Origin of the sequence: Pseudalkalibacillus sp. JSM 102089, from assembly GCF_041366475.1 — a bacterium.
GTDB classification, from domain to species: Bacteria; Bacillota; Bacilli; order Bacillales; family Guptibacillaceae; genus Guptibacillus; species Guptibacillus hwajinpoensis_B.
In genome coordinates this window covers 1-57671 of record NZ_JBEWYW010000013.1, presented here as the reverse complement: position 1 = coordinate 57671, position 57671 = coordinate 1, and the positions used below count along the sequence as shown (strand labels likewise).

The window sequence follows — 57671 nt, the reverse complement described above, 5'->3', positions numbered from 1 at the left end:
ATGAGCTTTTTCGCATGCTTCATCGTTACGTTCAGAAAAACACTCGTCGTTCGAATGAAATTGGCCGATTAAGCTATCGTATTTCTGATGAGAACGGTCCTACATGGGAAGCTATTCAAGAAGCAGCGCATCGATTAGTGTTCTACTTGAAAGATTTGGATAAAGGTTTAAAGAAGGTAGAAAAAGAACTTGATTTAAAAGAAGATGAACTCACAAGAGAGCAATTGAACACTTCAGCTGATTTTAAAGGAATTCATGCTTCTGTTTTGGAGGAACTTTCAAAAGTAGATTACCTCTTACTAAACGAAAGCGAAAATGATGTGAAGTGGGTGGAGATTGATCCGAAGGGCTCATTAAATTCAGCCTTTTTGTTTAGTAGACCTGTTGAGGTAGGTTCATTACTATCAAGCGACTATTTTGGAAAGAAAAAAAGTATTTTGCTTACCTCGGCAACGCTAACTGTCAGAAATTCGTTTGATTTTATCATTAACAGACTTGGATTAGAGGAGTTTGGGCCACTTATTCACCAATATCATTCTCCATTTGATTATAGTGAACAGGCAAGGCTAATGATTCCGACTGATTTACCAATGATTAAAGATGTATCGGACAATCAGTTTGTAGACCATATTACAGAAGCGATTCTTCGAATTGCCCGCGTGACTCGAGGAAGAATGCTCGTTCTCTTTACATCTTATGATATGCTCAAAAAAGCTCATCACCGTATGAAGGAGCTCATTGTTCATGACGAGTTAACTTTGATCAGTCAGGGCGTAGATAGTGGAAGTAGAGTAAGACTTACGAAGAATTTCAAGGAAAGTGAAGAAGCGATTCTGTTTGGTACAAGCAGCTTCTGGGAGGGCGTAGATATACCAGGCGAAGACTTAAGCTGCCTTATCATTGTTCGTCTTCCATTTTCACCACCAGATAATCCCGTTTTTCAGGCTAGATCAGAGCAATTGAAGCAGTCAGGTGGAAATCCATTTATGGAACTTTCCCTACCAGAAGCCATCATTCGATTCAAACAAGGTTTTGGTCGGCTTGTACGGTCACAGCGAGATCGAGGAGCTGTGTTTGTATTTGACCGCAGAATCATTTCTACAAGATACGGTCGTTCATTTGTAAAGTCACTCCCTGACGTTCCTCTTATGAAAGGGACAACGGAAGAATTAGTAAATGAATTAGATCTCTGGTTATAAAGCTCCACTTCATCACAAACTAATTCTACAGGAGGGTTTGTGATGAAGAAAATACTTTTACTTAGTGCGAGCTTCCTTTTTTTTAGTTTGGCTTGTCCGGGTGCTGACGCAGCTATCCAATCTGTTGACTTACACCTTAAGCACCACGAAGTAGCCGTAACTTTTCTTGATCTATCAATTGGAGAAGCGGTTTTGATACAAGGGTCAGATGGAGAGGCAATTCTGATTAATACAGGAAGTAGCCTTTCCGAAAAAGAGCTAATGAATCGATTACAGATGTACCAGGTGAAGGAGCTGAGAAAAGTTTGGCTTACGAATGCTGAGGAAGCTTATACAGGAAACTTCACTGCATTGCTCAAATATTTTGATATAGACGAAGTATTTTTATCTGATCAAGCAGAACAGGCATTCCTTACAAAGATACCAACTCATCTTCAAAAGACTAACTTAAAGATAAATCAAAAGCTTACACTGATGGATGGCGTTGATGTTGAAATTATAAACATATCTAAGGCGGGTTCTGTAACATTTGTGCTATCCTTAGGAAGTCAGGATTTACTACTGATGGGAGAAACGACTCTCGAACTAGAGGAAGAGATCGCGTCTTCCGGGAGAGCAGTAGAGGTATTGAAAGTTGCGAATTTCGGATCAGGTAATGGAACTTCAACTGAATTATTGAACGCCATCGATCCACAAATGGCCGTGATTTTTCGTCACAATAACATTGATGTAAGTGAATCAGTGCTAGAACGGTTAAGTGAAAGCTGGACTGATGTCTATTACCCATACCGAATCGGAAGCGTAACCCTAAGGATGCAACATGATCGTTATGACGTTATCACACTTCCTACTAAGGAAGTTAGATGAAAATTCGTCATAGTATTTGTTGCAAAATCCCGTAAGTTATTTAAAAATAGGAATAGAAAAGAAGCCGTCCTATTTTCTTATAGAAAAAGTGTCTCATATCTCCATAAGGGATTAATGAATGGCATGAAATCGTTCCACTAAAATAGCCTGCGCAAGGCGCAGGCACTGTTGGAAGTGGAGCAGATATAGTGCACCGTCTTTGACGGTACTTATAGTTTGTCACACCTTTTTGCAACTATAAGTAGTAAATTTATCCCTGAGTGAGAAAACGTCTCTATAAAAGGATTGGCAGCTTAAAACACATACTATAGGGAGATGACAGCAATGGAAAGCAACATTGAAGTATTGTCGACTGTGAAGGTTAGTAAATCCCTCGATATTTACAAAATTGTTGATTCGTTAAATCGCACCTTAAAAGAAAAAGATTTAATGTTTGGACTTGCACTTGATGAAGAAGACCAGGACCAGATGATTTTTACAATCTATCGTACATAATAGGGTGAGCGAATGCGAGTAATAGGAATAATTGCAGGCGTGATTTTAGCAGTTTTGATCTGGCAAGGCATTTCATTTTATTCTTCCGTAACCGATCATCCTGATCGGCTAGAAGAAAAAGCGATTGAGAGAGCTGAATCGGAATCGGTGATAGAAAAAGTTGATGAAGCGGTTCAATATCATGGTACAAACAGCGCATATGTTGTCTTAAAAGGTAGCGATGCAGATGGAGATCAGGTTTATGTTTTCGTGCCACGAAAGGATGGGGCGCTTGTCACAAAGAAAATAGAAGACGGCGTTACGTTAGAAGCCATCAAAAAGAAGCTTTCTGAAGAATTTTCTCCACAAGAAGTCATTAATATTAAACCAGGTATTGAAATCAATCAAGAAGAGAAGCAAGTGCTTGTATGGGAAGCCACATTCATTGATACAGACAACCGCTATACATTTGCATATTATTATTTTAGTAATGGTGAATATTGGCGATCTCGTTCAATAAAACAAAGTTAATGTGATTAAGGGAGGAAGAGAAATGAATTTATCTAAACGTGTAGCAGCTCTTACACCGTCTGCTACGCTTGAAATAACTGCAAAAGCAAAAGCATTGAAGGCTGAAGGACATGACGTAATCGCATTAGGTGCAGGGGAACCAGATTTTAATACACCATCTCACATTCTTGAAGCAGCGAAGAAAGCAATGGATGAAGGGTTAACAAAATATACTCCTTCTGGAGGCATTCTTCCTCTAAAAGAAAGCATTATCGCTAAATTCCAAGAAGATCAGAATATAACGTACAAAGCTGATGAGATTATTGTATGTACTGGAGCGAAGCATGCTCTCTACACATTGTTCCAGGTAATACTAGATGAAGGTGATGAGGTTATTATTCCTACACCTTACTGGGTTAGTTATCCTGAACAAGTTAAGCTTGCTGGTGGCAAGCCCGTTTATGTAGAAGGTAAAGAAGAACAGTCATTTAAAGTGACAATTTCTCAACTTGAAGCAGTAGTAACGTCCAATACAAAAGCTGTGATCATTAATTCTCCTTCTAATCCAACAGGATCGATCTATACACCTGAAGAGCTTAAGCAAATAGGTGCATTCTGTTTAGAGCATGACATTCTCATTGTTTCTGATGAGATTTATGAAAAGCTTGTGTATGATGGAGCAGAACATACTTCTATCGCACAGCTTTCATCTGAATTGAAGGATCAAACGATTATTATTAATGGAGTATCCAAATCTCATTCCATGACAGGTTGGAGAATCGGCTATGCTGCAGGGAGAAAAGAGATCATTAAAGCAATGACAAACCTTGCAAGTCATTCCACTTCAAATCCAACTTCCATTTCCCAATATGCAGCTCTAGCGGCATATGAAGGGTCACAGGAGCCTGTTGGTGAAATGAAAGAAGCATTTGAAGGTAGATTAAACACCGTTTATGAACAATTAAATGCGATTCCTGGATTTACATGTGTGAAGCCCCAAGGAGCATTCTATCTTTTCCCTAATGCTAAAGAAGCGGCAGAAAAGACAGGCTTTGATTCTGTTGATGCGTTTGTAAAAGGCCTTCTTGAAGAAGAGAAAGTAGCGCTTGTACCTGGATCCGGCTTTGGTTCTCCTGATAATGTTAGGCTTTCATATGCAACATCACTTGAGGTGATTCTTGAAGCCATAAATCGAATTGAACGATTTGTTAAAACGAAACAGACAGTTTAAGCAAGTTGTTGTATGGTCAAATAATCGGTATAATAAGAACCGAACAATAGATTCATCTATTTAAACAAATTAATTCATGGCGCTATTCTCTTATGGTATAAAGAATGTGCGCCAATTTTTTCTAATTAGTTGGAGGGAAATAAGAAGTGAAAACAACGATTTCTAACGTAAATAAACAGGTTGAACAAACCGTTACAATTGGAGCCTGGTTACATAATAAGCGTTCAAGCGGAAAGATCCAGTTTCTTCAACTTCGCGACGGAACGGGATTCATTCAAGGCGTTATGGTTAAGAAGGAAGTAACAGAAGAAGCATGGGAAGCTGCTAAGAATTTAACTCAAGAATCTTCAGTATGGGTAACAGGAGTTGTCCGTGAAGATGATCGTTCACAATCAGGATATGAATTAACTGTTACTAACATTGAATTAATTCATGAAGCTGTGGATTATCCGATTACGCCAAAAGAGCATGGTACAGAATTCTTAATGGATAATCGTCACCTTTGGATTCGCTCTAGACGTCAAAACGCTATTCTTCGCATTCGAAATGAGATTATTCGTGCAACTTATCAATTCTTTAATGAAAATGATTTCGTTAAAATTGATCCGCCTATTCTAACAGGAAGCTCTGCAGAAGGTACAACGGATCTTTTCCATACAAAGTATTTTGAAGAAGATGCTTATCTATCACAAAGTGGACAACTTTATATGGAAGCAGCAGCTATGGCTTTCGGACGAGTCTTTTCTTTTGGTCCAACATTCCGCGCTGAAAAATCAAAAACGCGCCGTCATTTAATCGAATTTTGGATGATTGAGCCTGAGATGGCATTTATGAATCATGACGAAAGTCTTGAAGTTCAAGAGCAGTATGTTAGCTTCCTTGTAAAATCTGTATTAGATAATTGTCAACTTGAGTTAAAAACGCTGGAACGTGATGTTTCGAAACTAGAAGCGATTCAAGCGCCATTCCCTCGCATTTCTTATGATGATGCGATTACGCTATTGAAAGATAAAGGCTTTACAGATATTGAATGGGGCGAAGATTTTGGTGCTCCTCATGAAACTGCAATCGCTGAAAGCTTTGAGAAACCAGTGTTCATTACTAATTATCCTAAGGACATTAAGGCGTTCTATATGAAGCCTGATCCTGAGCGTGAAGAAGTCGTTCTATGCGCTGATTTAATCGCTCCAGAAGGTTATGGTGAAATCATTGGAGGTAGTCAGAGAATTGATGATTTAGCACTTATGGAGCAGCGATATGAAGAACATGGTCTTACAGACGATGCATATAAATGGTATCTTGAACTTCGCCGCTATGGTTCTGTTCCACATTCAGGTTTTGGTCTTGGACTAGAACGCACTGTGGCATGGTTATCTGGTGTGGAACATGTGCGTGAAACAATTCCGTTCCCACGTCTTTTAAATAGACTATATCCGTGATAAACTAACAAAGCTGACGCTTCTTTCAATGTGAAAGAAGCGTCTTTATCTGATAAAAAAGCCGTAGGTGAAAGCATTTCACGAAGTGAAGATGGATAAGATTAGAAGATGAGAGGAAAAAATGGTATGTACGTGAATGTACATAGCCAGATTTTTCTACTCCCGTCACAAAATGCCGGCGTGCTATAATGAAAGGTAGAGGTGGATGGGATGAAGAAGGAACACATCATTCAAATCATTAATGAAGGTCATGTTTCAGTACCAAGGCTCTTGCTCAATTACTATGTTAGCGTTGGTTTACATGAAGAAGATGCCTTCTTTTTAATTAGATTACACAGTTTTATTGAACAGGGGAATTCTTTTCCAACACCGGAGGAACTTGCCCAAGCAATGACATATTCACCACAAGCTTGTCTAGATAAAATACAGCAGCTTATGCAAAAAGGTGTTTTAACGATCGAGGAACACCAGAATGAATCGAAGAATTATTATTCTGAAGTCTATTCGCTAATCCCGCTGTGGGAGCGAATTTTTAAGGCGATCGAGCAAGAAGAAGCAGAGAAGGCTGCTGCGAAAAACGATGAAAATGAAGAAAGTCTTTACACATTGTTTGAGCGTGAATTTGCAAGGCCACTTTCCCCCATTGAATGCGAGACGCTTGCCATGTGGATAGATGGGGATAAGCATGATGCTGAGTTAATTAAAGGGGCGTTAAAAGAAGCTGTTCTTGCTGGAAAGCTAAACTTTCGCTACATTGACCGCATACTCTTTGAATGGAAGCGGAACGGCATTAAGACATTAGAGCAGGCACGTTCCTACGGAGAGAAGTTTAGAAAGCACCAATATGATAAAAAAGCACCTGCTAAGCCTGATGTGAAGAAAGATTCAGGTCAGAGTGCTCCTATATATAACTGGCTTGGAAGATAGGTCATATGTAAAGCGGAAGTGTTGCTTCCGCTTTTTGTTTATGAACAACTTATAGCCTATACTAGACATAAGAAAGGAAGAAGAACTTTTGCTAACGAAAGCCAAGGTAAGGACAGTGCTTGATACGATGGGAGAGATGTTTCCAGATGCCCATTGTGAATTGAATCATTCTACTCCATTTGAGCTTGCTATTGCAGTTGTACTATCAGCTCAATGTACAGATGCGCTAGTAAACAAAGTTACTCCTAGTTTATTTGAAAAATATAACGGTCCTGAAGACTTTCTTCAAGTACCCATAGAACAACTCGAGAACGATATAAGAAGGATCGGCTTATTTCGAAATAAAGCAAAAAATATAAAAAAGCTTGCCAGAACGGTTGTTGAACAATATGGCGGATCTCTTCCTGAATCGAGGGAAGAGCTAATGGAGCTCTCAGGTGTTGGAAGAAAAACGGCTAACGTCATTGCTTCAGTAGCTTTTGATGTTCCGGCGATCGCCGTGGATACCCACGTTGAGAGAGTGAGCAAGAGGCTCGGCATATGCAGATGGAAGGATTCCGTTCTCGAAGTTGAGAAGACGCTCATGAGAAAAATTCCAGAAGAGGAGTGGTCCGTTTCTCACCATCGCTTTATTTTCTTTGGAAGGTACCATTGTAAAGCTCAATCTCCGCAATGTGAAATTTGTCCACTTCTTGAGCTATGCCGAGAAGGACAGAAGAGAATGAATCAGCGAGCTCGTAAAGGCAAATAGATCTTATGTATTATAATGAAATAATAAACAGAACTAGTTCGTCTTTAAATCAAATAAGTATAAATAAAGCCCAATCTGCATTGCAGATTGGGCTTTAAAGCTATTCATCTTCATTAGGTGGTGTGCTGGCTGGTGGAGCGTTTGAACCTGTGTTTCCTGTGTCACCAGGATTATCAGTTTCAGATCCAGAATCATTGCCAGATCCAGAACCGTCACTAGAACCGTTCCCAGACCCGTTACCAGAATTTTCTCCAGAACCATCGTTTCCTTGATCCTGGCCTCCGTTACCACTTTCATCAGTGTTTCCACTTTGGTCGTCAGCTGGAGGTTCTTCTTCTCCCTGATTGTTACCACTGTTTCCGTCTCCAGCATCGCTATTTTCATCATTACCTTCGTCCGGCGGTGTTTCACTATCTTCGTTTGTATCTTCTTCTGAAGGCTCCTCAGGTTCCTGTTCTTCTTCTTCTTTAGGAACTGATACGGATGTTTCAGCAGGCTTCGTTGATACTCCTGAGTCTGAAACGGCTGTTACTTTAAATTTATATTCGCTACCTTTTTGGGCATTTTCTAACGTAAATCCAGTATCTCCTGTTTCGGTAACCCCTTGATAACCCCCACCATTTACAGCCATTTCCACTTTATAAGTGAAGCTCTTATCTTCACCAGGCTGCCATGATAGTGAAATGCTATTGGAGTCAGCATTATACTTTCCAGAAAGTCCTTTGACGCCGTCTGGTTGTTTGTACTTATCAGAAGTCTTTTCTGGCGTACTACCTTTTACAAATAGCTCATAGACGATCTGATCTTTTGGTGTGTAGTCACTAGGCAATAGACCAGTGCTTTTCTCAACGCCAACCTCTACGACCGAGTCGGGCTTCTGGAAGTCGGCAGTATTAATACCTTCGGATACTTGGCTCATAATTTCTTTGAAAAGGAGCTTGGAAGTATCATCTTCGCCTTTGCTAGAATCTAAATAGTGCTTATTTGGTTCGTTAAATCCTGTCCATACTGCCATGGAATACTCCGTAGTATATCCAGCAAACCAGGCATCTCTTACAATACCTGATGTAGGGAATCCTTGTGATTGCACGACTTCTTGAGGATGGTTTGTCGTACCCGTTTTACCAGCGACAGGTAGACCGGAAATTTTAGCATCTGTTCCAGTTCCTTCGTTTACGACGGATTTAAGCATATCACTAACCATGTAGGCTGTGTAATCATTCATTGCCTTTACTGGTTCAGGTTCGATGTTAATCTCTCTTCCGTCGGGAAAGACCACTTTTCGTACCGTGTGAGGCTCATTATACGTTCCACCGTTACCGAAAGCAGCATAAGCACCAGTCATTTGAAGGGGTGATGTGCTAAATGTTCCGATAGCAGCAGTAGGTACCATATCTTCATCTTTCAAATCCATACCAAGCTTGTTAGCAAACTCTTGAGCAGGTTTTTCACCAATCTCAAGGAAAGTGTTAACAGCCGGAACGTTATAAGACATCTCGAGAGCACGTCTCATTGATACTTGACCACGATACTCGCGGTCCCAGTTACGAATATTAGCGTCACCTATTTTTAGAGGCTCATCTTTAATGGAGCGGCCAGTTGACCACTGCTCGGTATCAATTGCAGGACCATAAGCAACAATCGGTTTAGCTGTTGATCCTGGCTGAAACTTTCCTGTCGTTGCGTAAGTAATTACGTTCTCATCTTTACGTGTTTCACCAATGGCTCTAATCGAACCGGTCTTAGTATCCATCAGGACTAGCCCGGAGCGCATATCTTCATTCGAATAAGGATAGTTTGCAATCACATCAGTTGTAATATCTTGAGCGCGCGTATCAAGGGTTGTGTAAATTTCAAGTCCCCCTGAGTAGATATCCTTTTCAGAAATATCATCACGTTCTCGAAGTTCTTTCACAACCTGGTCCATGAAGACTTTATATTGATCAGTTTCTTTATCTTCTGTTAATGCAACAACCATGTCACTAACTTTTTCTGCTTGATATTTGTCAGCTTCCTCAGCTGTAATAACGCCCTGTTTTTCCATCAAGCTAAGAACAACATTTCTACGCTGTTCGGCCTGATCAGCGTATTCATATGGATTATAGTAGGTAGGGCGCTGCGGAAGTCCTGCTAGTAATGCTGCTTCGCCAGGTGTTAAGTCTTCTTCAGTAATGTTTTTGCCAAAATAAGTTTCGGCTGCATCAACAACTCCCCATGCACCATTACCGAAGTAAATTTTATTTAAATACATTTCTAAGATCTGATCTTTTGAATATTCTTGTTCAAGCTTAATGGATAGATAAGCTTCTTGAACTTTTCGTTCTAATGATTTTTCGGATGTTAAGAGAGAGTTCTTGATGACCTGTTGTGTAATCGTACTAGCACCCTCAGCGCCAAACCCTTGCGTAATATTTGCAAGAACAGCTCCGCCAATTCTTCGTGGATCAATTCCAAAATGGTCATAGAAACGAGTGTCTTCAACAGAGACAAAAGCATTTTTTAGAATATCCGGAATCTCATCAATTTTAGCAACTTCTCTTGCATCGGTTCCTGCGAGAGTTTGAACTTCTTCATCCTTTTTATCCAGTATGATGGAGGACTGTGGATTCGTAAGCTTTTCTGGATCTAGCTCTGGTGCATTGTTGATATAGGCAATTGAGGTGATTCCCCCAGCAACTAAACCAACTAAAAACAAAACAACCAGGGTTAGAAAGATTTTTTTGAAAATACCTTTCTTCCCAGCTTTCTTCGGGGACTTCTTTTTCTTGTCATTTGATTTACGTCGTTCTTGACGTGATTGATATTCACTCATGAATATTCCTGCCTTTCAAGCCTGTACTGTTAATAGGATTCGAATGAATCCTTCATTTTATGAATTAAAACCAGTTGTTTAATAACTGAAGTACATTTTATCAATAATTTTGATATAGTCAATGCGCGGTTGATAGGTATAAGGAATAAGCGTTCCCTGCTTTTCAATCTCTTCTTTTTTTATGGATTTTCTCCCACCATTTTTCATTGTTTCCCAGTGGGAAAAGAGCATAGCGGCATCCATTAAGAAAACTTCGTCAGTGATTGAAAAACGTAAAAGCACAAAGCATATTCCGTTGTGCTCATGAACTTGTTTCATATGTTCAATTTGATGTTCATGAAAGTTACTTAATGGAAAAGCAGTTTTGTTTTTTGTTTCCTTCGCTTCAAAATCCACATATCTACCTTTGTATACGCCATTATAATCAGTTGTAGATGCCTGCTTAAAGTAGGCCTCCTTTATCACGGCTGCGCTTCGTTTGGGGTAATCAACGTTAACAATTTGAACAGGCGTAGGCTTTTTGTGTATAACAGCTTTGCCTGTTGAGAGATAATACGTATTACTATGATTAATATCATCCTCTAATGTCATACCACGATTGCTGTATGTTTTTTGCTTCTGACTTGCTAGCTGATTCTGAGCCGAAGGGACGTACGGCTTTCCGTTCGGATATCGAATCGGCACGTTAACCATCCTTTCTGTATAAAAGGTGCACTGAATCTATTTTACTTTACTTATTACGAGTTGTACGACAAAAATGTTTCAAGCAGGTGAAAAAAATTATGGAGAACGTTACTAAAACAATCACAAAAGCGATAGAAAAATGGAACATTGACAATATTTCACGTACCGTATTTTATCAGGAATTTTTCATTCGGAATCCAGAAATAAAATGGTCGTTCCTCGCCGCAATGGTTTCTAGAAATGCCGGTTGGAGTATGACTGACTTACAAGGGGAATGGTTTCCTAAGGCAATCAAGGAAGAGCAGTTAAGGAAGTTATTCCTGGCATATGAACGAGCTAATTGGATCATATTTGCAGATGCAGCCCCACAGCTATTGCTCTATGAGCTAGGAAAGAAAGCAAAATCTTCCTTCTTTCATTTTGGTAGAGATCTTGGAATATCGTGCTTTATGTTAGAAGAATGGAAAACTTTTATTGAGTTGGGTGATCAGGATCGTTTAATGACGGCGCTAATTATTAATGAGCAGCATGTGATTGAAGGACCGCTTATGGAACATCAGTTATATGCTAAGAAGGTATTTCATTCATTGCTATTCACCATTCAAGATTGGTTCCATTTTAGCACAGTTCTTTTTCCGACAGTGAGGGGAGAGCTATTTGGTTTATCAGTTAGTGGTTTTCGTCATACGTGTAACCGAATTAAGCTAGGAAAAAGCTTAGCTAAGCTTCTCTTTCATCCTAATTATTTTAGTGCATTTTATCATTTTGCAATGAAAGTTACTCCAACGGGATCACGCTACGATTATGAAAGGTTCATGGGGAAAAGAAGAGAGGGACCAATGCTAAGACAGGTTTATCCAATTATTCCTCATCATCAACAGGATAAGAAAGATTGGTTTAGAGGTCAATTACTAGTTAAAAAAATGATGAAAGTTGAATCAGAATTACCAGATAAAGTTCTCATTTCAGATTGGTATGAAAGAAAGAGAAGTCAGATCAGAATTGCGATGGAAGTGGAAAATCTGCTCATACAAAAAAGCAGGAAATAGCCCTGCTTTTAAGTGGAAGGTCGATCTGGTCCTTCCATTTTCTTATTTCCATATCCAGTTCTAGTTTCTTCCTCAGTTTTACCCTTACGTTTTGTTTGATCAAGCTTTTGCTTTTTGGTCATTATTTTGACACCTCCTTACTTTAGTTTGAGCAGTTGTTACAAAAACATTCCTATTCATTGTCGAAATCCTTTTCCTTTAGCATTAAACCACTACCTTTGCCGAAACTGTACTAGTTTTGTCAACGGGGAAGGCAAACAAAAAAGAAAGGCGAATATTACGTATACAAACTAACAGGCGAAGGCCTGAGAATGACAGAGGGGATGGGATTGCATGTTATTAAAAACAAAGCAAGTTTCAGATGAACTTGGTGTAAACCCTACTACTGTTCAGCGTTGGGTTAAGTATTTTGACTTATCATGTGAGAAGAATGAACTTGGCCACTTTTTATTTTCTAATGAAACACTTGAGGAGCTAAAATCGATTAAAAACGATTTAAGAAGGGGTTACTCAATGGAGAAAATTAAATCAGCTGGTAAAAACAATTCAAAAGTAGCAATGGTAACACCGGAACGGTTTGAGCAAAGGTTAGATCGCTTCTCAGTAAGGCTGGAACAGCTTGAGCGACAGTTGGATGAAAAAGCTAATGAGGTTATCACCGTTCAAGTTCTTCAGCATCGATCTGAACTGGAAGAGCTAGTAAAGAAAGTTTCTTCATTAGAAGAAAAATTATCTGAGCTTGAGGATCACACTTCGATACAAGAGGCAGTAGGTCAGTCGACGGGCAAAGGCAAGCGTCCCTGGATCATGAGTTTATTCAGTTTCTAGAGATCATTACGTTCCCTTCTGACCTTATGTCCTAAATGGATATAAGGTTTTTGTATGTGTTTGGTAACCAGTGAGTATGGTAGGATAAGGGAGTAGGGGTGAATGAAATGGAAGATACACAAAAATTACTAAAGCTAACAAAGCAGCTAATCACAATAAATGAAGAAGCGAGGATTCAATATACTACTCGCACACATCTTGATACGTACAAAGTTAACTTCTATGAGGAAGTGAAACCTTTTGCCGATCGAGCACTTGAGATTTTGAAGGTATGGGAGCCATTAGCAAGAGCATGGGTAATGGAAAACAAACCTAAATATTTATATCCGATTCAAATAAAAAATACATTCGAAAATATCGAAATGGTTTCAGTTGTGGCTTGGCAGAAAGATACTGGACCTAAGAAATTTAATGAGCGTGTACAATCTGTTGAATATGTACTTGAAAAAATAATTAAGCAAGTAACATAACGAGCTTGAGGCTCGTTATTTAAAATTAATTTCACATACCATACTGAAATGAATAAATTTCCCTTTTTTTGAGTAACACTAAAGAAAAAGGGAGTGAGTTTATGACTGCGTATTTGTGCCCAAGATGTAAAACCAATCGAATGAGATTTAATAAAATTGAGCAAAAAGCGACTTCAGTTAAATTAGATCCTCAATCTGGAGAAGTGATGTCTATTATAGAAGAGGGGAAAGCTGATCCATTCCATATGGTTTATAAAGGACCAAGTATACGAGTTCAATGTGGGGCTTGTGGCGAAATTGGAGACGAAGAAACCTTTATTCAATTTGCTCGATCACATCCACGTGCTAATTCTTAATGACTTTTCCCTCCGTAATTCATGATATAGTGAGAAAGCAAGGAGGGGGACAGGATGTTTGATCCAACTATATATGAGAATGTAAAAGTAGTTCTTGAGGGAGAGCTATATGATCGAGATCTTGATGGTGAGATCTCGATCATCAATCGAAAAGATCTGGTTGATTTAGCTTCTCTTTCAAGAAAGTATCAAGTAGAGTTTAGTGAAAATGAGCATGTGAATGTAACGATCGAACTTTTTGCTGATCTAGCTAATTTCAGTGCGGAACAGCTTAAGCTAGAGCATGTTCAAGCAGGATGTGAAATCAAAATTCTGTTTGATGTTGCGATATCCGATGCAGAGGACTGTGAACAGATTGAAGAAGATATCCGAAGTATTTGGGGTTATCGACCTGCTATCCGACAAACGATATCTTTTCCATACGAGGATGAGGAACAATTAAAGACTCACATTGTTTTAGAATTTAACCGTCGAATTAATGAAGATCAAATAAGTGATCTTTCGGAGTTAATTGCACATGCTGTACAAACTTCAACATTACTTGGAGAATAAAGAAGAAGGCGGATTGCTCCGCCCTCTATATCCATACTATGCAGTTGGTGATTAGTAGCTTCCGCCGCCCATTTGCTGTTCAGCCATTTGGACAAGGCGCTTAGTGATTTCTCCTCCAACAGAACCGTTAGAGCGAGCAGTGGAGTCTGGGCCAAGTTGAACGCCGAATTCGCTAGCAATTTCGTACTTCATTTGATCTAAAGCCTGTTGTACACCAGGGACTACCAGATTGTTTGAGCTATTGTTGTTTGCCATGTTGTGTACACCTCCTTGACTAATATAATGCTCAGGAGTAAAGAATGATATACAATCTTAATATAGGAACTTTTTGGTAGTTACTAAGAAGTTAATTTTCTGAAAATTTAGAGGGTTCTGTATTTAGATAACGAATATGTTATTTAGAGACTAACGAACTGGAGGGATATAAGAATGGATCGCTTTATTACTAAGACAGGATTTTATCAAAACCTCGATAAAAGAAGGTTGGAATATTGGTTGGTGATATCTGAAGAAAATAAAGTGCTTGTATCCTGGGTCTGCTGGAGTGCCCCTCAAACCATGGTAGAGCAGTGGAAAGGATCGTATGCTTCTTAACTAAACCGCCCTGAGCGGTTTTTATTATGGTTGAATTGATTTTTACTTCTCTCAAATTTAGAATTCAAATAAAAGAAAATGAAAAATTAGTTCGTTCCAATACTTTTATATTAAAAGTTATCAGAAAGGGTGTAAAGAAATAACTATTTTCTGTTTTACCACTCTTAGCTATAATAGAAAACGGATCAGGCCTTTTATACTAGACAATGGATGAAAACATGTAACGAACAGTTTAAATAGCATTTTAAAGAAAGAGGAGCTTCCATGATTCTAAAACACTATTCGTATCTTATAATGGTCATATGTTTAACTGTAAGCTTATTTCCATCAGTAACGCAAGCACAGGAACCACCAAGTGTAAGAAGCGAAACCGCTATACTGATCGATGGCAAAACAGGACAAATTCTTTTTAATAAGAATGGCAATGACGAAATGTACCCAGCGAGCATTACAAAAATTGTGACTGCATTTATGGCTGTTAAATCCGGAGAGATGGATGATATGGTAACGGTAAGCGAGCGTGCACGTAAAGCAGATGGTACTAGAGTGTATTTGAAAGAAGGAGAAATCGTTTCGTTAGAAAAGTTAGTTAAAGGAATGATGGTTAATTCCGGAAATGATGCTGCAATCGCTATAGCTGAGCATTTAAGTGGAAGCGTGGAATCGTTTTCTGAAGATATGAACGAATTTTTACGTGAAGAAATTGGTGTCAAAAATACGAATTTTGTTAATCCAAATGGACTTTTTAATGAGAATCATGTAACGAGTGCAGAAGATATGGCTAGAATAACACAGTACGCCATGAAAAATGAGCAGTTTCGATCTGTGATAGGAATCAAAAAATTAGAATGGGTTGGAGAAGATTGGGAAACGACGCTTATTAACCATCATCGACTCTTACTCGATTATGATTTTGTTACAGGTGGAAAAAATGGGTATGTCTCAGAGTCTGGTTTCACTTTAGTGACAACCGCATCAAAAGACGGTCAAGAATTGATTGCTGTTACGATGAAAGCAAACGATGATCAAATCGCTTATCAGGACACATTATCCATGCTTAACTATGGGTTTAATGCTTTCACGCCGGTTGAGTATAAGAAGGGGACTGAATTAGGAGCTGGAAATAATGAGGAATATAGTCTTTCTGAGGATATGACCCTTTATCAAGTTGGAGATGACGAGCTAGATCTTACCATATCTGATACCAATATCCTTGAAAGTAAAGGGGATTCATATGTCTCCATTTTGGATGATGATTTTCTTGAAGTGAATTCTTTAGAAGAAGACAAAGATGCGACAATTGTGGAAAGTGAAACAAAACCAGCAGCAAAAGTAAAAGATGAGGAAACAGCATCATTGCTGTCTAGTGAAAACATTTTCTATTTTGGGATCGGCGTTTTTGTGGTAATTTTACTTTCTTTATTTTTTGGAAGAAGTCACTCTTCTCAAAAAAGACATCGAACTTTTCCTTAAAATCAACTTTCAAACCTAACATTGAAAATTAAAAAAAGGACCTCAGGGTCCTTTTTTTAATTTTCAAGAAAGAACGATAGCTGTTTGACAGAGGTCATTCCTTGTCCAACAGAGGAGGCAATACTTGATAACAGCGGTCTAGTGCAAACATCTCCTGCAGCATAAACGAATGGCAGTGATGTTTCACCATAAGAGTTGCATCGAATGTATCCTTCCTGATCGACGTCAATGCCATCTTCGTAAGGTTCAGTGTTAGGTTTAACACCAATTCGAATAAACAGACCATCTACCATCATTGTAGAATGATGATCTTCGTCAGCTAGGAATAGTTTCTTCTTTCCTTTTCCATCTATTTGTGTAATGTATGTTTTGGTAAGTATGTCGATGTTAGGGTGGAGCATGACAGGCTCTTTGTATTCCATACGAGCTTTAAAACAATCAGAACGATGTATTAGTGTAACTCGAGCCCCAGCTTCAGCAAGAAGAAGAGCTCCTTCGAATGCGCGGTCTCCGCCCCCGATTACAGCAACATGTTTGCCTTTGAATTTCAATTTATCTCGAGATGCCGAGTATACTTCATTTTGCTCAATCATTTCTTGCTCACCAGGAACATCTAGCCTACGTGGGGAAGACCCTGAAGCAATAAGCAAAGAGCGAAATATATATGAATTACCTTCTGCTGTTTGAAGTATCCTATTAGTCCAATCGATCGACTGTACGCGAGTGTTTGTAACATAATCACACTTGATTTCCTCAGCATGTTTGATGAACTGTTCCTTTAGAACCTGACCGTTTGCAACCACCATACCTGGGTAGTCTACAATTTGATTATAGATTGTACTTAATTGCCCCCCAAGGCTATCCTTTGCTTCAAGCAATAAATGATTAATGCCTAGTCTTTTAGCCCATATCCCAGCAGAAATTCCAGCGGGTCCTCCACCGATAATTAGCAAATCTGTTCGTTGAGTCACCACCGTAACCTCACTTCCATGTTGAAAGCCATTCTTCAAATTCCAACCAGTTATTCACGCGAGGGACGTCGACATATTGATTATAACGATAGTTCATCGCAATGGCCATTCTGCCTGAATTTTTAAATGCGATGAGGTTGTGTGGAGCATCATCAAATAATAAATCTCCTCGAATCATTTCTTTTCTATGCGAGAAAATCAAATTTCTTTTGCCGATAAAGGGAAGGTGTTTTTCTACCCATTGTTCTTTTTCAGTGTAAGCATATGTACGGCTACTCGTGACAATCATAACGTCATACACGGATGAAAGACGTTCCAATACTTCAATAGCATCTGGTAGAGGCTTGAGTTTAAGAAATAGACCTGGCTGATCAAGGTATTCATAAATTTTATCACCACACTCATTTTTTACATAGTCTTCAGATCGCCAGCATTCAAGCTTCTCAACAGACAAGTCGTCATTGTAATCATAATTGTATCTCCGGTGCCACTCAGACATAAGGTCACATATAACCGAATCCATATCGATTAATAAGGTTTTCATTGTCTCACTTCTTTCATCATACATTCTTTATCACTATAACAGGCAATGTTAATTGGAACAATTGTTCAGGAAAGGATATGGAATGAATGTTTTTGATTTTTGACTTATCAAAAAATGAATGAATTATAAATCGAAAATTAAGCTAACATAGCGTAAATAAAACAAGCAAGAACCAAGTGGCTCTTGCTTGTAAAAACTAACATTTAATAAAAGCTGTTCCTACTATAATAAGCAAGATAAATAGTACAACAATTAGCGCAAAGCCGTTTCCAGCTGGCCTGTGACAAGGCATGCCGTAAGAAGCTCCAGCTACTGGTTGATAAGGCTCATTTCCGTATGGTGCATTGTTTGCATGATACATATTAGGTCCCCCTTTAAATTCTCTTTCTTTACCACTGTATGTTTCCGTCTAGAAAAGATATAGGCAGGAGCGGAGAGGAACCTAAATTAGGTGAATATCCCATGTGAATTTCTTATGAACTAATGCCTTTGTCTTTCGTTTGAGCTTGCTTTAAGAAATTTAATTTGTAGTCATCTGTTAATTCTTTCACTTCCTTACTTAGGAATAAGATCGCAATAACGTTTGGAATAACAAACAAGGCGAGTGTAATGTCGACTAGCTCCCAAACAAATTGAAGTCCTCCAATAGCCCCAACAAAAATAGAAAGAATATAAACAAATCGCATTACTCTAGAAAAGGGTGTGCCAAATAAGTATTCAGCTTGTTTCTCACCATAAAAGACAAGGACACCTATCGTACTGATAACAAAAATTAATAAGAGGGAAGAAACAAAGATGGGCCCCCATGTTGCTCCCATTAGTCCAGAGAAAGCATCTGAAACCATATCAGCTGCATTTGATGGTTTAACGTCTTTCCAAGCTCCTGAAAGAAGCACTGTAAAAGCTGTTACTGTGCAGAGAACGATTGTATCGATAAAGACGCTGAAAATGCCCCATAATCCCTGTCTACATGGATGAGGCGTATGTGCAGCAGAATGGGCAATAGACGCCGTACCCATACCGGCTTCGTTTGAATAAAGCCCTCTAGCAAGGCCCCATCTAACAGCTGCAGCAAAACCAGCTCCGGCAAAACCTCCAGCTGCTGAGATCGGTTGAAAAGCATGTACGAAAATAAGTTTCATAACAGCTGGAAACTCTTCTATATTAATCACCATAACACCGATAGCGCCTGCAATATATGTAAGTACCATGAATGGAACAATCTTCTCAGCTACAGAACCAATTCTACGTATTCCACCGAATACAACAATTGATATAAGGATAATTAATAAGACACCTGTTACCCAGGTCGGTAATCCAAAAGAACTCTCTGAGAGTGTTGAAATGGAGTTAGTTTGGACCATGACACTTGGAATGATTTCAATCATCAGTCCAAAAGCGAATAGAGATGAAGCGAACTTCCATCCCAAGCCTTTTTTTATGTAATACATTGGGCCGCCAACATAAACGCCGTTTTTGTCTTCCTCTCGGTATTTGATCCCGAGAACAATTTCTGAGAATTTTGTTGACATTCCAATAATAGCGACAATCCACATCCAGAAAATAGCGCCAGGTCCTCCAAAAGCGATTGCCACAGGAACCCCAACAATGTTTGTAGCACCTGCAGTAGATGCGAGAGCGGAGGCAAAGGCTTGAAATGGAGAAATTGTGCCATCACCTTTCTCTTTTTTGAAAATTTTACCGATGGTATGTTTTAAAGCATGGGGAAAAAAGATTATTTGAAAGAAACCGAGGCGGATCGTTAAAAATAATCCACCGCCTAAGAGTAAGATCATCATAGGATAACCCCAGATGAACGCGGAAAATTCAGTTATTGCATTAAGAATATAGTCCATATCAATCTCTCCCTATAGGTAATACTCATTTAATTATCCATATAAAGGGAGGGTGAAACGCTATTTACAAAATTATGAAAAAATGAGCATAAAGACACAGAGCCGGTTTTCACCGGCTCTGGATTAATGGACCTGGGGCGGCTGATTATTCTGTTGTTGCTGCGGAGCTGTTAGTTGGTTTTTAACTTGTTGAATTTCATTGGTTTGTGCTGGGGCGGCTGGCTGATAATACCCTTTTTGTTTAGCGTATTGATAAAGGTTATATTGTCGCTGCTCATCGGTATTTCTAATTTGTTGAAGAGCCTGACGAAGTTGTGGATTGTCAGCTTGAGAAATGACGCTCCCGTAATTACTTAAGCTGCTGTTCAATACGGATAAATAATCATTTACCATATCTTTCTCATTCATAAAATCCCTCCTTAACTTAAGAAGCCGATTAATTGTTGTTGTGTGTTGCGTGCTTCTTGTGCATCCTTTTGAAGCATTTGCTTAAGCTGCGGACAAGTACAAGATTGGGCATAGGAATCAAGTTTGTTTGCGAGTGTTTCATGCCCGCCGATCATGTGACGCAGATTTTGAAGTTCAAGTTCGTTCAGCTGAGTCATCCTGTTTCCCTCCTTCATTTCACATAGTATGAATGGAGAAAAACCAAATTATACTCACTTAAGCGATAACGTTTCGCTCGTTAGAAAACTGCTGATACGTTTTTTCAATCATAATACTCTTTAGAATTTGGACAACATGATAGACATCTTCAAATGATGTATAGAGAGCAATTGGTGCTAGGCGAATGACGTTTGGTGAGCGGAAATCTGGAATGACGCCTTTTTGTTTTAGCGCTTTGCAAATTCGAGCAGCTTCATCGTGCTCGAGGCAAATATGCCCACCCCGTCGATCATCTTCTGATGGATTAGTGATCGTAAAACCATCTTCAGCAAGATTTTCTTTAATAAGACACATTAAATAGTTGGTAAGAGACAATGATTTTTCTCGAATCGCATCTATGCCAGCTTCGTTCATCAATTCCAGAGCTCCTATTAAAGGAGCCATACTAAAAATGTGGGGAGTGCCTATTTGAAATGCGCCGGCGGTTTCAGCATGAGTAAGCGTATGACTCATATCGAATTGCATTTCTTTCTTGGAACTGAACCATCCAGCAAGGCCGGGTCGTCTGCCTAGGTGATTTTCGTGCACAAAAAGTCCACCTACACCACCAGGGCCGCTATTTAAGTACTTGTATGTACACCAAACCGCGAAGTCAACGTTCCAGTCGTGAAGTTTATGAGGAATGGCTCCGATTGAATGAGCCAGGTCAAAGCCAATGATTACCCCTTTAGAATGGGCTGCTTGTGTGATTTTTTCTATATTTAGTAATTGTCCACTCCGATAAAGTACGGAAGGGAGGAGAATAAGGGCTACAGTATCATCGATGGCCTCAATGATATCCTCTTCTAGGATTGTTCTTCCGTCACGGCTCTGAACTTGTATTAAATTAGTTTCTGGGAATAATCCATGGAGTTCAAGCTGACTTTGAATAGCGTAAATGTCAGATGGAAATGTTAAAGAATCGGCTAGTATTTTTGTTTTGTTTCCTGAAGGTTTAAAAAAAGTAGCGAGCATTTGATGAAGGTTAGTTGTAATTGAACCGGTAGTAATTGTTTCAGAAGCATGTGAACCGATTAGCGTTGATGTCATCTCACCGATGTTTTCTGCCATATAAAACCAGGGCTGCTTACCATCAGACCAGCCATCAATTCCGTGTTGCTTCCAGTCATCAAGAGATCGAAGAAGGGAGGCTTCTGCATTCTTTGATAGTAGACCAAGTGAATTACCATCGAAATATAGCGTATTTGGATTTAAGTAAAACTTATCACGAAAATGGGCTAAAGGGTCTTTCTTGTCGAATTCTTTTGCGCCTGTAATGGACTGTGATAAACTCATATGTAACAGCTCCTTTTCTACAACTTATCGTATGAGAGGGAGAAGAGCATGTCAACGCTTTCACTCTCTTCAAAAGAAACTTTCTACATTTTTTTAGAATAATGATTGACATTTCAAATGGTTCAATGGTATATTATTAAACGTCGCTGATACACAACATATGCGGGTGTGGCGGAATTGGCAGACGCGCTAGACTTAGGATCTAGTGTCTTACGACGTGGGGGTTCAAGTCCCTTCACCCGCACCATATATTTTGCGCCCGTAGCTCAATTGGATAGAGCGTCTGACTACGGATCAGAAGGTTAGGGATTCGACTTCTCTCGGGCGCACCATACATAATTTAAGTGGCGGTGTAGCTCAGCTGGCTAGAGCGTACGGTTCATACCCGTGAGGTCGGGGGTTCGATCCCCTCCGCCGCTACCATATTACAATTTCATCATGGAGGGGTAGCGAAGTGGCTAAACGCGGCGGACTGTAAATCCGCTCCCTCAGGGTTCGGCGGTTCGAATCCGTCCCCCTCCACCATGATTGGGCTATAGCCAAGCGGTAAGGCAACGGATTTTGATTCCGTCATGCGTTGGTTCGAATCCAGCTAGCCCAGCCATTTTGCGGGTGTAGTTTAGTGGTAAAACCTCAGCCTTCCAAGCTGATGTCGTGGGTTCGATCCCCATCACCCGCTCCATTACATATTGTAGAAGAGTTTTAAAAGCTACTTCACAACCTGATTTTAATCATGGTATACTTTTGTTGAGATGAAATACCATTCATATCGTGCGCCTTTAGCTCAGTAGGATAGAGCAACAGCCTTCTAAGCTGTGGGTCAGAGGTTCGAATCCTCTAAGGCGCATACTTATAACTCCTTGAATAAGATGACTTATTCAAGGAGTTTTTTTATCCTATTAATGGCACATGTGTGTTTGCACATACGCTCCATTTCCAATAAACTAGTAATTAATAAATCACTTAGGAAATGGTGACGAAATGAAGCGATATAAAGGAAGAATTATATCTGTTGTAACGTTTTTTATAGCGATTTTATTATGGGATTATTGGCTTTATTCTGTTAATGAAATTAAAATCAATTGGTTAATGGACATATTCTTTACGATCTCAGTTATGGTAATTGTTTGGTGGTACTCGTCATATTATGATCGCTCTGTCATACTTCTGTCCAAATTAAAAGATAGTGAGGAAAAATATCGTAAACTATCAGAAAATTATAATAGTGTCATAAACAGCTTAAACGAAGTTGTTTTTCAAACTGGAATAGATGGTAGTTGGATCTGGTTGAATCAAGCGTGGGGAGAGTTAACTGGTTACGACGTTCAGGATTCATTAGGCACATACAGCTTATCTTATATACATCCAGATGATCGGCTGAATTTACATAAAGAATTATTTCGATTCCAGGATGGCGCCAGTAATTCTAAAGTATTTGAATTCAGGGTTCAGAAAAAAGGCGGGGGATTCGTCTGGTGTGAGGTCTTTATTAAATACGAATATAGCTCTAAAGGAAGATTTGAAGGAATGACCGGAACGATTAAGGATAAAACCTTTAGAAAGCAATCAGAAGAGCGATTGCTTAAAACAAATGAAGCCCTTGCGGTTAAATCTGAAAAGTTAGCATCAGCTGCACAGCTTGCCGCTGGCATTGCTCATGAAGTTCGGAATCCTCTAACATCAGTAAAAGGATTTCTTCAACTGCTTGAGAAGAAGGAATCCACTATGCCGTATTTTGAAATAATCTTTTCAGAAATATCACGTATCGAATTAGTGCTAAGTGAACTTCTAACACTAGCAAAGCCGCATAGTACGTTATTTACGAATGTTGAAATGAAAAGTTTATTAAAGCAGGTCTCGGCCTTGATTGAGTCTAATGCTCTATTGAACGATGTGACATTACAAACGAGTTTTGGGGATGAAGAAGCGGTTGTTTTTGCTAACCCTAACGAAATGAAGCAAGTATGCATTAATCTCATGAAAAACGCTATTGAAGCAATGAGTCATATGGAACAATCGAAATATCTTCATTTGAGTATGGATGTTCAAGAGATGTTTATATCTGTGAGGATTACCGACAATGGAGCAGGCATTTCTAAAGAAGATATTGATCGACTAGGGGAACCATTTTTTACAACAAAAGAGAGTGGTACTGGGCTAGGGTTATCAGTGTGTTTGAAGATTATAGAACAACACGGAGGAGAGTTATTAATTGAGAGTGAAGAAGGGAAAGGGTCTACATTTGAAATGAAGCTACCTCGTCTTTCGGTAGATCATCACTTATCGGAATGAAAGGCGAGTGAAACGAAGATTTCACTCGAATGGGCCAAAATCAAAATGCAATAGTATGAGCGAACATGGCTGAAAATTAGGAAAACCGAACGATACTTATAATATAATAGTGTTTATTCACTTTTAAAGACTTTTTTAGGTGTGATTCTTTTGTTTTTTAATGAATTATGCTACTATATCCGTAGAAAAGATTCATTGCAGTAACTGACGACAAATGTGGAAATAACCACGAGGGAGCTGCGGTGTATAATGCCGGTCGTCTGGGCGAAGAACTGAGTGACCTCATTCTTTACCATTTTTCAGGAGGAATAGAAATGACAATTGAAACTAAAATTTTAGACGGTAAAGCAGTTGCAAATCGCATAAAGGAAGATCTGAAAACAAGAGTAGACTCTCTTAAAGAAAAAGAAGTTACACCAAGTCTTGTAACGATTCTAGTTGGAGATGATCCTTCTTCTGAAACGTATGTGAGAATGAAGGGAAACGCTTGTGAACGGGTAGGTATTACGTCTAAAAAAATTCATCTCCCTGAAGACACGACAACAGAAACGTTAGTACAAACTATCGAAGAATTAAACAATGATACATCCGTTCACGGTATCTTACTTCAACATCCAGTGCCATCGCAAGTTGATGAGCGTCTTGCTTTTGAAACCATTGCTATTGAGAAGGACGTTGATGGCGTAACAAGTGCTGGATATGGCCAAACAGCTCTTGGGTTTGGAACTTTCCCGTCTTGTACTCCTGCAGCTATTATGAAAATCATGGAAGAATATGATATTCAAGCTGAAGGAAAGCACGCTGTTGTTGTAGGTCGTAGTCCAATTCTAGGAAAACCAGTATCCGCTCTCTTATTAAATCAGAATGCTACAGTTACAACATGTCATTCAAGAACCGCAGATCTTGCTTCTCATGTTCGTCAAGCAGATATTGTGATAGCTGCTGTAGGGAAACCAGAATTTATTAAAGGCGACTGGGTCAAAGAAGGAGCGGTTGTGCTCGATGCCGGGTACAACAAAGGCAATATCGGGGATGTTGAATATGAGGCTGCTGCTAGAAAGTCTTCCTATATCACACCTGTCCCAGGTGGAGTTGGACCTGTCACAATTGCTATGCTACTAAAGCATACAGTTATTGCAGCTGAGAAAACAGTTCGTTAAAATAATATAAGATATGAAAAGCAGTTTAATGTAGGAGGACAAATACTTAATTTGTCCTTCAAGTTAAGCTGCTTTTTTAATTCAATCATTCCATCTTGGTTATGAACATAATGGAATCAAGTAAGGAGATCAATTATACGAACGAACATAGTTTTTATAATAGTCTCTTATTTCAGTAGATAAAAATGTGATACTATCATAGATAATGAATTGTTTATTCATCGCTTCACACAGAAGTGATGATCAGTGAGTGCCTTTTCCTTTCAGCAGTAATGAATGAGCCCGGAAATAAAGAAACATGCGATCACCTACTAGAACAGATTATAAAAGACGGTAATCCAACTTACATAGTCATTAATTTTGAAAGGGGATACATAATCATGAACACGAAATACTTAGATTTATTAGCTCAAAAATATGATAGTGAAGAAAAGGTAGTCACTGAAATAATCAACCTTAAATCCATTCTTAACTTACCAAAGGGTACGGAGCATTTTGTGAGTGATTTACATGGAGAATATCAAGCCTTTCAACATGTTTTAAGAAACGGTTCTGGGAAAGTGAAGGAGAAAATAACTGATCTTTTTGAAGAGGTATTACCAGAGAATGAGATTAATGAATTTGCCACGTTAGTTTATTATCCTGAAGAAAAAATAAAGTTAATTAAGAATGCTTTTGACAATGAAAAAGAATTATTCCAATGGTACGCTGAAATCATAGAGCGGATGCTTAAGCTCATCTCTTATGCGTCCTCCAAATATACACGTTCCAAATTACGAAAAGCTTTACCTGCTCAGTTTGTTTATGTGATTGAAGAACTGCTATACAAAACGGACGATCTTACAAATAAGGAGACGTATTACCAGAAAATTCTCCAGCAAATTATTTCCCTCGGACAAGCTGATAAACTCATCATTGGTCTTGCATATACGACTCAGAGATTAGTTGTTGACCATCTTCACGTAGTAGGGGATATCTATGATCGAGGTCCAGAACCTGACAAAATTATGGAAACACTCATTAATTATCACTCAGTTGATATCCAGTGGGGAAACCATGATGTTCTATGGATAGGTGCGTTTGCTGGTTCTAAGGTTTGTCTCGCTAATATCATTCGTATATGCGCAAGGTATAACAATCTGGAGATTATTGAAGATGTGTATGGAATCAATCTTAGACCGCTTCTAAATCTTGCAGAGAAATACTATCATGACAATCCAGCGTTTACACCTAAAATAGATCCAGATGAGAAGCAATCGAATCATGAAAAATGTCAAATTACCAAAATTCATCAGGCGATAACTATGATACAGTTCAAACTTGAAAGTCCGATTATAAAGAGGCGCTCGTATTTTAATATGTCGGAAAGGCTGTTGCTTGAGAAAATAGACTTTGATGAGAATAACATTACGCTTCATGGTAAAACGTATCCGCTTGAAAACACTTGTTTTGCGACCGTTAATCCAGAGCGACCGGATCAGTTATTAGAAGAAGAGGAGGAAGTAATCGATAAGCTGCTTTTTTCTCTCCAACACTCTGAAAAGTTGGCAAGGCATATGAATTTCTTGATGAAAAAAGGTTCTCTATATTTGAAGTACAACGGGAATTTATTAATACATGGATGTATTCCTTTAGATGAAAAAGGTAATATGGAAGAAATGATGATCGAAAACAAATCCTATGGAGGTCGTGAACTGCTTGACGTTTTTGAAAATTATCTTCGACATGCGTTTGCACATCCTGATGAAACAGACGATCTTGCAACGGATATGGTTTGGTATTTGTGGACCGGCCAATATTCATCACTTTTTGGTAAAAGAGAAATGACCACTTTTGAACGTTATTTTATTAAGGATAAAGCAACTCATAAAGAAAGAAAGAACCCATATTACTATTTACGTGAAAACGAGAATACCTGCCGAGATATTCTTGAAGAATTTGATCTTAATCCAGATCAAGGTCATATTATTAACGGGCATACACCAGTAAAAGAAATAGACGGAGAGAACCCAATTAAGGCAAATGGTAAAATGATAGTGATAGATGGTGGCTTCTCTAAGGCTTATCAATCAACCACAGGTATTGCAGGATACACGTTACTGTTTAATTCGTACGGCATGCAACTTGTCGCACATAAACATTTTAATTCCAAAGATGAGGTTTTACTAAATGGAGCAGATGTTTTATCGGTAAAAAGGTTGGTAGATAAGGAGTTAGAGAGGAAAAAGGTTCGCGAAACGAATGTTGGAGAAGAATTGTTACAGGAAGTCTATTTCTTAAATAGTTTAATGGAATATCGTTATGTAAATTAAAGGAATCACATGCCAGGGTATAAACGAATTTACAATTGCGATTTACTATAAAAACAGCCCACAGAAATGTGGGTTGTTTTTATAAGGGATATTCTGTAAATAACAACTCTAGCTCATTTGAGTTTTTAAAAGGTTCGGAATTAATAACCATATTTTTCAAACTCCTTCTTGTTACCATGAAATACGTTAACATCTATGAACTTTTCTTCTCCGTTATACCCATTAAACTGTTCTCTGTCAGTATATTGCCAAAAAGTCCAAGATTGATTATCAGGTAAGGTTGGTTTAGTTAAAACATCTCTTATCCAAAGATCACACTGATTGAATCTTTGATATGGAGCTCATATGCCTCGTGAGTGGTATAAAGAATGACCTTTTTTCATAGTGTTCTTCCAGCATCGTTATCATTGTCTGAAGCTCTGACTCTACTTCGCTTCTATCAGGAGGATTCTTTTCTTTATCAGCATAAAATTCAACATCAATAACAGGTGGTAATCCATACTTATCAATCGGTACGGTTTCGATAAAATGCTTGGCTTGAGTCGCTCCTTTACTATCAAAACTGAAGAAATGATAGGCGCCGATTCGTAAGTTAGTCTTTTGAGCATTTTTCCAATTCGTTTGATAATATGGATCGATAAATGAGCTTCCTTCTGTCGCTTTAATATAAGCGAAGGACATACTTTGGTCCTGTATTTTGGTCCACTCAATCTCCCTCTGATAAGATGAAACGTCGACACCTTTCACAGGAAAAGGTTTTATATTAGAAGCGTTAGGGATAATGATTCCTTCGTACCACAAAAAAACGGATATAAGCAGGACGCTGATCAGAGCTATAATAAGAGATGCAACAATTTTTCTCATCTTTTCACCATTTCATTTTTTATTTTCAGTAAAACATCTAGAAAGGTTATCGTTTAAAATATACCAAATCAAGGAAAAGATAACCCCCTCTTAATAGTTTGAAATGTATAGTTTAAAGTTGAATATACATATTAATTAATACTAGATTCACAAAGATTTTCATCTGTTTTTCAGATCAACGAAATAAAAAGTGAATATAACCTATTAAAAAATCATGAAATAATTGGTAAATTAATGTTACGATAAATAGTGGTATTCTGATGATAGCTTTAGAGAGTGGCTCATGTTGTAGATGAGTTTGTTTTAGATAATTTTTTTTGTGCAATTAACGATATGAACTTATATTGTTGATAGTATGATTTTTGCTATATTCGAGTGAAACATTTACTTCAATCCTTTTTCAACATAGAGCGTAAATGAGCCAAAAGTATCGATAGTCATTAACACAGAACAAGTGAAAGAAAGGAATAATTAGCAGTGAAAGATATGAAAAATAGATTAGCTCATAGAAGGAAAAAGAAGCGTAAAAAGAAAATCCTGTTTAGTGTCTCAATTCTATTACTAGTGATCGTTGGTATTGGTGGCTATCTAGGCTTCCAGGTTTATAACACGGCAAAGCAATCTTATAGTGAGCTTGATCGGGATAATGATATTTCAGAATTGAGAGAGACAAAAGTGGACATTGGAGAAGAGCCGATCTCGATTCTACTTCTTGGAATTGAAAACTACTCTTCAGATGGAAAGGGTGGAAGAGCTGATACCCAAATTGTTCTCACACTTGATCCTGTGTCAAAGAATGTTACTATGACAAGTATCCCAAGAGATACAAAGGTAGAAGTTCCTATAGAGAAAGTAGGAGAGGAATATGATGGTAGTCATAAAATAAACGCTGCTTATACATACGGATATCTTAGTGATTACGGGGCGAAGAAATTAGCCGTAGAAACAGTGGAAGATCTATTGAATATTCCGATAGATCGGTATGTAGCCGTGGATTTTGATGGTTTTCATGATATTGTTGACGCAATCGGCGGAGTGGAAGTTGATGTTAAATACCCATTCTGGGAAAAAAACTACTACTCAAATGATCGCATCTATTTCGATGAAGGCCTAACCGAAATGAATGGTGAAGACGCACTAGCCTTTGTAAGAATGAGGAAACGTGATATAAATACGGTGTATTCAAGAGAAGAGCGTCAAAGGCAGTTTATTAAAGCAACGGTCGACGAAATGAAGTCTGGAGACACGATCTTTGAGATTAATAAAATTTCAAATGTATTGAAAAATAATGTTGAGACAAATATTACACCTGGAGAGATCCTCGCTCTTCAGAGAGAGTTCCCATCACTTAGTTCAACTGCGATTGAAACGAAAGAAATAAAGGGAACGACGCCTGAGGTAAGTGGTCCTTCTTACTTTATTCCAGATCTCGATCAGCTAGAATTATTGAAGAACGAATTAAGAGAAGCTCTCAATTTATAGAGTTCAAACGACATGGATATACCAAGTAAGAGACCAACAAAGGAAAATCTGTTGGTCTCTTTTGAGTTCGCGTATGAATTTAACGCATGATTATTGGGCAACTACAAGAAAGGCTTTCTGACTTCGTTCATACTTCTTCAGTGAAAGCTTTATACGCAGATGATATTGCTCGTGTGGTGGTGCGATTATTTGTGTGTGGTCATGCAAATGATGCAATAGAAACTATCTTATTGGGTTTTTTTTGTAAAAAAAATTGCGTAGACTTTACTTGAATGATTCTTTCATCCACCATATACTCATACTAAGACAAGGAATAACGTTTTAGAAGGAAAATAACCTTATGTTTCATGTAGAATAACAACTAGAGGAATATGCTCGTCAGGTGGGGGAAGAAAGATGAATAGTTTTATTGTCATGCAAGGAGATACATACCATGAGGAAAAAGAAGCGGGAGTGATCTGGTCTCCTAAAGAAGACAGGGGAGGTCAGGTACCACATTCTTGGAAAAGGCTGAAAGAAGTGAGGCAAGGAGATCCTATTTTCCACTATGTTAAAGGAGATATTGTTGCCGTTAGTATTGCAAAGGTTGACTGTAGCGAAGAAATGCAACCGTCAACGTTTTGGAATCAAACTGAATCCAAACAGGGATATTTAGTGAAGTTGGAATATCAAGAATTAGATGTTCCGGTGAATGTGAAAGAGAAGTTTCAAGAGATTTCTCCTTTATTACCTCTTAAATATTCGCCGTTTCAAACTGATGCTAGTGGGAATCCTGGATACTTATATCCTTGTAATGAAGCATTAACGATTAAAATGCTTGAGCTTATTAGTGAGTCGAATTTTTATCGAGTAAATGAAGAGCAATTAGAGCTTACAGTCGATGAAGTAAGACGAACGGATCGGAATACGCTCGTTCCGGTGATTACAGAAACGGAATCAGAAGCAAAAACGAAAATGAGGTGGGGCAAGCTTAAATTTAGAAATGAAGTAGCCCCGTTATGGGAAGAACAATGTGCATTATGTGCGATTAACTTGCCGGAATTATTGAAGGCTAGTCACTCTAAACCGTGGAAGGATTGTTCAAATGATGAGCGATTGGATCCTTATAACGGATTGTTACTTTGTCGCAACCACGCTGGTTTATATGAGGAAGGACTAATTGCGTTTGATGGTCAGGGTCGCTTGCATATTTCTTCGATCATGCAAGAAAAAGACTACGAAATATACGGATTAGTGGAGCGAGCAAAAATCAGCATTCATAAGGAAAATAAAGTGTATTTCAAGTGGCATAAGCGAAAGATATTTAGAAAGTAATTGTTACAGTTTGGCTATGGAGTTGAACTCGATAAAATATCTGTTTAGGATTAAAGTGCCATTTGAAAATATAAAATAAAGAATGGACTTCTCAAGAAGAGAAGTCCATTCTTTAATTGAGCTTTAATTATTGCTCTTTTAGTTAAGCGCAACTTACCGAGAAAAATAATTTAGCTACCATTGCTAGGCAAAGGGGCATTTGATGAAATGAACCCTTTGCTGAGCAATTCATCCCAGAACTCTTTCGGTATATCGAGTTGAATCATATCGAGATCTTCCTTAATTCGATCTGGACGTGTTGATCCCGGAATGACTGATTTTACGGCAGGATGAGAAGTTGAAAATTGAAGAGCTGCTGCTTTTAATGGGACATCATATTTCTGACCTATTTCGTTTAGCTGATTAACTCTGGCAATAATATCAGCATCCGCCTTCTCATAATTGTAATGATCCCCGCCTAGCAATACACCGGAGTTATAAGGTGATCCAACGACGATGTCTACATTTTTTTCTACAGCTTTTTTCATCATTTTTTGTAAAGCCTGTTCATGCTGTAGCAATGTATATTGGGTAGCCGACAAGCATACATCCGGTTGAGTTTCTTCAAGTTCCATTGCTTTTTCAATCGGTTCTGTCGTATTAACACCAAGGCCCCACGACTTGATTACTCCTTCTTCGCGCAGGCGTGTCAACACACGAAAAGCTCCTTCACGAGCTTCATCAAATTTGGCTAGCCACTCATCCCCGTGAAAATCAGGGGAAACATCATGCACAAAGACAAAGTCTAATCGATCAGTTTTTAATCGTTCCAGGCTTTGTTCAATAGATCGTTTCGTTGCATCTTCCGTGTAGTCCGTAATCACTTTATTATTCCGGGCATATTGGAATAAACCTTCCTTATTTTCTGTATCTTCAGTGATATAACGACCGACTTTTGTACTTAATAAGTAGTCATCACGGTTATATTGTGATAGTACGTTACCAAGGCGCATCTCTGCCAAACCTGCACCGTAGAAAGGGGCAGTATCAAAATAACGTACTCCTTGATCCCACGCGGTTTGAATCGTTTTGCGTGCTTCTTCTTCTGGAACTTCCCTGAACATATTACCTAAAGGAGCAGTGCCTAATCCTACTTGGTGTTTTAATGCATTTTCGAAGGATGTCATAAGTTCAATTCCACCTTTAATTAAATGATATAATTTTCTACCCAGAAAAAGGGAAAAATAAACGCGATAGAATAAGAAATGGCAAGAGAATATGCAGTCACTATATCAAAATAGATTACTAGTTTTATCATCCATTAAGGAGTTATTCCGTCTTAAGTAGTAAGAAATCGATAACGGCATTTGGTGAGGATAGGAAATCGGTTTTGCTTTCTAAGCTTCTTTTTTCTAACTTGTTCGTTTCACTGAGCAATACGAAAATGAAAATACCTCGCAAAATGTTCTTTCCATTTGCGAGGCACCTTATTTAAGAAATTAAATGGATATTCCTTTATCAGGACTTTCATGAGACCAAAATGCTTTAATTATGATTCATTCTCATTCTTCTTATAAATCCGCTCCACCACTTCCTGAAGCGTATCAGGCTTATGAAACTCGACAGGAGAAAAACCCTTCTCAAACGTTATCGAATCAGCTTCAATCGCAAGCACGTACTTGCCGTTCACCTTCGCAAGATGAATCGATTCCCCGAAGTCAGACAGCATCGCTTTGACGGACACATGGTCAAGCTTTAGCTTCCACTCAACGTCAGGGGAGTGCTCCACGATTTGTGAAGTAGCTTCAACGACCTGTTCGGTCGTAAACCGCTCTTGTAGCTCTCGCTTTGGACTCTGAGACCATTCCTCTATCGCTTGTTCGAACTCTTCTTTCTCTTCACTTTCTTCCTGGTAGGTTTCCTGTATGTGCTCCTGAACCATGCCCATCGTTTGCGTTTTCACAATTTCAGGCATCGACTTTTCATATTCGACCCATTTCAAGAAGTCTTCGAAGTAGCGTGCATGAGAAGACTGGTGGACTTTGATTTCAGCACTGTCGATCATGCCTTCTTCTGGCATGTAGGGGTATTGGACGGATTTCACACTTTTTGTTGTGATCGCCATTTCCACATTCTGAATTAGCGTATCTTCATCAGTAATTGTTGCTACTTTCGGTTCAAAATCGCACTTTAAGATGAAGAGAAAAGGGTCATCAAAGAGTTTTGTAAGCTTTGATGTGGCCACAATTAACACACCACCTCTGATTGCGCTAGTATCCAAATACATTTGAACAATTTGATCGGATGAAGTTTCGAAATCATCTGCTGATTCAGCATAACGTGTCCGATCGAATAAATTATAATTTGGATTAGATGTTAAATCATGACCTTGCTCAACAATAAAGCGCCCAATTTTCGTAGGTGCTCCTTCTGACTTCGCATGCCGATCGACTTTACGTTTCATGATTTTCGTTAACTCACCGTTTAGAAAGTCTTTTAACGAGCTTTCCTCATAAGCATCTGCGTCAAGAGTTTGATAATGCTTGTAACGTCGTTCTTCACTTTCTCCGCTTCCTTCTACTTGTATTAAATAAAAGGAAAGATACTGCATTTTAAATTCCATTTCATCACCTGTCTTTACGTTTGCGTTTATTCAGTATAGGGAAGGTTTTGCATTTCGTCAATCACTGATAAGAAGTGAATTCGAGAAGGGATATTTCTTTGAATTCAAAGTTTTTTTGTATTTAGCCAATTAATTTTTTACATGAATCGACATTACTCTTATAATGTAGGTAGGAATAATGATGAAAAGGGGAGAGGCAATGGAAGCGAAGCAAACCGTTTTTGTAAATGAGTTTACGAATGGTATTTTGGATCCAAAGGAAGAGATGTTAGGACCGTTGAAAGACGGTGGTCATATTATTGCAAATACTGCACCTGGCTGTTGGGGACCCATGATCACCCCATGTTTAAGAGGTGGCCATGAAGTAACAAAACCTGTTTTTGTGGAAGGAGCTGAAGTTGGTGACGCCATAGCGATTCGTATTAAATCCGTTCAAGTTACATCTATGGCTACTTCTTCAGGAAATGATCGACCCGTTGATGGTAGGTTTGTCGGTGATCCTTTCGTTGCTGTCAAGTGTCCTGGCTGTGGGGAACTATATCCAGAGACTAAGATTGAAGGTACAGGACCAGAAGCTATTCGGTGTTCAAATTGTGGAGAAGATGTGACGCCATTTGTGTTTACGAATGGATATACAATGGCATTTGATTCGAATCGAACAATAGGTGTGACAGTGGATGAGGCAGCTGCGAAGTACATAGCAGAACATGGGAAATCATTTATGGCTACTCCTGAGAACTCTGTACAAAATCCAGTCGTTACTTTTGCGCCAAGTGACCTCGTTGGAACAATGGCTAGGCTCCGTCCATTTTTAGGGCAGCTCGGAACAACTCCTTCACGTCCATTGCCCGATTCTCATAATGCAGGAGACTTCGGTCAATTTCTCATTGATGCTCCGCATGATTATGGCGTAACGAAAGAGGAATTAGAAGATCGTACAGATGGGCATATGGATATTAATCGCGTTAGAGAAGGTGCGGTTCTCATTTGTCCTGTAAAGGTCCCAGGTGGAGGCGTTTATATTGGGGATATGCATGCTATGCAGGGGAATGGAGAAATCGCTGGGCATACTGCTGACGTATCCGGTATCGTTAACCTTCAAGCAAAGGTAATTAAGAATCTTAACATTGAAGGCCCTATTTTACTCCCGGTGCTAGAAGATCTACCTCATTTAGCTAAACCTTTCACCGATAAGGAAAAAGCATCAGCTAAACAAGTAGCAGATATGTATGGGGTAGCAAAAATAGAAGAATCTTTGCCTCTTTCTTTTATAGGCACAGGAGCAAACCTTAATGAGGCAACAGATAACGGCCTTAATCGTGCAGCAGAAACTCTCGGAATATCAGTTCCAGAAGTTATGAATAGAGCGACGATCACTGGATCGATTGAAATAGGAAGGCATCCTGGTGTTGTCACGATTACATTATTAGTACCTGTACACTTATTGGATGAACTGAGTTTAACAGACCTAGTTCGCAATCATTACAACGCGGCAGAATAATTAACCTAACAGACAGCTCATTAGCTGTCTGTTGATTTTGCATGAATGAAGCATGGTACTAATTGAGTATGCTAAATGTAACGATGTTGTTTTAAGTAAGGAAAAATGGGGAATTTAAGTAAAAATATATTATTTACTTTCGATATAAAAATTTTCCAATAAAAGTAAATGATACTACTGAAGCGAGGAATTCACCATGAAGATTAATTTTAACCAACTTCAATATACTCCGATCATCCATATATATGGACCAGACATTCAAACGATTAAGTGCCTTACATTTCATTCAAAAATGTCAGGGTCTTCTTCTGTTTTTTTTGCAATTAAAGGGGAGAATCACGATGGACATAAATACATAGAAGATGCGATTAAGAATGGATCAGTAGCCGTAGTAGCAGATCAAGATGATCTCATTACAAGTCTTGCTCACAGTTATCCTCATTGTACTTTTATTCTTGTCGATGATGTTAGAAAAGCAATGGCATCCTTTTCGAAACAATATTATGGCTCTTCAGATGAGAAATTAAAGACGGTTGGCGTTACAGGTACAAATGGTAAAACAACCGTTGCAGCTTATGTACGCTCGTTACTTACACTGCTTGGATTGCCAACAGGATCTATTGGAACAACTGGTATTTGGTCCTCCAAAAAGAAAATTCCCTATAAGAAAAGCACGCCAACGACTCCTGAGTCACTTGACCTTCATCGCATCTTCAAGGATTTGATAAGCGAAGGAGATGGGGGAGTAGCGATGGAGGTTTCTTCTATTGCCCTTGATCAAAAGCGCGTAGAAGGAATTGAATTTGATGTCGCTATTCACACTAACATTTCTCCAGAACACCTGGAATATCACCATACTTTTGAACACTACAAAGCTTGTAAAGAAAAACTCTTCAATCAAGCAAAAGCGGCTGTGGTCAATGTAGACGATGAAATGGGTGTTGAGCTTAGCCGAGCTTATGAACATCGCATAGTGACTTATAGCTTAAATCCACATGAAGAAGCGGATCTTGTAGCCACTGAGTTGGAATATACACTAGATGGTACCTCATTCAAATTGCTCTCACATGGTGAAACGTACGATGTTTTTGTACCAGTGTTTGCTGATTATAATGTTGCAAACGTGCTTTCTGCTGTCGGAACAGCTTTGTTACTTGGATACCGATTGCAAACGATTATTAATGTGCTTCCGCAATTAGAAAGCCCTGAAGGTCGTTTCCAAGTAATTAGTGGGCCTAACCGGGAAACAATCATCCTGGACTACGCGCATACTCCAGTAGCTTTAACACGTCTTGTAGATGAAGTGAAAAAGATGGATCATCGCAAGCTTATTGTAATGATTGCAGGAATTGGGATCAGGGATTTTGAGAAGATGCCTAAAATGGCGAAAGCAATTGAAGGTAGAGCAGATGAAATTATCGTCACAGTTGATCATCCCGGCTACCATGAGCCATCTCTCATTGTCGACAAGGTTATGTCAGGATTTTCGAATCCCAATGACCCTAATATTTATCGAACGAATACAAGAAGAGAGGGCGTCTTAAAGTCTTTACAACTTGGCAGCGAACAGGATATTATCCTTCTAACAAGTGGATGTATCAACGGTGCTCAAATTGTGAAAGGAAATGAAATTCCTCATTCAGATGAGGACATCATCGAAATGTATTATCATCTTTCGTCTTAAACCTCCATTAGGAGGTTTTTTTAATTCTGCTATCCAAAAATAAGGGTTGATAACAGTTGAAAGCTGACGTACACTTTAACTTTCAATAGATCGTGAAAGGGCGTAATGATGTGACTTGGGAAATACTAAATATCATTGGTACAATTGCCTTTGCTGCAAGTGGAGCACTCGTTGCATTAGAGGAGGAGTTTGATTTTCTCGGTGTGATTGTTCTTGGACTTGCTACAGCATTTGGTGGTGGAATTATACGGAATTTATTAATAGGGGTGCCGGTTGCTTCGATTTGGGAACAGGATGTGCTTATTATGATTGCGATCGGTACAATCCTGATCATTTTTGTTTTTCCTGCAAGCTGGATTAACTACTATTGGGAGAAGTGGGGGAGCTTCTTTGATGCAATTGGGCTTGCTGCATTTGCGATTCAGGGCGCGCTATTCGCAGAAGAAATGGGTCACCCTTTTATTGCTGCCATGGTTGCTGCAGCCATGACGGGAACTGGTGGTGGAATTATTCGTGATCTATTAGCGAGAAGGAAACCGACCGTTTTACAAAAAGAGGTTTATGCTGTGTGGGCCATGATGGCAGGGTTGTTAATTGGTCTTGGTTATCCACAAGAACTGCCTCAGCTCATGTTCTTATTTGGTGCCATCGTCTTTCTCAGAATGCTCTCCCTCCGTTATGGATGGAAATTGCCATATCGTAGCATTCATAGTTCGTAGGAAAAGGTAATGTTCGTCAGGAGATGAACATCGCCTTAGAAATAAGTGGAATATAAATTGCAGCTCTCTTAAAGAGCTGCATTTTTGTTATGAGCTAATTTTTCGTATTTTGTATGCTTTAACTGAGCTACGATCATAAAGCTCACAATAACTAATAAAAGCCACGAGCTAATTTTACCAATATGTACGATTTCCCAATCACTTTGTTGATTTGGATACGCCCATGCTCCGAAAAACGTCGCAATATTTTCAGCAATCCATATGAAAAAACCAATGAGTACGAAAGATATAGGGAGAGACATCCTGTAAATTGTCTGATGGACAGTAAAGTACACCATCGTTCGAAAGAAGAGAACCACAACAAGGATCTTCAACACCCAGCGAAAATCATATAGAAAATGATGGGTGAAAAAGTTTCCATAGATGGCAATTCCTAAACCGATCGTCATCCAAGATGTAGGCCAATTCACTAATTGTAAATTCAGTCGTCGCCATGCCTGGCACATGTAACTAGCCACGCTTGCATACATGAATCCGCTATATAGTGGAACGCCAGCTATTTTGAAAATAGCTTCCTCTGGATAAGACCATGAACCCATATGAACTTTATATATCTCGAGTGCCAAACCAATAATGTGAAAAACAAGAATCACTTTCATTTCATCAATTGTCTCAAATTTGGTTATTAATAAGGAGATTTGTGCTAAAATGCAAACGATAAGAATAAAATCATACCTTGGTAGAAAAAATGGCGTCATTCTTTCGCTTAATGCTAGCGTTACAAAAATAATTAATGGAAACAGACAAGAAATGGCTTGCAAGTAACCGAAGTAAAAAAGATTATAGATATGCTTCATAAGCACCGCCTTTTTGATCGTAGTTAACATATAAGGAAGGAGAAATCATATGAGCGATAAAAATAATCGGAATAATGACCTACCGACAAGATTGAATGTACTACTTGTACTTACATTCTTGTTGTTTATGATTCTTGTCATTCGACTGGCAGTTATTCAATTGTAGTTTTAGCTGATTCAGGATAATCACAGTATTCAATGATTGTTCCTTCTGTGTCAGCTGGATTTAAATAAATTAATCTTCTGCCGTGTTTGTTCACTCGTCGCGTATCTTCCATTACGCGAATATTCTGTACGGCTAATTCCTTTATTGCCTCATCAAGGTTATCGACAACATAGGCAACATGGTGGACGCCTTTCCCTTTTTGTTTCATAAAACGTGCGATTGGCGAAGTGGAATTATTCGTAGGCATCAGCAGTTCGATACGACTGCCATCAAGATCTATAACGGCAATTTCGCTTTCTACACCTGTTGCTTCACTACGGTAACGGTCGAAAAGCTCGCCACCTAATACTTCTGTATAAAACTGAACTCCTTCATCTAAACGTCTGACTGCAATTCCAATGTGGTCTAATGTTTTTTTCATAGTGAGACTCCTTCTTCATGTAATGGTGTTATTTTAGCATAATGAAAGGCTTCACCTGAAGAAATAGGTTGAAAAAAGGTAGGTTTTCATTTAAAGAGTTTTAGTCAATACAGTCGGTTTGTGTGCTTAACTGAATTTATGTAAAATGAACAAAGAATCGAAATCAATGAAAAAGGTGTTACATATGAAATCAACAATTATTGTCGGCTCCGGCATCCTTGGAGCTTCAACGGCCTATCATCTTGCAAAAGAAGGAATAGACGTTACGATTATTGATCGTAATGAACCTGGACAAGCGACAGAAGCGGCAGCTGGTATTGTTTGTCCATGGCTTTCCCAACGTCGAAATAAAGTCTGGTATCGACTTGCTAAAGGGGGAGCAAAATATTATCCAGACTTAATTCAACAATTAATAGAGGATGGAGAAACAGAAACGGGTTATAAGAAAGTAGGAGCAATCAGCCTCCACACTGATGAGACAAAATTAGATAAAATGATCGAACGTGCTAAAAAGCGACGAGAAGACGCCCCTGAAATCGGGGACATCAAGAAGCTATCTTCTGAGGAAACAAGAGAGAGATTCCCCCCTATATCTGAAGATTACCAGTCTGTATTTGTTAGTGGAGCGGCAAGAGTGAACGGTTCAGCTCTTCGTAATGCGCTACTTCGCTCAGCTGAAAAATATGGTGCTACCATCCTGTATGGTGATGCTAAGCTTTATTTATCAGAAGACGAAGTGAATGGTGTTACGTTAGGTAACGAGATCTTTATAGCGGACAAAGTAATATTGACGGCTGGAGCCTGGGCGGAAGAGCTTTTATCTCCAATGGGCTTTCAATTTAATGTTACTTCTCAGAAAGCTCAGATCGTCCACCTTGAAATGAACAACTCGGTAACGAATGAGTGGCCAGTCGTGATGCCGCCTAACGATCAGTACTTATTAAGCTTTGATGATGGACGCGTTGTTGTTGGGGCAACTCATGAAAATGAAGCTGGTATGGATCAGCGTGTGACTGCTGGAGGACTGCAGGAAATCTTCACTAAAGCCCTATCCGTCGCCCCAGGATTAGCGAATAGTACGTTTCTAGGAGCGAAAGTAGGGTTCCGTCCTTTCACACCAGGGTTTTTACCAGTGTTTGGTTATGTGCCAGGTAGCAAGAATCTACTTGCTGCTAATGGTCTTGGGGCTTCTGGACTCACAGTTGGCCCGTATCTAGGACTTGAGCTCGCTAGACTTGCGCTCGGAACGGAAACAGAACTTGACCCGGAAGATTATGACATTGAAGTAGCCATAACTAAACAAGAAACTTAAGATAACATGAAAATGAAGCAGTTCAGTGTAGCGTGCAAGGATAGATTAGTCACCTACATTGAACTGCTTTTTGTATTTGCACGATAAATTTAATAAGGAAGGTCATCGAAAATGAGACTAAGCCTGCTCAAGATAATGGATAGGTTTGTGGTATTATTTAGAAGTAAATATGAAAGTATTGTAAATGAAAATGAATGGGGCAATTGTAAATAGTGATTTAAAACTTTCGGCTGATCCAAAAACTGCGAAAGGAAGTGCTTTAATGACAAATAGTAGAATGAATCCTAAAGTTGATGGCTTTATCAGTAAGTCCCAAAAGTGGCAGGAAGAATTCAAGAAATTGAGAATGATCATTCTTGACTGTGAGCTGACTGAAGAATTGAAGTGGGGGGTTCCATGTTACACATTCCAAGGGAAAAATATCGTTTTAATACATGGATTTAAAGAATATTGTGCTCTATTATTTTTTAAAGGAGTCTTATTACAAGATACGCATAACATGCTCATTCAACAAACGGAAAATGTACAGTCTAGCCGTCAGATAAGATTCACCGATATAGAAGAAATAGTGGATAGGGAAAACATATTGAAAGAATATATTTATAACGCCATTGCCGTTGAAAAAGCTGGTATAGAAGTGAATATTGAGAAGAATATAGAAATCCCTGAAGAACTTCAAAATAAATTCAATGAAGTACCAGAGTTACAATCTGCATTTGAAGCTTTAACACCAGGAAGGCAAAGAGCATATGTCCTTTACTTTTCTAAAGCTAAACAATCCAAAACACGAGAAGCGAGGATCGAGAAATATATGCAGCAAATTCTACAGGGAAAAGGATTAAATGATTAGAGATAATAATAATTCCTAACCAGCCGCAGGTAGCTTCAGTGACTGTGGATGAGTGTATTCTTCATGCCTGATTTGAAAGCCCGGAGCATTGCTGCTTCGAGCTTTTTGGGGAGATTACTAAAGGGAAAGTGCGGTTTAGTTCATGAGGCCATGATCACTGATCCGCCGAGTATGGCAACAAAATAGGCCATGTAAATGACATAAGGTGAGAGCTTTTTGTTTTTGGTTCCTAGTTTTTTTCTAATTAGTTTCATGAAAGAATAGAAGAGTGTAAAAATAGCTATGAAAATGACAGCTGACCGTAACGAGTTCCAGTTTAGCGGAACAACATGAAAAAAATGATGAATCGATAGTATTAAAAATAGTCCTATAGGCATTACCAGAAGCTCTGCAAGGTCGTTTTGAGAATGGTCACTTGAAAAAAAGATTAAGAAAATATTCTTAATTGTACTCAGACTAGTCCCCTCCTTTTTGTAGAGTGATTTATTGTGGGGATATTTGTTAAATCAAGCATATCATACATGTTCATCATTTCTTCCTCAATAATGTGGTGTACATATTTTTAGTGAGTTTTAGAAGGATCGGATCAAATAAGAAAGAAGGAGTAAGTACTGAAAAATGATTTGAGAAGGGAGGTCATTCAAATGAATCCGATTTTAAATGAAATTGGTGCTGTTTTTATTCCCGTAAAAGATATTGAAGATGCAAAAAATTGGTATTGTGATTTACTTGGGATTCCTGCCTCTGGCGACATAGTAGCAGGACATTTGTATGTCTTGCCAATGAAAGATAACGGCCTTGTATTAGATAGCAAAATTTATTCTGAGGATAACCTTTACAAAACTCCACCTCTTCATTTCAATACGAAAGACATTGAAGCCGCTTTTTCTTTTATGAAAGAAAAAAGAATCGAGCTTGTCACTGATATTGAGAATGGCCATTGGTTTAATTTTAAAGATCCTGATGGGAATGTACTCATGATTTGTGAGTAGCAATGTTTAAAATAAGATCTGGAAGAAATGGAGGAAGACGTGGTGAAAATAGGGGGCGTGCTTTGTGCGTTACTCCTCGTAACAGCCTGCTCAAGTAATGATCCAAACTCAAGTTCTAGCGATGGTGCGGATGAGGAGACTAAAATAGAGTCAGCCTATATTGAAAATTTAAATGTTCCATGGGAGATCGTCCAAACAGGAGAAACGTTTTATCTCACAGAACGTTCGGGTAAGATAGCGAAATTCGATAATTCCCTGGAGAGGCAAACGATCCAACTTACAAAACCTGTGCATAGTGAAGGTGAAGGCGGACTTTTGGGGATGGCAATAGCTGAAGATTTTTCTCAGTCTAAAGTAGCCTATCTCTACCATACTTATTTAGAAGGTGGAAACACATTTAATAGGGTGGTGAAGGTTAAACTTACAGAGGACACCTGGGAAGAAACGGATGAGCTTCTTGCGAATATTCCTGGCTCACAGTTTCATAACGGAGGAAGACTGAAAATCGGACTAGACGGTATGCTCTATATTACAACAGGTGATGCTGGAGAACCGGAGCTTGCACAGGATAAAGATAGTTTAGCGGGCAAAATTTTGCGTATGGATCTGGAAGGAAACGTACCAGAAGATAATCCATTTAATGATTCCTATGTTTATTCTTATGGTCATCGAAACCCTCAGGGACTCGCGTGGAATGAAGAAGGACAGCTTTTTAGTTCAGAGCATGGGCAGTCTGCTCATGATGAAATCAATCAAATTGAAGCAGGAAACAATTATGGGTGGCCAGTGATTGAAGGAGATGAAATTGCTGATGGCATGGTGCAGCCGATCTATCACTCTGGAGATGATACATGGGCTCCGTCAGGAATAATTATTCAAGATGACAATCTTTACGTTGCTTGCTTAAGAGGCGAGGAAATTCGGTCGTTTGAACTGAAGGGCCAGGGTACTACTGTGGAGACAGAAGATATTGGACGAGTTCGCTCCTTATTATTGGACGAGGACATATTATTTGCGATAACAAACAATAAAGATGGTCGGGGAGACCCGGTTAAAGAGGATGATCGTATGGTGAAGGTACGTTTAGGAGATTAGCGCTATAGCAAAAGTTAGAAGTTAATGAAGAAGTAAGAGCGATTTTAGAAGGTAATCGTTCTCTGCTTTTATGAATGCTTTGTTTGTGGTTTTTTAATAGAGTGCCTTATTAAATAATAAGGCACTAAAAAAGGGTACTGTGTAGCTAACACAGTACCCTTAATCATATTCAATATCCTAGTATGCTAATGCAAACAATCCTTTGATGTGTGAAAGGTAACGAACGTTACTTGCTTCTTTCATCACAGATGCAGGAAGGCCTTTAAGGGATGTTGCGTTGCCACCTATTTGAGCAACGGCATCCTTTCGACCAAGACTTGCTAATGTTCCAGAGTTAACTGGTTCAAATTCTTTGTAGTCTTTGTCATAAAGGTAAGCATACAAGTTGTAACCAATAAGGTCACCCATTTGCCAAGCGATTTGAGCAGTTGGTGGTTGTGGACGCTCGTCACCTGGTTTGAAGTAAACGGCACTGTCACCGGCAACGAATACATCCTCATGAGAAGTGGATTGTAGGTAATTGTTCACTGTTGCACGGCCGCGATTTACTTCGATACCGCATTCGCCAACAAGTGGATTCCCTTGAACGCCGCCTGTCCAAACAAATGTGTTTGTAACAATCTTTTGGCCATCTTTCAATTCAACAACATTTCCTTCTACATTCGTTACAGGAAGGTTTGTAAGGAATTCAACACCGCGTTTTTCAAGGCTAGTCATCGCTCGGTTAATTAATTCATCAGGAAGCATTGGAAGAATTTTAGGCATTGCTTCAACAAGCTTCAATTTGATCTTGGCAGGATCTACGCCATATTTACGAGCAAGCTTTGGTGTTTCATCAGCTAGTTCTCCTACGAGTTCAGTCCCTGTAAGACCGCCACCGCCGATAAGGATTGTAGCATCCGCTTCGTCACCTGATGCTGCAAAGCTCTTGATGCGTTCTTCAACATGAGCGTGGATACGGTTTGCATCTTCAGCAGATTTCAGTACCATGCTGTTTTCTTCAAGTCCTGGAATACCGAAGTACGCTGTTTTACTACCTAGTGCTACAACTAATGCGTCGTAAGAAAGTGTAGAACCATCAGATAACTTAACTTCTTTATTATCAACAGAAAATGAATCAACCGATGCAACTTTAAGGTTAATGTCATTTCCTTTTAATAACTTGTCCAGTGGAAGTGCCGCTGCTTCTGTAGAGATGTTACCAGCAGCTAGACGGTGCAACTCTGTAATGATTTGATGAGTAGGTGTTTTATTAATTAATGTAACAGTAGCTTCTGATTCATTTAAGTATTGACGTACGGATAAAGCAGAAAGAAGCCCACCATAACCTGCGCCCAAAATGACTATTTGTTTTGACATGATTGTTCCTCCATTTCTAGCAGATCAGTATTATTTTTGGTTACTTTTTTCTCCTGAAACTTTAAGATAAGCATTCACGAATCTGAAAAGCTTCTGAGCTTGAGGGTCTTTTAACATTTTCAAAAGACCGAATACCCCAATAACTTCTGAGCTCTTTTCAGCTTCATCTTTTGCTTCAATTGCATTTGCTGCAACGTCTTTCACGGAGTTTGTAACAGGATGAAGAATTTCAGACATAAATTCTACTGTATCATTCTTCAATACATCATCTGTTGCAAGAGCTTGGACCGTATCATATGATTTAGACATCATATTAACAAGTTCCGTTACTTTAGGAAGTTCCTTTACAAGCACGCTTAGTGACTCTTGAACTTTAGGATCCAAAAGCTGATCAAGCAGTTCGCGTTCGTCTTGAGTAGGGACGCGTTTTTCGCCTGTTTCGGTTGTGATTGATTCTGACATAGTCACTTCTCCTTCTTTTAAGCAGTTACGCTTATTTGTTATATAGTAAGGCAAAACCATGTTAAGGTATTTTTATACCCGATTAGAAACGAAGTTACTAATCAAGAGATAGAAGAAAAGTTGGACTTCACTCTGTTTATTTTTCCCTATAAAGTGTCCATCATCCAGTCATCTTTTATACCTACTCTAATAGGTTAAATTATCCTTGAGCGAATTTCAATGCATAGCCTCATACTTAACCGCTTACATCAATAATTTCGTGAAGAATATCACGTTCTGTCGTTTTAAAAGAGTACAATATGGATGAATAAGTAAAAAGTGGGGGTGATTATCATCGAGGAAATAGAGTTAAAAAATCATTTATTGAAATTAGAAGAAGAACTATTAAAGCCTGAAATACGTTCTCATCCAGATAGATTAAATCAGCTACTTGCAGATGATTTCTTTGAGTTTGGCAGTTCCGGGAAAGTGTGGCATAAAGAGGGGAATTACATTAATGGTCTTTCCAATAGAGAAATGATTCTAAGTGAATTCGAAATACACCCAATATCAGAGGCTGCCGTTCTTGCAACATATCGCATCCATGATAAAACAAGATCACAAAAGACCTTAAGAAGTTCCATATGGAGAAACAATAATGGAAAGTGGGAGATGATTTTTCATCAGGGAACGTTGACTGATGAAATTGTATAACATTAAAGGTTGAGGGACAGTATGATGTGAAGACGAATATGTAAGCTGTTGCAAATCTTTACTTTAGTAATCAAAGGAGGCTTTTTTTATGACAAAACATAAAATTTATACAATGAGCTTCGCAAGCGTCTATCCCCATTATGTGACGAAAGCGGAAAAAAAGGGGCGAATAAAAGCAGAAGTGGATGAAATCATTCGTTGGTTGACAGGGTATAGCCAAAATGAGCTTGAAACTCAATTAGAAAAAAAGACAGACTTTGAGACCTTCTTTATGGAAGCTCCCCAAATGAATCCTTCACGCAAGATGATCAAAGGAGTGGTCTGTGGTGTACGAGTAGAAAACATTGAAGAACCAACTATGCAGGAAATTCGCTATTTGGATAAGATGATCGATGAGTTAGCAAAAGGAAAAGCGATGGAAAAGATTTTGCGTAAATAATATATTGGAAAGAAAATGATCTGATTTATTTGCGAATTTACATAAACCTTTAGACAAGGAAGTCTATTGAAAACTAACTAATAGCCGTAACTCAATCCCAAGTATGGAATTGAGTTACGGCTTATTTTTATTTTGATAAAGTCATTTTTGATCATTAATAGAAAAAATTACAAAAAAAGACTTCTCAAATCAATCGGCTTTCGATATACTTTAACTGTACTACATATATTAATACAGTTAATACAGTTATAGCTAGTGAGAGTGGAGGTGAATTGATGTTTGAATTGGACTTTAGAAGTCGAAAGCCGATCTATGAACAGTTAGTTGATTGTTTGAAGCAGCTGATCATTAAAGATGTTATGAAAGACGATGAGAAACTTCCTTCTGTCCGTGAACTTGCGCATCAGCTGACAATTAATCCGAATACCATCCAAAAGGCATATAGAGAGCTTGAGTCTCAAGGATACATTTATTCAGTGAAAGGGAAGGGGAGTTTTGTTAATCCTTCAAAAAAGCTTGAGAGTGAGGAGCTAAAAAACGTGCGAGATCAGTTAAAGAAGCTACTAGCTGAAGCCATTTATCTTGGAATGACAGTAGAGGAAATTGAGTCACTATTAACTGAAATTGAAGGGGGGAAAAAGGATGATTGAAGTAAACGGTGTTGAAAAGTCTTTTGGGACTAACAAAATCATCCATCAAGTTAGTTTTACTGTGCAGCCTGGATCAATATATGGTTTGCTTGGTTCAAATGGCGCCGGAAAAACAACACTTATGCGAATGATTTCCGGTATTCTGAGACAAGATTCAGGAGAAATTCTCGTAATGGACCATCCCATTTATGAAAATGTCTCTACGAAGCAACGAGTGGTGTTTATTCCAGATGCCCTTTATTTTTTACCACAATATACAATGAGGCAGCTAGCCAATTATTATGCTAGTTTATATGAACAGTGGGATGAGGAGCGCTACACAAATCTAACGAATTTGTTTAAGCTCGATGAGAACAAGAAAGTAAGCCAGTTTTCTAAAGGTCTTCAAAGACAAGTGGCTTTCATCTTATCTATGTCAGTTAAGCCGGATGTGCTTATTTTAGATGAGCCTTTTGATGGTTTGGATGCCGTTATGAGAAAAAAAGTAAGAAGCATGATCATTCAGGATGTGGCTGAAAGAGAAATGTCTGTGTTGCTCTCGTCACATAATTTAAGAGAAGTTGAGGAGATTTGTGATCATGTCGGGATTCTTCACCATGGTGAAATTCTTCTTGAACGTGATTTAGATGCATTAAAGGAAGACGTACATAAAGTTCAAGTCGCATTCAAAGATTCAGGAGAACACGATTTGACTTCTAGCGATCTTGATATTCTCTATAAAGAAAAACGGGGAAGTGTTATTCTCTTGATCGTAAAAGGAGAAGAAAAGAAAGTGATGACCGAAATCGAGAAAATTGGTCCAGTCTTAATGGATCGATTACCACTTACATTAGAAGAAATATTCATCTATGAAATGGAGGGTGTTGGATATGCTATCGAAAACGTCCTTGTTTAGAAGAGAAATGTTCAAAAGAGATTTTAGAAATGTTGGTTGGATTAGTATTTTGTTTTTTTGTGGTCTTGCCTTTACTTTGCCGCTCCAATTATTCATGGCGTTTAACGATGAATATAGGATAGAAGCAAGCGGAGCTGGGCTTTTTGATCCGATATTTATGTTTGAAGTACAATTTATGCTGTTATTTCTAATGCCCGTTTTAATGGCTGTATTTCTTTTTCGTTACATTCACGTGAAAGGTGCTTCAGACTTTATTCACAGTTTACCAATTAGCAGAGAGCATCTATTTCGCCATCACGCTTTATCAGGAATGATTTTGCTCATTGCGCCTGTTTTGTTGACTAGTCTTATTCTATTCATGTTCTTTTTGTTTACTGACGTGTCAGCTTTTTATTCAATTAGCCAGCTTGGTTATTGGACGCTGATGATGATCATTGTAAGCATTCTAACGTTTATGATTTGTGTCTTTGCTGGTACATTAACTGGATTATCAACCGTTCAAGCTGTTTTAACTTATATCCTTATGCTTCTTCCGGCAGGGATCTATGTTCTTGTAGCGGTACATCTTAGCTTCTTTATTGCTGGGTTTTCAGACTTGGTGGTAATCAATCATACGGTAGGTAACTATTCACCCCTTGTCAACGTTTTTCAATATTACCCTAATGACCCACAGGAGGGGTTTCACCCCGTTCAGTATATATTGTTGGGTATCTATTTTATCGCTTCAATAGTATTCTACTTTAGTGGAAAAGTCATCTATAAGAAACGTCCATTAGAAGTAGCTACACAGACGATTGCCATTAACGTGTTAAAGCCAGTCTTTCAGTTTGGAATGACCTTCTGCTTTGCTCTAGTCGGTGGTACCTATTTTGGAGAAACTCAACTAATGTTATCGTGGTTGATTTTTGGGTACGTTATAGGTGGGATCTGCGGATATTTCCTTTCTTCAATGGTGTTAGATAAAAGCTGGCGTGTGTTTCACTGGCAGCACTTTAAAGGCTTGTTCGTATACGGAGCAACAGCTGGTTTAATTATAGGGATTTTGCCATTGTTCTGGTTAAACTATGAAAGTTACGTTCCAGAAACGAGTGAAGTTAAAAATGTTTATATAGGTGACAATATCTATCAGTTAGAAGAACTTATTGAAAATACTTCACCTGATTTAATTGAATCAGAAGGTGCAATTAATGCAGTTATACAATTACAAAAAGAGATGATTAACCAGAACGATGAGTTTAATTCTACAGGAATGATGTATTTCATCTCTTATGAATTAAAAAACGGGGATCGCGTGCAACGTACGTATCAAGTCGATCGAAAGAACGTCCAGGCAGCTCTTAAGCGTGTAATGGAAACAAAGGAATACAAAGAGTTAACTTACCCTGTCTTAAATAGTGACCCCTCAAAAGTTCAAAAAGTCACTCTTCAACCTGGAGGACCCGTTAATAAAGAAATATCTATACTTGATCCAATGCAAATTCAAGAATTCTATCAACATGTAAGAGAGGATATTTACAATTTATCCTATGATCAATTGATTCATCCAAAAGGGATTCGATCTCATGTATCTGAAGTAAGAGAAGGTTCCGATTGGACAGAAGAATACTATTATCCGCAAGACAATTCGATCTATAATTCCTATGAAAATACTGTTAATTGGTTGAAAGAAGAAGGCTTCTATGAGGATGCTTTTATTGACGAAGGTGAAATTGATCATGTAAGCATTTATCCATGGGATGAAGCACAAAATCAATATCCGAGAGAAGCTTATGATCAAATTGTAGAGAATGAATCCGTTGAACCTTTTGAGATAAAGGATAAGAAGCAAATCCAAACGATATTATTAAGCAGCCAAGAAGGAGAGAAAGGGGATTATTTAGTTGGCATTCATTATGAGGATTTAAAAGGAGGGTATTATGAAGTGTTAACCTTTGACTCTTCAAATGCTCCAGGCTCTGTGCAAGATTATTTTAAGGATCAACAACAATGAAAGACTCGAGAACAGTATGTTTTAAGGATATCTTTACAAAACACTACAACCGCGTTTACTATACTGCATTAAGAGTCTTGAAAGATCACGGACTTGCCGAAGATGTGCTTCAAGAAACCTTTTTAAGAGCGTATGATCGATTAGACGAAGTGCAAAGTGAAAGGAAGCTAGGATCTTGGCTTTCAACCATTGCCGCTCGAAAATCGATTGATCAATTAAGAAAGCAAAAAAAAGTGACTCTGTTCCATACGGAAGATACTTTCATGAATCAAGCGGATCACAATTGTAACGTAGAAGAAGACTGTGAGATTCTTCTTTTTGAAGAATCTGTGAAAAGAAAGATCTATTTGTTATCCCCGAGATTAAGAGTGGTTATGAAGCTTCACTACTATGATCATTTAAAGGAAAGTGAAATAGCATATAAACTGCAGCTATCACCGGGGGCAGTGAAGTCTCGTCTACATCGCGGGCGAATGGCTATGAGAACAAAACTAAGTGATGAATTAACACAAAATCATTCGGCATAATCAAAAGGCGTCCTTACTTGATGATAAGAGGGTTAATAAAACTGAATTTTTCTGAATTGTATATGAACTAATCTTCAAAGGTGATCGAGTCTAACGAACATAAAAAATAGGAATTTAGATTTTTCGATTGTTGAAAAAACAGAAGCTTTTCAAACGTTAGCTGAGATAAATAATATTATCGATCAGATTAATAAGTTGAGTGAATAAGGATGTTGAATATAAATTGGAGATACGAGGTTAGCCTTGTATCTCTTTTTAACATTTCAAAATTAATTGAAAATATATAATCTACATAATGCGTTAAAATGATTTGGAGGGAATCAATTCACTTATCCTGGCTAAGATGGAATAAGATAATAGAGTTTTTTGATAGTTAATCACTAATGAAGTTTACATAATGATATTATGGTTGATATAGAAGTGTGATAAGGGGGAAGTTCGCAGTGAAGGAGATAGGCGGTACAAATCATTTTATTAGAACTTGATTCGCATTAAGGCAATTCAAAGGCTCCATGATCTTCATATATCTTTAAAAATTATAAAAGAGACAGATGAATCTAGATTCATCTGTCTCTTTACGTGATACTAAGCTTGTTTGAAAATACCGAATGGTTTGCCAATCGGGAGTGTGACTTTGCCAAAGTGAGTATTCAAAACACTCGCAGCTGAGCCATAGAAGCTTAAAATAGCAATGCAGAACTCAGCAATGGCGGCTAAGAAGTGCATGCCTTCAGGGAAAATACCTAAAGTGGAGAATGTGAGTCCGATAAATAAGAAATCAATAAAGACAAAAATAAAGAAAAGTACTTTATGTGTTTCCATAGCTCCAACTGTCATGAAGACACTGAAGATCAAATAGCCGATGTATGCAATGCCTAATTGCTTTGGATCCACAGCGGCAGCCGCAGCGTCTCCAAAGACACCGAATTCAATTAACCATGACGTTCCTACTCCAAGCCAAAACAGTCCAAAAGCTGCGAAGGCTGTCGTACCAAATGTATTATTGTGCTTTGCATCTAGAAAACTAGCGATCAGCTGTGCAATGCCCCCTAGAAAAATCGCCCAAGGGAGTACAAATGAGACGCCATCTGTCCAACCAAGCTTGGCTGATGATGCAACAAGCGTTACCATAGCAAGCCCGAATAATCCAATAGCGGATGGATCAGCTGTAACCATTTGCACGCGTTGAGTATTTTGTGTTTGATTCATGATGAGACCTCCTAATAAACATACTTGACTAATTTACATAAAAATCGCCTCTCTTGCAATAGCAAATATTAAAAGGCATTATCTGAACTGGTTGTTATTCTGGTTAAAAACATTGCTATTGTTCACTCGAAATCGCTTACAGTAAAAGGTGAAAAAAGTGTGATTCAAATGCTGACCAGCAGGACCGGAAAGCTAGAATTTGTATGAAATGATAGAGCTAGGTGTTAAAAACTGAATTTTTTTACCTTTCTGCACTATAAAGCTTTAATTCAGTAGAGTTTGGCAGTACAATAGATGAATAGTTAATCTACTGCCTTCATGTGGAAGGAGTATGAATTCATTATCATAACCACTTTCAAGAGAGTAAGGAGTCCTGGCCATGAGTACAGATTTAGAAATTGTGAAAAGCACTAATTTGAAAGCGAAGCCTGAGAAGGATCAAATTCCTTTTGGAAGAACATTCACAGATCACATGTTTGTAATGGATTATGAAACTGAAAAAGGGTGGTTTGAACCTCGTATCATTCCATATGAGCCAATCACTCTTGATCCTGCTGCAATGATTTTTCATTACGGTCAAACCGTTTTTGAAGGGTTAAAAGCCTATCGTTCTGATAATCGAATTTTATTGTTTAGACCTGAGAAAAATTTACAGAGACTGAACCTTTCAAGTGAACGTTTAAGCATTCCACATATTGATGAAGAGCGTGTAATGGGCTATCTTAAGGAATTAATTAGCTTGGAGCAAGATTGGGTGCCTTCAACACCTGGAACGTCTCTATATGTACGTCCTTATATTATTGCAACGGAACCTAATCTATCTGTTGCCCCTTCCCACACATACAAATTGATGATTATTCTCTCACCAGTAGGGTCGTATTTCTCAGGAGGGTTAACTCCAGTGAAAATTAGCGTAGAGGATAAATTTACAAGAGCTGTTAAAGGTGGAACGGGTATGGCCAAAACGGCTGGTAACTACTCATCTGCATATCAAGCGCAAGCGAAAGCATATAAAGATGGAAATGCTGATGTTCTTTGGTTGGACGGGGTAGAGAAGCGTTACATCGAAGAAGTGGGAAGCATGAACATCTTCTTTAAAATCAATGGGGAAGTTGTGACACCTGAATTAAACGGTAGCATTCTCCACGGCATTACGCGAATGTCGGTTATTGAATTGTTAAAGAAATGGGATATCCCTGTTACGGAAAGAAAAGTTTCCATTGAAGAGCTTTACGAGCTATCTCAAAAAGGGCAGCTTGAAGAAGCATTTGGAACAGGAACGGCCGCTGTTATCTCCCCTGTAGGTGAATTAAACTGGGCTGGTAAGAAAATGGTCATCAATGATCATGAAATTGGGGAACTGTCTCAAAAGCTTTATGATACAATCACAGGAATTCAAACTGGAAAATTAGAAGATACGCAGAATTGGACCGTTTCTGTAAAATAAGAATGTTAAAAGGCTCCCTCATTGACTGAGAGAGCCTTTTGTTATGGTTTTAGAATGAGGTGCTGAGCATTTTCTTCGTAATTATTCATCTTTGTTTCATGATATTCTCCTTCAACCCAATCCGTAATTTGATTATCATACCATTTACTAAAAACGAAGCCGGACTGACCTGGTGAAATGACATTGTAGCTTGTTTGAATGTTTGATAAATCAGTAACGCCTCTCCATGGTGCACCATGGGTTACAAGTCCAGTTGTCGTGTTCCATCCAGCAGCACCTACCGTAACGCGGCTGCCATCCATCGCATTTACATCCGGGTTAAACAGGAGGTTTAACGGTTTAATCGCACCTAGCGGATGTTCAAATGGTACCGCATGGAACGTACCCCATGACCATTTTTCTGGTGTACGCCCTTGTAAATCAACTGCTCTAGCAACTGCAGCCTGATAAGATTCAGTGACTACGGATGTAAACCCTCCAGACTTCTTTATCCATGGTCCTTCATCCCCGCTTGCAGCTCGTCTTATGAGCTGGTCAACCACCTGACTTTTACCATCAAAAAGCGGCATCATCTCTTTTTCAATTTTTCCATCAAAAAGAACTTTCTCCATTTCTACTAACCAGAGGTGAAAGAGTAGGGGAGCAGCTTCATCTCTACCATCAATATAATTCCATTCATTAAGGACAGATAGCGCCTCTTTTTCAACAGATGTTAAGTTTTCACTGTTAAGTTCCTCTATGAGAAGAGGAGTAAATTCTTTTCCCTGCAAATTCACGAAATCATTTTGTAGCGCCATCATGTCTTTTGGTTCAAGTTCATCGCTTTCAAGCAAAACTTCTCGAATGCGATCTTGACGATAACGTTGCGCCCATGTATGTGTGATGTGATAGGGGTAGTCTTCCGTTGTGATTTTATTATTTGCTGTTGAAATGAAGCCTTCGTCAGGATTAACAATTGTGGGAAGCTCTTCCCATGGGATATAACCTTCCCATTCGTATTCATCGTTCCATCCAGGGACTGGCACCATGCTGTCACCATTTTTGCGAATAGGAATTAATCCGTTCGCCCGGTAGGCAATCGTGCCGTCAGTAGAAGCAAAAACGAAATTCTGAGCGGGTGTATGAAAAGAGGTTAAGGCACTTTTGAATTCTTCCCAGTTAGATGCTGTATCCATCATTAGAACGGCCTCAAGCTCGCTAGATGGATCAAGGGCTGTCCACCTTAAAGACAATGCGGTATCAGGTTGGTCGTCATAAGCAAATTCAGAGAGAATAGGCCCGTGGCGCGTAATAACGACTTTATATGGAATTGGTTCACTATCTTTTACAGGAATGCTTTCATCTATAACTTCTGCTTTCTCCCATTCATCATTATATTGAAATTCAGTCGGATTATCAGGATTTCTTTTCTCAATATAAAGATCTTGAACATCAGGACCCACATTGGTAACGCCCCAGGCAATGGAGTCATTTCGTCCAACGATAATACCTGGCACACCAGCAAAGATAACGCCACTTACATTATATTCAGGTGAATTTAAGTGAGTTTCATACCATATCGGTGGAGTACCAAGACCCAGGTGAGGATCATTGGCTAGAAGCGGTTGTCCCGAAGCGGTTTTATCTCCAGAAACGACCCAATTGTTACTCCCATTATATTGATCTGGGATTACTGATTTCGCAAAGCTTTTTGACATATCAAGGTTACTTTCCTTAATTTCTTGAATCACAGTTGAGCCTTCTTCAGGGTAACTTGGGAACAAGTCCACGGCTTCTTCTTCTGAGAAATTCTGCAGAAGATAATAACGAAAGGCTTGACCTTCCCAATGTCCTCCAAGATCAAAAGCCATATATTTACCGATTGTAAGAGAATCGATTGGATCCCACTCATTAGGCTCATAACCCGCAAGTGTAAATTCAAGTGGTAATGAGTTTTCTTCTTTTGCTTGAGCCATATAGGCATTCACACCATCAGCATACCATTGAAGAATTTGTTTCGCTTCCTGAGAGTAGGCATCAAATGAATCTTCTGCAGCTCTTCTTAAACCAAGCGTTCGAAAGAATTTGTCCTTATCAATTGTTGATTCACCAATGACTTCACTAAGCGTTCCAGAAGCTTGCCGACGACTCAAGTCCATTTGAAACATGCGATCCTGTGCCGTGACAAATCCCTGAGCCATAAAGAGATCTTTAGTAGAGGAGGCTTCAATATGAGGAATACCCGACTCATCTCGATATATGGAAACAGATTCCTCCAAGCCTGATAGGATCATTTCCCCCTTTGTCTTAGGAGCTGTGTTTTGAACAAACCAGAAGCTTACAGCGATAGCAATGACCAGTAAAAGTGAAAAACCCCCAAGTAGATAATACGGCCATTTCCTTCTTTGGATCTTAACGTGCTTTTCAGGTGTAACAACCGTGCTCATAACGTCCCCCATTTCATTTTAACTATATATTACCATAATTACCTTTAATGATAACGCTTTCTTTTGGCGTGGAAGGGTATTAAGGTGATAGACAAAAGATAGGTAATAGAGGTTTGTTTGAACTGATCACGAACCAAATCAAAATAATAAGTTTATGTATAAACCTAAATAATTGGACCCCTTTGTTACATTACTATTACTGTTGATGATTTCGGATCAGTGTGTATGATACGAATTAAATCTTTGGTTTGAATAAAATGAATAAGATAGAAAATTACTGAGTATGGCAAAGAAAAAACATCCAAAATATGTTAATGTTAGCGTTAGATAGTAATTCAGTGATGTTCGACAATCGGGCAGTATAATTGAAGACTTGAATTCGAGATAATATGTAATTTATAGCGTGAATGTTCTCTTTTAATGCTCAAATATTAGTGAATGGTAAAATACCAAGTAAGTATAGTTTAAAAAGTAAGAAGTTTTATTGGCAAACCTTTTTGAAATGCTTAGAGCACAAAGCTCTAGGCATTTATTTTTTGTGTTACTAATGATCAATTATCTCAATTATTAGGGAACCTCAATCAGGTTTGCTTCGTCTAACTGGGTAGCAAATAGGGGGGAAGAATATGCAAGAGGATCAAGATAAGCATGAAAATCAATCGAAAAAGGAGCTATTAGTGGATTTAATGGAAGAGTATGGAGATATGGTTCTTCGCGTAGCGTATACGTATGTGAAAGAGCGACAACTAGCCGAAGACATTTCACAAGAAGTGTTTATTCGTTGTTATCAGTCCCTACAAAGTTTTGAGAATCGCTCCTCTTATAAGACGTGGATATATCGCATTACAGTTAATAACTGCAAGGATTACGTGAAGAGTTGGTCGTTTCGAAATCTCTTCCCCAAATCGATAATAGAGACAGAAAATGAAAGGAAAATGAACTCGCCTTCTTCTCAAATGGAGCAGAAAGAAGAGAATAATGAACTTTTTGAAAAGGTGCTGAATCTATCGGTGAAATTACGAGAAGTAATCATTTTTTATTACTACGAAGACTTGTCGATAGAGGAGATTTCAGACGTCATCAAGGTCAAACCCAATACCATCAAAAGCAGGCTACGTAGAGCACGGATCAGCTTAAAGGAACAAATCGGGGGAGGGATTTTTCTTGAAGAATAATAACTGGAGCTATTCAGAAAAGGTTCGGAAAATGGCGTTTAACAAGAGGCATCAGGAGCAAGTGTTAAGAAACCTAGGGACAACAAAACGGAGAAAGAACTCTCGAAAACGTATCATAAGTGGAGTAACAGCTGTTGCGCTTTTTGCCATGCTGGCGCTAAGCATAATATTTGCACCAGTAATGGAAAACGTATTAGCGAAGATTCCTTACATTAGTCAATTTGTTGAGGATGAGGAACAGAAGATGGAGAAGTGGGATACAATCTTGAACCAAGTTACCACGATAGTTGAGAAAAATGATTTAGAAATGAGAAATATTAATATCTTTGACAGAGAAATGTCAGTAAAGATTTTTTTGAATAAATTACCTGAAAACGAAGAAAAAATTATTGAACAAATTCAAACCCAATTTAACGATGCGGGTCTCAACGGGTATGAAGTGAGTGTGGTTGTCTACGAAGAAGAAGAGATCAAAACAGAGCAAAGTCAAGAAGAAATTGGATTAGCAATGCAAAATAACCAAAAGCTAGAAGAAGCTTTAACTGAGCGGCTGCAATTTGAAGAATATGAACTAATGTTTCCAGTATCTGTACGTATCAATCAAGGAAGCGTTTATATGAATGTAATTGTACCTAAAACGGAAGAACGTATAGATCAGTTAAAGGAAATTCTAAAAGATGAAGCGAAAGACTTTGGTAATAACTATGAACTAGATGTGCGACAAGTGGAGAAAATCGCTCGCGAGCAAGAAAAACGTTGGGAGAAAACGGGCGCTATTGGTGATATAGGTGGTGCCTTAACCGAATCCACTGAATTCCCTGTGACTGGTTTTGCCTACTCGTTTCATCCGTACCCTCTTGAAATTATTGTGAAAACGTCTCTAAGTAGAGATGACTCTGAATCCTCTCAAGTCGCTGAAAACATTCGAGCTGAAATTGATTTGTATATTCAAAATGATGAGGATACTGAAACGATTCGAAACGATGAATATGACGTAAAAGTCTTAAGCGAAGATAAAAAAGAGATCAAATAAAGGTCTATTGTTCTGCTCTTATAGCTGGTTTTAAGGCAATCTTTCACCCAATCCAGGCAAATAGTAGTTCAAACTTTTTTCAATATATTCGGAGCGATAGCTGCACAGTGGTTATCGCTTATTGTAACGGGTAGAGTTTAATAACAGCAGGAGGAAACAATGACTAAAAAACGTAGAAAAACAATTCTATTTGCCTTACTAATTCTAATTTTTTC

General features: G+C 38.6%; 54 protein-coding genes, 7 tRNA genes, 1 pseudogene and 1 riboswitch (1 of these 63 running past the window's edge). Of the genes and pseudogenes, 43 read left to right on the top strand and 19 right to left on the bottom strand.

Features of this window, described 5'->3' with window-relative positions:
- From dinG to nth, 8 genes are all read left to right on the top strand, one after another.
- A protein-coding gene (dinG, locus tag ABVF21_RS19825; RefSeq protein ID WP_303531016.1) for an ATP-dependent DNA helicase DinG crosses the window boundary here: on the top strand, positions 1–1199 show its 3' end. Its footprint begins 1597 nt before the window's first position; 1199 of the gene's 2796 nt are visible here — the last part of the coding sequence; the start codon falls outside the window, past its left edge; it ends in the stop codon at positions 1197–1199.
- A gap of 42 nt (positions 1200–1241) precedes the next feature.
- Positions 1242–2066, top strand: a complete 825-nt coding sequence (locus ABVF21_RS19820; protein ID WP_303531018.1) for a ComEC/Rec2 family competence protein — start codon at positions 1242–1244, stop codon at positions 2064–2066.
- A gap of 324 nt (positions 2067–2390) precedes the next feature.
- A complete protein-coding gene (locus tag ABVF21_RS19815) occupies positions 2391–2561 on the top strand; it encodes a YpmA family protein (RefSeq protein WP_098443938.1) in 171 nt (56 codons plus the stop codon).
- Between the two features lie 12 nt (positions 2562–2573).
- Positions 2574–3071, top strand: a complete 498-nt coding sequence (locus ABVF21_RS19810; protein WP_303531020.1) for a DUF5590 domain-containing protein — start codon at positions 2574–2576, stop codon at positions 3069–3071.
- A 22-nt stretch (positions 3072–3093) separates the two neighbouring features.
- Positions 3094–4281 carry a pyridoxal phosphate-dependent aminotransferase gene (locus ABVF21_RS19805; RefSeq protein WP_371018836.1) on the top strand — a complete coding sequence of 396 codons (1188 nt, stop codon included), beginning with the start codon at positions 3094–3096 and terminating at the stop codon, positions 4279–4281.
- A gap of 146 nt (positions 4282–4427) precedes the next feature.
- Complete coding sequence (gene asnS, locus ABVF21_RS19800) at positions 4428–5720, top strand: asparagine--tRNA ligase (protein WP_194221890.1); 1293 nt, start codon at positions 4428–4430, stop codon at positions 5718–5720.
- Positions 5721–5930: 210 nt separating this feature from the next.
- Positions 5931–6647: a DnaD domain-containing protein gene (locus ABVF21_RS19795; RefSeq protein WP_194221889.1), complete on the top strand. Its 717-nt coding sequence runs from the start codon at positions 5931–5933 to the stop codon at positions 6645–6647.
- Between the two features lie 88 nt (positions 6648–6735).
- A complete protein-coding gene (gene nth / locus ABVF21_RS19790; protein WP_303531024.1) occupies positions 6736–7398 on the top strand; it encodes an endonuclease III in 663 nt (220 codons plus the stop codon).
- 100 nt (positions 7399–7498) lie between these two features.
- Here nth and ABVF21_RS19785 read toward each other — a convergent pair whose 3' ends face one another.
- Positions 7499–10210, bottom strand: coding sequence for a PBP1A family penicillin-binding protein (locus ABVF21_RS19785; protein WP_303531025.1), 2712 nt, complete (start codon positions 10208–10210; stop codon positions 7499–7501).
- A gap of 78 nt (positions 10211–10288) precedes the next feature.
- The gene (recU, locus tag ABVF21_RS19780) at positions 10289–10894 is read right to left on the bottom strand and encodes a Holliday junction resolvase RecU (protein WP_303531026.1); all 606 of its coding nucleotides are present in this window, start codon (positions 10892–10894) and stop codon (positions 10289–10291) included.
- Positions 10895–10992: 98 nt separating this feature from the next.
- Here recU and ABVF21_RS19775 point away from each other — a divergent pair, with 98 nt between their 5' ends.
- The 5 genes from ABVF21_RS19775 (at position 10993) to ABVF21_RS19755 (ending at position 14149) form a co-directional block, all read left to right on the top strand.
- Positions 10993–11943 (top strand): DUF2515 family protein, encoded by a 951-nt coding sequence (locus ABVF21_RS19775; RefSeq protein WP_371018835.1) that lies wholly within the window; start codon positions 10993–10995, stop codon positions 11941–11943.
- A gap of 333 nt (positions 11944–12276) precedes the next feature.
- Positions 12277–12771: a MerR family transcriptional regulator gene (locus tag ABVF21_RS19770; protein ID WP_283154077.1), complete on the top strand. Its 495-nt coding sequence runs from the start codon at positions 12277–12279 to the stop codon at positions 12769–12771.
- Positions 12772–12878: 107 nt separating this feature from the next.
- On the top strand, positions 12879–13241 hold the full coding sequence (locus ABVF21_RS19765) for a DUF1798 family protein (RefSeq protein WP_371018834.1): 363 nt from the start codon (positions 12879–12881) through the stop codon (positions 13239–13241).
- 101 nt (positions 13242–13342) lie between these two features.
- Positions 13343–13597 carry a DNA alkylation repair protein gene (locus ABVF21_RS19760; RefSeq protein WP_194221883.1) on the top strand — a complete coding sequence of 85 codons (255 nt, stop codon included), beginning with the start codon at positions 13343–13345 and terminating at the stop codon, positions 13595–13597.
- Between the two features lie 54 nt (positions 13598–13651).
- Positions 13652–14149 carry a hypothetical protein gene (locus tag ABVF21_RS19755; RefSeq protein ID WP_194221882.1) on the top strand — a complete coding sequence of 166 codons (498 nt, stop codon included), beginning with the start codon at positions 13652–13654 and terminating at the stop codon, positions 14147–14149.
- 51 nt (positions 14150–14200) lie between these two features.
- Here ABVF21_RS19755 and ABVF21_RS19750 read toward each other — a convergent pair whose 3' ends face one another.
- Positions 14201–14404, bottom strand: coding sequence for an alpha/beta-type small acid-soluble spore protein (locus tag ABVF21_RS19750; RefSeq protein WP_098443926.1), 204 nt, complete (start codon positions 14402–14404; stop codon positions 14201–14203).
- 174 nt (positions 14405–14578) lie between these two features.
- Here ABVF21_RS19750 and ABVF21_RS19745 point away from each other — a divergent pair, with 174 nt between their 5' ends.
- Both ABVF21_RS19745 and ABVF21_RS19740 read left to right on the top strand, forming a co-directional pair.
- Positions 14579–14743 (top strand): hypothetical protein, encoded by a 165-nt coding sequence (locus tag ABVF21_RS19745; protein WP_194221881.1) that lies wholly within the window; start codon positions 14579–14581, stop codon positions 14741–14743.
- A 264-nt stretch (positions 14744–15007) separates the two neighbouring features.
- Positions 15008–16216 (top strand): D-alanyl-D-alanine carboxypeptidase family protein, encoded by a 1209-nt coding sequence (locus ABVF21_RS19740; RefSeq protein WP_371018833.1) that lies wholly within the window; start codon positions 15008–15010, stop codon positions 16214–16216.
- A 56-nt stretch (positions 16217–16272) separates the two neighbouring features.
- On the opposite strand, the gene ABVF21_RS19735 is transcribed toward ABVF21_RS19740, so the two are convergent.
- From ABVF21_RS19735 to kynU, 7 genes are all read right to left on the bottom strand, one after another.
- Positions 16273–17187 (bottom strand): NAD(P)/FAD-dependent oxidoreductase, encoded by a 915-nt coding sequence (locus ABVF21_RS19735; RefSeq protein WP_371018832.1) that lies wholly within the window; start codon positions 17185–17187, stop codon positions 16273–16275.
- Between the two features lie 10 nt (positions 17188–17197).
- A complete protein-coding gene (locus ABVF21_RS19730) occupies positions 17198–17731 on the bottom strand; it encodes a 5' nucleotidase, NT5C type (RefSeq protein WP_371018831.1) in 534 nt (177 codons plus the stop codon).
- Between the two features lie 196 nt (positions 17732–17927).
- Positions 17928–18092, bottom strand: a complete 165-nt coding sequence (locus ABVF21_RS19725) for a YjcZ family sporulation protein (RefSeq protein ID WP_370314233.1) — start codon at positions 18090–18092, stop codon at positions 17928–17930.
- A 112-nt stretch (positions 18093–18204) separates the two neighbouring features.
- On the bottom strand, positions 18205–19587 hold the full coding sequence (locus ABVF21_RS19720; protein WP_303531032.1) for an alanine/glycine:cation symporter family protein: 1383 nt from the start codon (positions 19585–19587) through the stop codon (positions 18205–18207).
- A gap of 123 nt (positions 19588–19710) precedes the next feature.
- Positions 19711–19995: a spore coat protein gene (locus ABVF21_RS19715; protein ID WP_303531034.1), complete on the bottom strand. Its 285-nt coding sequence runs from the start codon at positions 19993–19995 to the stop codon at positions 19711–19713.
- A gap of 11 nt (positions 19996–20006) precedes the next feature.
- On the bottom strand, positions 20007–20192 hold the full coding sequence (locus ABVF21_RS19710; RefSeq protein ID WP_303531036.1) for a hypothetical protein: 186 nt from the start codon (positions 20190–20192) through the stop codon (positions 20007–20009).
- A 58-nt stretch (positions 20193–20250) separates the two neighbouring features.
- A complete protein-coding gene (gene kynU / locus ABVF21_RS19705; protein WP_371018830.1) occupies positions 20251–21528 on the bottom strand; it encodes a kynureninase in 1278 nt (425 codons plus the stop codon).
- 162 nt (positions 21529–21690) lie between these two features.
- Here kynU and ABVF21_RS19700 point away from each other — a divergent pair.
- From ABVF21_RS19700 to fbp, 10 genes are all read left to right on the top strand, one after another.
- A tRNA-Leu gene (locus ABVF21_RS19700) sits at positions 21691–21775 on the top strand.
- Positions 21776–21783: 8 nt separating this feature from the next.
- Positions 21784–21860, top strand: a tRNA-Arg gene (locus tag ABVF21_RS19695).
- 14 nt (positions 21861–21874) lie between these two features.
- Positions 21875–21951 (top strand) — tRNA-Met (locus ABVF21_RS19690).
- 17 nt (positions 21952–21968) lie between these two features.
- A tRNA-Tyr gene (locus tag ABVF21_RS19685) sits at positions 21969–22053 on the top strand.
- Positions 22054–22057: 4 nt separating this feature from the next.
- Positions 22058–22132, top strand: a tRNA-Gln gene (locus tag ABVF21_RS19680).
- Positions 22133–22136: 4 nt separating this feature from the next.
- Positions 22137–22210: transfer RNA gene (locus ABVF21_RS19675), tRNA-Gly, on the top strand.
- A 91-nt stretch (positions 22211–22301) separates the two neighbouring features.
- Positions 22302–22375: transfer RNA gene (locus tag ABVF21_RS19670), tRNA-Arg, on the top strand.
- Between the two features lie 134 nt (positions 22376–22509).
- Positions 22510–23820 carry an ATP-binding protein gene (locus tag ABVF21_RS19665; protein ID WP_371018829.1) on the top strand — a complete coding sequence of 437 codons (1311 nt, stop codon included), beginning with the start codon at positions 22510–22512 and terminating at the stop codon, positions 23818–23820.
- A gap of 190 nt (positions 23821–24010) precedes the next feature.
- Positions 24011–24093, top strand: a riboswitch (ZMP/ZTP riboswitch).
- Between the two features lie 41 nt (positions 24094–24134).
- Positions 24135–24980: a bifunctional 5,10-methylenetetrahydrofolate dehydrogenase/5,10-methenyltetrahydrofolate cyclohydrolase gene (locus ABVF21_RS19660; protein ID WP_371018828.1), complete on the top strand. Its 846-nt coding sequence runs from the start codon at positions 24135–24137 to the stop codon at positions 24978–24980.
- A 380-nt stretch (positions 24981–25360) separates the two neighbouring features.
- The gene (fbp, locus tag ABVF21_RS19655) at positions 25361–27292 is read left to right on the top strand and encodes a fructose-1,6-bisphosphatase (RefSeq protein WP_371018827.1); all 1932 of its coding nucleotides are present in this window, start codon (positions 25361–25363) and stop codon (positions 27290–27292) included.
- A 140-nt stretch (positions 27293–27432) separates the two neighbouring features.
- On the opposite strand, the pseudogene ABVF21_RS19650 reads toward fbp, so the two are convergent.
- A pseudogene (locus ABVF21_RS19650) lies at positions 27433–28156 on the bottom strand (GH25 family lysozyme).
- Positions 28157–28642: 486 nt separating this feature from the next.
- Between ABVF21_RS19650 and ABVF21_RS19645 the strand changes: the two are divergent.
- Positions 28643–29638, top strand: coding sequence for an LCP family protein (locus ABVF21_RS19645; protein WP_303531045.1), 996 nt, complete (start codon positions 28643–28645; stop codon positions 29636–29638).
- A 396-nt stretch (positions 29639–30034) separates the two neighbouring features.
- Positions 30035–30952 (top strand): HNH endonuclease, encoded by a 918-nt coding sequence (locus ABVF21_RS19640; protein WP_303531047.1) that lies wholly within the window; start codon positions 30035–30037, stop codon positions 30950–30952.
- A gap of 170 nt (positions 30953–31122) precedes the next feature.
- Here ABVF21_RS19640 and ABVF21_RS19635 read toward each other — a convergent pair whose 3' ends face one another.
- Both ABVF21_RS19635 and ABVF21_RS19630 read right to left on the bottom strand, forming a co-directional pair.
- Positions 31123–32118 carry an aldo/keto reductase gene (locus tag ABVF21_RS19635; protein WP_371018826.1) on the bottom strand — a complete coding sequence of 332 codons (996 nt, stop codon included), beginning with the start codon at positions 32116–32118 and terminating at the stop codon, positions 31123–31125.
- A gap of 362 nt (positions 32119–32480) precedes the next feature.
- A complete protein-coding gene (locus ABVF21_RS19630) occupies positions 32481–33554 on the bottom strand; it encodes a DUF3900 domain-containing protein (RefSeq protein ID WP_371018825.1) in 1074 nt (357 codons plus the stop codon).
- Positions 33555–33753: 199 nt separating this feature from the next.
- Between ABVF21_RS19630 and ABVF21_RS19625 the strand changes: the two genes are divergently transcribed.
- From ABVF21_RS19625 to ABVF21_RS19615, 3 genes are all read left to right on the top strand, one after another.
- On the top strand, positions 33754–35055 hold the full coding sequence (locus ABVF21_RS19625) for an acetamidase/formamidase family protein (RefSeq protein WP_303531053.1): 1302 nt from the start codon (positions 33754–33756) through the stop codon (positions 35053–35055).
- A gap of 196 nt (positions 35056–35251) precedes the next feature.
- Positions 35252–36739, top strand: a complete 1488-nt coding sequence (locus ABVF21_RS19620) for a UDP-N-acetylmuramoyl-L-alanyl-D-glutamate--2,6-diaminopimelate ligase (protein WP_303531055.1) — start codon at positions 35252–35254, stop codon at positions 36737–36739.
- Between the two features lie 110 nt (positions 36740–36849).
- Positions 36850–37458 (top strand): trimeric intracellular cation channel family protein, encoded by a 609-nt coding sequence (locus ABVF21_RS19615; RefSeq protein WP_226613615.1) that lies wholly within the window; start codon positions 36850–36852, stop codon positions 37456–37458.
- A 68-nt stretch (positions 37459–37526) separates the two neighbouring features.
- On the opposite strand, the gene ABVF21_RS19610 is transcribed toward ABVF21_RS19615, so the two are convergent.
- Both ABVF21_RS19610 and ABVF21_RS19605 read right to left on the bottom strand, forming a co-directional pair.
- Complete coding sequence (locus ABVF21_RS19610) at positions 37527–38315, bottom strand: DUF817 domain-containing protein (RefSeq protein WP_371018824.1); 789 nt, start codon at positions 38313–38315, stop codon at positions 37527–37529.
- 152 nt (positions 38316–38467) lie between these two features.
- Entirely contained in the window at positions 38468–38902 is a 435-nt protein-coding gene (locus ABVF21_RS19605; protein ID WP_303531061.1) for a VOC family protein, read from the bottom strand.
- A 184-nt stretch (positions 38903–39086) separates the two neighbouring features.
- On the opposite strand from ABVF21_RS19605, the gene ABVF21_RS19600 reads away from it, so the two are divergent.
- The 4 genes from ABVF21_RS19600 (at position 39087) to ABVF21_RS19585 (ending at position 43151) form a co-directional block, all read left to right on the top strand.
- On the top strand, positions 39087–40214 hold the full coding sequence (locus tag ABVF21_RS19600; protein ID WP_371018823.1) for an NAD(P)/FAD-dependent oxidoreductase: 1128 nt from the start codon (positions 39087–39089) through the stop codon (positions 40212–40214).
- A 262-nt stretch (positions 40215–40476) separates the two neighbouring features.
- Positions 40477–41064, top strand: coding sequence for a YdeI/OmpD-associated family protein (locus tag ABVF21_RS19595; protein WP_371018841.1), 588 nt, complete (start codon positions 40477–40479; stop codon positions 41062–41064).
- Positions 41065–41708: 644 nt separating this feature from the next.
- On the top strand, positions 41709–42056 hold the full coding sequence (locus ABVF21_RS19590; protein WP_303531065.1) for a VOC family protein: 348 nt from the start codon (positions 41709–41711) through the stop codon (positions 42054–42056).
- Between the two features lie 39 nt (positions 42057–42095).
- Positions 42096–43151, top strand: a complete 1056-nt coding sequence (locus ABVF21_RS19585; protein WP_371018822.1) for a PQQ-dependent sugar dehydrogenase — start codon at positions 42096–42098, stop codon at positions 43149–43151.
- Positions 43152–43328: 177 nt separating this feature from the next.
- On the opposite strand, the gene ABVF21_RS19580 is transcribed toward ABVF21_RS19585, so the two are convergent.
- On the bottom strand, positions 43329–44510 hold the full coding sequence (locus tag ABVF21_RS19580) for an NAD(P)/FAD-dependent oxidoreductase (protein WP_283154090.1): 1182 nt from the start codon (positions 44508–44510) through the stop codon (positions 43329–43331).
- 30 nt (positions 44511–44540) lie between these two features.
- Positions 44541–44972, bottom strand: coding sequence for a DUF1641 domain-containing protein (locus tag ABVF21_RS19575; protein WP_194221855.1), 432 nt, complete (start codon positions 44970–44972; stop codon positions 44541–44543).
- Between the two features lie 318 nt (positions 44973–45290).
- Here ABVF21_RS19575 and ABVF21_RS19570 point away from each other — a divergent pair, with 318 nt between their 5' ends.
- The 6 genes from ABVF21_RS19570 to ABVF21_RS19545 all read left to right on the top strand — a co-directional run bounded on the left by ABVF21_RS19570 (position 45291) and on the right by ABVF21_RS19545 (position 50166).
- Complete coding sequence (locus ABVF21_RS19570; RefSeq protein ID WP_371018821.1) at positions 45291–45665, top strand: DUF4440 domain-containing protein; 375 nt, start codon at positions 45291–45293, stop codon at positions 45663–45665.
- An 88-nt stretch (positions 45666–45753) separates the two neighbouring features.
- The gene (locus ABVF21_RS19565) at positions 45754–46104 is read left to right on the top strand and encodes a DUF2200 domain-containing protein (protein ID WP_194221854.1); all 351 of its coding nucleotides are present in this window, start codon (positions 45754–45756) and stop codon (positions 46102–46104) included.
- Positions 46105–46379: 275 nt separating this feature from the next.
- A complete protein-coding gene (locus tag ABVF21_RS19560; protein ID WP_371018820.1) occupies positions 46380–46754 on the top strand; it encodes a GntR family transcriptional regulator in 375 nt (124 codons plus the stop codon).
- On the top strand, positions 46747–47649 hold the full coding sequence (locus ABVF21_RS19555) for an ABC transporter ATP-binding protein (protein WP_371018819.1): 903 nt from the start codon (positions 46747–46749) through the stop codon (positions 47647–47649). The genes ABVF21_RS19560 and ABVF21_RS19555 overlap by 8 nt, the downstream gene beginning before the upstream one ends.
- On the top strand, positions 47624–49639 hold the full coding sequence (locus ABVF21_RS19550) for a DUF6449 domain-containing protein (RefSeq protein WP_371018818.1): 2016 nt from the start codon (positions 47624–47626) through the stop codon (positions 49637–49639). The genes ABVF21_RS19555 and ABVF21_RS19550 overlap by 26 nt, the downstream gene beginning before the upstream one ends.
- Positions 49636–50166 carry an RNA polymerase sigma factor gene (locus ABVF21_RS19545; RefSeq protein ID WP_371018817.1) on the top strand — a complete coding sequence of 177 codons (531 nt, stop codon included), beginning with the start codon at positions 49636–49638 and terminating at the stop codon, positions 50164–50166. Before ABVF21_RS19550 ends, ABVF21_RS19545 begins: the two co-directional genes overlap by 4 nt.
- 585 nt (positions 50167–50751) lie before the next feature.
- Here ABVF21_RS19545 and ABVF21_RS19540 read toward each other — a convergent pair.
- Positions 50752–51375 (bottom strand): acetate uptake transporter, encoded by a 624-nt coding sequence (locus ABVF21_RS19540; protein WP_255622575.1) that lies wholly within the window; start codon positions 51373–51375, stop codon positions 50752–50754.
- A 379-nt stretch (positions 51376–51754) separates the two neighbouring features.
- On the opposite strand from ABVF21_RS19540, the gene ABVF21_RS19535 reads away from it, so the two are divergent.
- On the top strand, positions 51755–52822 hold the full coding sequence (locus ABVF21_RS19535; RefSeq protein WP_303531075.1) for a branched-chain amino acid aminotransferase: 1068 nt from the start codon (positions 51755–51757) through the stop codon (positions 52820–52822).
- Between the two features lie 41 nt (positions 52823–52863).
- Here ABVF21_RS19535 and ABVF21_RS19530 read toward each other — a convergent pair whose 3' ends face one another.
- A complete protein-coding gene (locus ABVF21_RS19530) occupies positions 52864–55248 on the bottom strand; it encodes a penicillin acylase family protein (protein WP_371018816.1) in 2385 nt (794 codons plus the stop codon).
- A gap of 626 nt (positions 55249–55874) precedes the next feature.
- Here ABVF21_RS19530 and ABVF21_RS19525 point away from each other — a divergent pair.
- Positions 55875–56423, top strand: a complete 549-nt coding sequence (locus ABVF21_RS19525; RefSeq protein WP_371018815.1) for a sigma-70 family RNA polymerase sigma factor — start codon at positions 55875–55877, stop codon at positions 56421–56423.
- Positions 56413–57456 (top strand): hypothetical protein, encoded by a 1044-nt coding sequence (locus ABVF21_RS19520; protein WP_371018814.1) that lies wholly within the window; start codon positions 56413–56415, stop codon positions 57454–57456. Before ABVF21_RS19525 ends, ABVF21_RS19520 begins: the two co-directional genes overlap by 11 nt.
- Positions 57457–57671: the final 215 nt, after the last annotated feature.

What these genes read in the sequence shown, in the direction of transcription:
- ABVF21_RS19820 (WP_303531018.1), top strand. Translation starts at nt 1,242, where the DNA reads ATGAAGAAAATACTTTTACTTAGTGCGAGCTTCCTTTTTTTTAGTTTG.
- ABVF21_RS19815 (WP_098443938.1), top strand. Translation starts at nt 2,391, where the DNA reads ATGGAAAGCAACATTGAAGTATTGTCGACTGTGAAGGTTAGTAAATCC.
- ABVF21_RS19810 (WP_303531020.1), top strand. Translation starts at nt 2,574, where the DNA reads ATGCGAGTAATAGGAATAATTGCAGGCGTGATTTTAGCAGTTTTGATC.
- ABVF21_RS19805 (WP_371018836.1), top strand. Translation starts at nt 3,094, where the DNA reads ATGAATTTATCTAAACGTGTAGCAGCTCTTACACCGTCTGCTACGCTT.
- ABVF21_RS19795 (WP_194221889.1), top strand. Translation starts at nt 5,931, where the DNA reads ATGAAGAAGGAACACATCATTCAAATCATTAATGAAGGTCATGTTTCA.
- ABVF21_RS19785 (WP_303531025.1), bottom strand. Translation starts at nt 10,210, where the DNA reads ATGAGTGAATATCAATCACGTCAAGAACGACGTAAATCAAATGACAAG.
- ABVF21_RS19775 (WP_371018835.1), top strand. Translation starts at nt 10,993, where the DNA reads ATGGAGAACGTTACTAAAACAATCACAAAAGCGATAGAAAAATGGAAC.
- ABVF21_RS19770 (WP_283154077.1), top strand. Translation starts at nt 12,277, where the DNA reads ATGTTATTAAAAACAAAGCAAGTTTCAGATGAACTTGGTGTAAACCCT.
- ABVF21_RS19765 (WP_371018834.1), top strand. Translation starts at nt 12,879, where the DNA reads ATGGAAGATACACAAAAATTACTAAAGCTAACAAAGCAGCTAATCACA.
- ABVF21_RS19760 (WP_194221883.1), top strand. Translation starts at nt 13,343, where the DNA reads ATGACTGCGTATTTGTGCCCAAGATGTAAAACCAATCGAATGAGATTT.
- ABVF21_RS19755 (WP_194221882.1), top strand. Translation starts at nt 13,652, where the DNA reads ATGTTTGATCCAACTATATATGAGAATGTAAAAGTAGTTCTTGAGGGA.
- ABVF21_RS19750 (WP_098443926.1), bottom strand. Translation starts at nt 14,404, where the DNA reads ATGGCAAACAACAATAGCTCAAACAATCTGGTAGTCCCTGGTGTACAA.
- ABVF21_RS19745 (WP_194221881.1), top strand. Translation starts at nt 14,579, where the DNA reads ATGGATCGCTTTATTACTAAGACAGGATTTTATCAAAACCTCGATAAA.
- ABVF21_RS19740 (WP_371018833.1), top strand. Translation starts at nt 15,008, where the DNA reads ATGATTCTAAAACACTATTCGTATCTTATAATGGTCATATGTTTAACT.
- ABVF21_RS19730 (WP_371018831.1), bottom strand. Translation starts at nt 17,731, where the DNA reads ATGAAAACCTTATTAATCGATATGGATTCGGTTATATGTGACCTTATG.
- ABVF21_RS19725 (WP_370314233.1), bottom strand. Translation starts at nt 18,092, where the DNA reads ATGTATCATGCAAACAATGCACCATACGGAAATGAGCCTTATCAACCA.
- ABVF21_RS19720 (WP_303531032.1), bottom strand. Translation starts at nt 19,587, where the DNA reads ATGGACTATATTCTTAATGCAATAACTGAATTTTCCGCGTTCATCTGG.
- ABVF21_RS19715 (WP_303531034.1), bottom strand. Translation starts at nt 19,995, where the DNA reads ATGAATGAGAAAGATATGGTAAATGATTATTTATCCGTATTGAACAGC.
- ABVF21_RS19710 (WP_303531036.1), bottom strand. Translation starts at nt 20,192, where the DNA reads ATGACTCAGCTGAACGAACTTGAACTTCAAAATCTGCGTCACATGATC.
- kynU (WP_371018830.1), bottom strand. Translation starts at nt 21,528, where the DNA reads ATGAGTTTATCACAGTCCATTACAGGCGCAAAAGAATTCGACAAGAAA.
- ABVF21_RS19665 (WP_371018829.1), top strand. Translation starts at nt 22,510, where the DNA reads ATGAAGCGATATAAAGGAAGAATTATATCTGTTGTAACGTTTTTTATA.
- ABVF21_RS19660 (WP_371018828.1), top strand. Translation starts at nt 24,135, where the DNA reads ATGACAATTGAAACTAAAATTTTAGACGGTAAAGCAGTTGCAAATCGC.
- fbp (WP_371018827.1), top strand. Translation starts at nt 25,361, where the DNA reads ATGAACACGAAATACTTAGATTTATTAGCTCAAAAATATGATAGTGAA.
- ABVF21_RS19645 (WP_303531045.1), top strand. Translation starts at nt 28,643, where the DNA reads ATGAAAAATAGATTAGCTCATAGAAGGAAAAAGAAGCGTAAAAAGAAA.
- ABVF21_RS19640 (WP_303531047.1), top strand. Translation starts at nt 30,035, where the DNA reads ATGAATAGTTTTATTGTCATGCAAGGAGATACATACCATGAGGAAAAA.
- ABVF21_RS19635 (WP_371018826.1), bottom strand. Translation starts at nt 32,118, where the DNA reads ATGACATCCTTCGAAAATGCATTAAAACACCAAGTAGGATTAGGCACT.
- ABVF21_RS19630 (WP_371018825.1), bottom strand. Translation starts at nt 33,554, where the DNA reads ATGGAATTTAAAATGCAGTATCTTTCCTTTTATTTAATACAAGTAGAA.
- ABVF21_RS19625 (WP_303531053.1), top strand. Translation starts at nt 33,754, where the DNA reads ATGGAAGCGAAGCAAACCGTTTTTGTAAATGAGTTTACGAATGGTATT.
- ABVF21_RS19620 (WP_303531055.1), top strand. Translation starts at nt 35,252, where the DNA reads ATGAAGATTAATTTTAACCAACTTCAATATACTCCGATCATCCATATA.
- ABVF21_RS19610 (WP_371018824.1), bottom strand. Translation starts at nt 38,315, where the DNA reads ATGAAGCATATCTATAATCTTTTTTACTTCGGTTACTTGCAAGCCATT.
- ABVF21_RS19605 (WP_303531061.1), bottom strand. Translation starts at nt 38,902, where the DNA reads ATGAAAAAAACATTAGACCACATTGGAATTGCAGTCAGACGTTTAGAT.
- ABVF21_RS19600 (WP_371018823.1), top strand. Translation starts at nt 39,087, where the DNA reads ATGAAATCAACAATTATTGTCGGCTCCGGCATCCTTGGAGCTTCAACG.
- ABVF21_RS19595 (WP_371018841.1), top strand. Translation starts at nt 40,477, where the DNA reads ATGACAAATAGTAGAATGAATCCTAAAGTTGATGGCTTTATCAGTAAG.
- ABVF21_RS19590 (WP_303531065.1), top strand. Translation starts at nt 41,709, where the DNA reads ATGAATCCGATTTTAAATGAAATTGGTGCTGTTTTTATTCCCGTAAAA.
- ABVF21_RS19580 (WP_283154090.1), bottom strand. Translation starts at nt 44,510, where the DNA reads ATGTCAAAACAAATAGTCATTTTGGGCGCAGGTTATGGTGGGCTTCTT.
- ABVF21_RS19575 (WP_194221855.1), bottom strand. Translation starts at nt 44,972, where the DNA reads ATGTCAGAATCAATCACAACCGAAACAGGCGAAAAACGCGTCCCTACT.
- ABVF21_RS19565 (WP_194221854.1), top strand. Translation starts at nt 45,754, where the DNA reads ATGACAAAACATAAAATTTATACAATGAGCTTCGCAAGCGTCTATCCC.
- ABVF21_RS19560 (WP_371018820.1), top strand. Translation starts at nt 46,380, where the DNA reads ATGTTTGAATTGGACTTTAGAAGTCGAAAGCCGATCTATGAACAGTTA.
- ABVF21_RS19555 (WP_371018819.1), top strand. Translation starts at nt 46,747, where the DNA reads ATGATTGAAGTAAACGGTGTTGAAAAGTCTTTTGGGACTAACAAAATC.
- ABVF21_RS19550 (WP_371018818.1), top strand. Translation starts at nt 47,624, where the DNA reads ATGCTATCGAAAACGTCCTTGTTTAGAAGAGAAATGTTCAAAAGAGAT.
- ABVF21_RS19545 (WP_371018817.1), top strand. Translation starts at nt 49,636, where the DNA reads ATGAAAGACTCGAGAACAGTATGTTTTAAGGATATCTTTACAAAACAC.
- ABVF21_RS19540 (WP_255622575.1), bottom strand. Translation starts at nt 51,375, where the DNA reads ATGAATCAAACACAAAATACTCAACGCGTGCAAATGGTTACAGCTGAT.
- ABVF21_RS19535 (WP_303531075.1), top strand. Translation starts at nt 51,755, where the DNA reads ATGAGTACAGATTTAGAAATTGTGAAAAGCACTAATTTGAAAGCGAAG.
- ABVF21_RS19530 (WP_371018816.1), bottom strand. Translation starts at nt 55,248, where the DNA reads ATGAGCACGGTTGTTACACCTGAAAAGCACGTTAAGATCCAAAGAAGG.
- ABVF21_RS19525 (WP_371018815.1), top strand. Translation starts at nt 55,875, where the DNA reads ATGCAAGAGGATCAAGATAAGCATGAAAATCAATCGAAAAAGGAGCTA.